This window comes from Acinetobacter sp. NigerLNRRAM0016 (genome assembly GCF_054112845.1).
This window is the reverse complement of record NZ_JBSYVT010000029.1, coordinates 1-42,125: the sequence shown is the minus strand read 5'-3', so window position 1 is coordinate 42,125 and position 42,125 is coordinate 1. Positions and strand designations below refer to the sequence as shown.

Genomic DNA, 42,125 nt, shown 5'->3' with positions numbered 1-42,125 from the left:
AATTATGATTTGGATCGAGTAAATAAAAAGATTGATAGCCAACCAAGCTTGGCGATGATGACCAGTAAGGCAATTGATGCCCTTGAAGCGCAAAACCAAGGGCAAGGCTATTTCTTAATGGTTGAGGGCGGACGTATTGATCATGCCTTACATGGCAATAATGCCAAACGTGCCTTACAAGAAGCCAAGGCTTTTAATGACGCTATCCAGACAGCTCTGCATCAGGTGGATCTCAGCAATACTTTAATTGTAGTGACCGCAGACCATGATCATGTCATGACCTTCAATGGTTATGCTGCACGTACAGGGCGCAGTACAGCAGACAATCCTGGGATTTTAGGTCTCAGCTATGATTACAACGTCGCAAAAGAGCAAAATGCCTACAGCAAAGTGCTGGCTGATGGTCAGATGCATAATCCTTATCGTGATGTGAATGGTGCTACAGGGACCACATTGGTGTTTGGCAATGGTACAGGCCAGCGTTTAGATATTCGAGAAAGCATCAGTAATGAGCAAGCTTTTGCGGATGACTATAAGCAAGAAGTGGGTGTACAGCTGGAGAAAAGCGAAACGCATGGGAGCGGTGATGTGATGTTATTTGCAGAAGGTCAAAATTCAAAAATATTTAAAGGGACACATGAAAATACCTGGGTCTTTGAACAGTTTAAAAAGGCGTTTGGATTCTAAATGAAAATAATGCTGCAAAAGTTACTTAAGCACCAAACGCTGTTTATAGGATTATCTTTGTATGCCCTGAGTTCATTGGCGTGGTCAGCAGATGAATATCGAATTGATTATCGTATTGAGCGGCTTGATAGTAATGGTGTGACCACGATTCAACAGTACAGCGATAAGATGATTCGCGACGAACATAATGTTTGGATTGAGCGTTTAAATACTCAAGAACATGCACATACTGAAGAAGGAGAGCATGCGCATCAAAGCTTTGATCATGCGATTCAATGGCTGCAAAAAGATAAGCCAAGTGAAATGAAAACCAAAGATGAGGCTTTTCAACGTTTCTATATCTTGCCTGATGAAAAAATGCGAGTGCATTTGCAGGATGTAGAGCAAGAAATGCTGGGCATGCGTAGTTGCTGGCGTTGCGAATATAGCTTAATTCAGCCTGACTTATTAAAGCACGTTCCACCTATTCAAAGTCATGCTGGAGTTCAGCATTATCAAATGCATCAAGTAGGTCAAACCTTAAATATCGTATGGAATGAAAAAGATCAGATTGTAGAACGCTATGAGTTACGACGTCCTGCGCAAGGTTATTCGAAGGTGTTTTCAGTACATAAAATGAAATCACCAATTTCAACTCCGTGGATACAGACTGAAAAATATAGTGAACGGGATTATTCCGATTTTAGTGATTAAAGCGGATTTAGCATTCTTTCTTATTGATGAGGTGTGAAAGATGATCCTGTTGAATCATCGTTAAAGAAGATGTGTTTTTGACTGCGTTACGAAGCAAAGAAGAGATGTTCAGTTAAAGCTAAGAAATAGTGGACTAAGATTGCGCTGCTTGTACTGTTAAGCCACTCCAACGCTTAAAGGCCCGACGGAAATTAGTGATGTCATTAATCTGCAAATATTGAGAAATCTGTTCAGTTTTAAAGCCGTGTACACGATATAAGTGTATGGCTGTGTGTAACCGGCTTTGATCCAGTTGTGCTTGGAAATGGGTTTGGTGTTTTTTCAGTTTACGTTTTAATGTCGCAGAACTCATTTGAAAATGTTCTGCTGTGTGTTCAAGTTGGATATTGTTTTGAATATTCTGCATCAGATATTGATGCACACTCAGTAAAAAGCTTTGTTGGAGATGCTGAGCACTCATATATTGCAAAGCCTGTTGATGACTGATGGTCGCAAGCGTTGCTGAGGCACCAGGCAATGGTTCATGAATAAAATGGCTGGGTAAGCTCATCATATTCATTGGACGGTTAAAGGTCAGGTCTCCGCCAAGGTGCGTCCAATATTGCTCAATATAGTCTGGCTCATTAAAGTTAAACTCAAAGGTCCAAGGTAACTTGTTTTGATACAACTGTCTGCTTAAGGCCTGTATTGCACTCATTGCACTTTCAATAAAAAAGCGATTTTCAATTTTGTTTTCGTCTAGCCAATAGAGATGGATCTGGTCTGAGCTATACATTATACGAGGACAGAGCCAGGGCGAAACTGAAGCAAAAAAAGTTAAATATCGATTTAATGCATCATCTAAACTGGATGAATAAAGCATGGCTTTAATTGCATCATTGAATGGAGTGGTTAAACTGCGCTGACCAAATAAGAAGCTGATATCCTGATTACGAAAGTACTGTTCAGCATTTTTGAGGATGTGCTGGAATTGTTGCTGATTTATCAGCTTATGACCAGAAAAAATATCTTCAATAAAAAGCCCACTACCACGAAGTAACACATGATGGTCAACTTCATGACTAGCTGCCAAATCAATCAATATTGATAGCTGATGATGGGCAGGAATAAAACAGTAGTCGCATTCAAAACTCATACGCTTACCCGTTGTACTGCATAATGATTTTTCAACTGCATGAGTTGTTGATTCAAAGCATTGAGTAATTGTTGTGGTTGATCATAGTGTTGAATTGAACAGGAGGTGGTTAATGCTTTTAGGGGAATATGGACAGACAAATCGCGATGATAATAGGCATTGGTTATGATCATACGTTCTAATTGATGGGCAATTTTTTCAGCTTGTTGTGCTGTGGTATTGGGCAATAATACGATAAAGCGATCCCCAGCAAAGCGGCAAAGTAAATCATGTGGACGCAAATTCAGGCTCAATAATTGAGAAATATACTGTAGGACAGAAGTACCCTCATCAAAGCCGTATAGCTGGTTAATTTGGTTGAAATTCTGCATATCGATCAAGAGCACGGCTACATCACTTTTAACGATGTCATCTTGTTCCATGATTGATTTAAGCTGAGACTTAAAATAGTTGGCATCAGCTAAGGGAGTAAGCGCATCGAATAAACGATGGTCCCTATAGACACGCTCACGCTTTTGCATCTGTTTGGATATGGCAAGCTCTTCTTGATGCCAGAAATAGATCCCTGTGGTCAGTAAACATAGACCAATCGGAAAGGGGATGGATTCTAGCCAGGCATCCCAAATGATTTCTTTGGGTAAGCGGATAAACTCATCCAAAGTATCCATCCACATATGGAAGAAAATAAAGCACAGTCCATAAAACATATAATGGGTGACTCGACCCAAAGGACGGCTTTTGACAATAAAAAAAATCCAGATTCCGATAAAAACAGTCGCGCCACCTTCGCCTAAAATATCAACCCAATTCCATTCATGAAGGGATTTGATCTGCCCTAAGCGAATAAATAGCCATAATGAGAGCGCACAGAACGTTGCTAACAATAAGAAAGGCTTGCGGTAATAAGCAAAATATTTCGGCATAACGTGTAGAGAAGGTCTATTTGGGCACAAGCTAAACAGGTTTAGATGACAGTTTAATGGCAAGTGTTAGAGTCAAAACAGATCAGGCTATTTTGAGCTTTTAATGATGAAAGTAAGGGAAAACCCTGTATTTACAGTGAATATGTACCTTTTAATTCGTCAAAGAATAGATTTAGACAGATCAAATCAGCTCATTTTGTGGCAAGAAATCCAGCAAAAGGTCCAAATGGAGAGGGAGGGAATCATTGCTGTCACATCCTGTTCATATTCACTTTTTATTGTGCGCTCAAACCATGCCACTTTGGCCTGAGGGGAAGAATACAATGAGCAATCTGAATAGCCGTTTAGACAGAAATAAACGTGCGGGCTTTCAGCTCAGCACACTGGTCTTGTCAATGTTAAGCCTGACACATGTTTATGCGCAGGAAGAAAATAATGTGGAATACGTGCAGGTCATTGGACAAGCCGCAAGTATGGATAAAGCACTAAAAGAACAAAAACGTGCGGACCAGATCAGCAGTGTGGTACATGCCGATGGGATTGGACAATTACCCGATGATAATGCGGCAGAAGCTTTACAACGTATTCCAGGGGTGTCTACCGAACGTGATCAAGGCGAGGGGCGTTTTGTTTCAGTGCGGGGCTTGGGGGCGGATCTCAATTCAGTCACCATCAATGGAACCCTCGTGCCTGCACCTGAAAGTGACCGTCGTGGTGTAGCACTGGATGTATTGCCATCTGAGTTGGTGCAATCGTTGGCTGTGGTCAAAACCCTGACTCCTGATATGGATGCTAATTCTTTAGGTGGGACCGTTCAGGTCGAAAGTTTATCGGCTTTTGATCATGATGGCTTGTTTTATACCGGTACAATTGAAGGCAGTTATGATGACAAACGGGAAAAATATAGCCCTAAAGCATCAGGTGCGATCAGTAACCGTTTTAGTGTAGGTGAGGGTCAGGATAACCTCGGGGTGGCATTGGCCCTGAGTTATCAAAATCGAAAGTTTGGTTCTGATAACGTTGAAACTGGTGGCGCATGGGATGGTCATGCGCTCGAAGAAACAGCAATGCGTCAATACGATATCGAGCGAGAGCGCATCGGTGCGGGGCTGAACTTTGATTACCGCCCCAATGATACGGGTGAATATTATTTAAGAACTTTATACAGCCGTTTTAAAGATACTGAATCGCGTCAGGAAGTCGCAGCTGAGTTTTCTGATCCACTGTTGGCTGGCCAAAGTGGTGATGCAGAAGTGACCCGCTCATTGAAGAACAGAGAGGAGACTCAAGAAATTCAGTCTTTTGTTTTAGGCGGTAAACAAGGGTTCGGTACCTGGACCGTTGAAGGGCAGTTGGGCTATAGCGAAGCATCAGAGGAAAATCCAGGCGGAATTTCTGGGGCAAAATACAAGGCAGAATTAAGTAATGTTGGTTTTAGCAGTACACAAAAACCAGTGATTACGGCAGATCAGGACTTTTACGATGCTGCGAACTATGAGTTGGACTCGATTTCTTGGGAACAATCCAAAACCACGGATAAAGAGTACAACGCAAAGCTAGATTTTCTCAAAGACTATATGTTGGGTAATTATGCCGCATCGTTTAAGTTTGGCGGCAAGATTAGTCAACGTGAAAAGACCAACAATACTGATGAGTGGGAGTACGAAGACTTGAGTACCTCAAGTTCGGACTTTAACTCCAATAGTGACTATGAACTCGGCCAGTTTGGTCCCAGCCTCAATGTAGATGCGATTAAAGCCAAAATTAGCGGTCTCAACGCCAGTGACTATGTCGTGGCAGATGGTTCAATCATTAACGATTTTAAGTCAAATGAAGACATTCAAGCCGCCTATTTGATGAATACGGTCGATTTCGACCAACTTCGCGTGATTGTCGGATTACGTTATGAGAACACCCAATTTAAAGCGCGTGGTTTTGAGTTTAATGATGATGTGATCACATCCACCCAATATGAAAATGACTATGATCATTGGTTGCCGAGTTTACATTTCCGTTATCAACTCGCAGACAATGCCTATCTTCGTGCTGCATGGACCAATAGTGTAGTACGACCGAACTTTGCACAAAGTGCACCAGGTGTATATATCGATGGTGATGAGGCTGAGTTTGGTAATCCAATGTTGAAGCCATTGGAGTCCTCGAACTTCGATTTAGGGGTTGAAAAGTATTTGGGTCAAGCCAGCATGGTCGGTTTTTATGCATTCTATAAAGATATCGATAACTTCATTTACAACACCAATATTGCTGGGACAGGGCAATGGGCTGACTTTGATGAAGCGATTACTTATAAAAATGGCAATCAGGCCAAACTGTATGGGATGGAATTTGCTTATTCACAGAAGTTTGACCACTTAGCAGCGCCATGGAATGGGATGTTATTGGGCTTTAATACGACTTTCAGTAAGTCTGAGGCTGATATCGATTCGATGAAAGATGGCGAGCTGCTGAGTCGTCGTATTCATCTGCCGAACCAGTCCGATGTGGTGGGTAATCTCATGCTGGGCTGGGAAAATGAACGCTTTGGCGTACGTCTTTCTGCAAACTATAAATCGAGCTATTTGTACGAATTGGGCGACATCGATGCGCCTGAAAAAGACATTTATACCGACGACCAAATCTTTCTCGATTTCAGTAGTCACCTGAATTTATCGAAAAACCTGCAGTTGAAGTTTGATGTGCAGAATATAACCGATGAAGTCTATTACAACTATTCCGGTTCTAAAGCCTATAACGCGCAATACGAAGAATATGGTCCAGCCTACAAGCTTGCACTGACCTATACCCATTTCTAAACCGAATTAAATATTAGTCCTGAGGTTTTCTCTACATGAGAAAACCCGAGGCGGTTTAACCCAATTTTGAGTATTTTTATGAATGTTTCATGTTTTAAGTTGTCGGTTTTAACCAGTTGCATCTGGCTACTGACCGCATGTAGTCAACACGCTATTTCTCCATCAACTCCGAATAGCCCAGCGCTTCAATCCTCAACACCTCAGCTGGATCAACCGCAAGCAGCAAAGCTGCAGTTACGTGAAGTCGACATCAATGATGCTAAAGCTGAAGATATGCAATGGTTAAGTTTGAGCACCTGGCCCCAAGTTGCTGGAGTGTTAACAAGTAAAAATAAAGGGTTGCAGTTTCTAGACGATGAACAAAATGTCTTGCATCAAATCCAGGGTCAGTTTGGACGTTTTGATTATCGCATTGGTGCAGAGCGTTTATTGATTGCTACCTTGAATTTGCAACAACAGCAAATTCAGCTCTTGAGTATGAACTTGCAGAACAAAAGCTGGGATAAATCGGTTTTTATTCCAAAACGTACCTTTAAGTCCGAGGATATCTGCTTATACACCGACCCACAAGGTTTAAGTTTTGCATTCTTGGTGGGCGAAGAGGGGATTGGTGAGCAATGGTTGGTTGCCAATCATGAAAAAGCACTTGAGCAACCCAAACTGGTCCGACGTTTAAGTTTTCCGCCCGCGAGTAGTGTCTGTAAAGTGAATGATGCTACGGCTGAATTATTCATTAACGAAGCGAATGTGGGGGTTTGGGCATATCCTGCGTATTCTGAAGCGGACATGGTACGCCAAGCTGTTGACCTCGTAGAACCTTTTGGTTCGATTCAAGGTACACCTTCTGCCATTGTGATTGTGGATGATCAGGTAGCGGTATTAGATGAAGAAAAAGCATTACTTTACCGTTATCAAAAGCAGGATAAGCACTGGAATGGATTAGCTCCCTTAGTGCTGGATACAGTAAAAGAAGCCGAAAGCCTGAGTATTCGTGGCAATGCTAGCGATAAAGCGCTGTTGATTTTAGATGATAAAACTGCCAAAACCACAGAGCTTGAATGGCCAACGCAGGCAACCCAGCGCACAACAAATATTGTCACGATCCCTGCAGAAGTCCAGACTGAGGGTGTCCCAAGCACAGGGGATGCTGCTGATGATCCTGCCATTTGGCATAATGCAGCACAGCCGAGCCAGTCCCGTATTCTAGCGACGGACAAACAAGGGGGCTTGCAGGTGAATGACTTACAGGGGAAAACGGTGCAGTACCTGCCTGTAGGCCGGTTGAACAATGTCGATGTCCGTCATGGTTTTAAGTGGGGTAATCAGACTGTTGATCTGGCGGTGGCATCGAACCGAGACCATAACAGTCTGCATGTCTTTGCGATCCAACCTAACACAGGCAAGGTTTCAGTACTTGGCGAGCTTCCAACAACGCTAGATGACATCTATGGCATCTGTATGTACCGCGATGCTCAAGGTGAAATCTATGCCATTCCGAACGATAAAAATGGCACGTTTATTCAGTATCACATTACCGCAACACAGCAGAAATTGCAGGCTCAAGAAGTCCAACGTTTTTCCGTGAAAACGCAACCTGAAGGTTGTGTAGTCGACGATGCCACTGGACGCATTTTCTTAGGTGAAGAAGATGTTGCAGTATGGGTTAAAGATCTTAATCCAAAGGCTCAGCTACCGATGCAGCAAGTACTTGCTGTGGGAGATGTCTTATATGACGACATTGAAGGCATGGGACTTTATCACGCAAAAGACAAAAGTTACCTAGTGGTATCTAGTCAAGGCAATGACAGTTTTGTGGTTGTGGATAGCAAAGCACCGTATACAGTTCGGGGCGCATTCCGAGTAGGGATTAACACTGAAAAAGGGATTGATGCCGTTTCAGAAACCGACGGTTTGGATGTGAGTTCTCAAGATTTTGGCGGTAAGTGGAAACAAGGCATGCTGGTGGTACAAGACGGACGCAAACGTATGCCAGAAAGCAACCAGAACTTTAAGTACGTTCCTTGGGAAAAAATAGCACAAGCCCTGCACTTGGACTAAATGCTAATTCAGTATATGGGCTGGTGTAGCAAAGCACAGCCCACTTTTATAAATACCTACGCTGCAGCAAGCAGCAATTAAAAAATTGGGGAGCGTTATGCAAGCAACAATGGATCAAATGTCAGTGTGGATGCTGATTAGTCATGCCAGTGTATTAGTCAAAATCGTGATGATGATTCTAGTCTTAGCTTCCATGGTGAGCTGGTATCTCATTGTACGCCACGGCATGTTACTGCGTGGACAAGAACAACTTTGGCACCGTTTTTTAAAGAACTTTAGACAGCAAAAAGATTTAAACCAGTTACAGCAGGAATACCAGCAGTCTGAACAGCACAAAGGGGTGGTCAGTATCTTTCAACATGGGGTTAATGAATATCATCAACTGATGAAAGATGAAAAGCTCACTACGGCTGATGTAATCGATGGTGTAGAACGTCGTTTACTCAGTAGCATCAGTGAAGAAGAAGAAAAGCTCCAGCAAAATCTGACTTTCCTTGCAACAGTAGGCTCTGTTAGTCCTTACATCGGCTTGTTTGGAACGGTTTGGGGCATTATGAATGCTTTTATTGGACTATCTGGTGTTGAGCAGGCGACTTTAAATACTGTTGCACCAGGCATTGCAGAAGCTTTGATTGCGACCGCAATAGGCCTATTTGCAGCCATTCCTGCTGTAGTGGCTTACAACCGGTTTTCGGCACGTGCTGACAAGTTATCTAGTCGCTATTACGGCTTTGCCAATGAGTTACAAACCAGAATTTACCGTTTGCTTGGACATACTGAGCGCAGTTCGCGTTAAGGGGTAAGAGTCATGATCAAGCGTCCTCAAAAGTTGAAACCCAATGCAGAGATGAATGTAGTCCCCTATATTGATGTCATGCTGGTGCTGTTGGTGATTTTTATGGTGACGGCACCGATGCTGACACAAGGGATTAAAATTGATTTACCTAAAGTCGATGCCGATGTCATGCCAGCGTCACAACAGCAGCGTATCGTGACTTTATCCATTCAGGCGAATGGCCAGTATTACTGGAATATTGGGTCAGAAGTGAATACAGAAAAAGTGACTGATCAAGCGATCGATTTAAGCAGTATGCAACAAAAATTAACTCCCATGATCAATAACGATCAAAGCCTACAGTTTTATGTTCGTGCAGATCAGAATGCTGACTATCAATTAGTTGCACAAGCCATCGCAGTCTTGCAAAAGAGTGGCGTGACCAACTTGGGCTTAATCACGGAGGAACCACAATCATGATGGCAATAGCATCAAAAATCAGGTTTCGTGATCAGGGGCTAGCATTAACAGTCACAGCAGGCTTACATATCGCAGTGATTGCTTGGTTAGGTACGGTTGAAATGCATGAAACATTCAAAGAGCCTCAACCTAAAACGATTCAATTACAATTTATTCAACTGCCACCACCAGTCCTAGAGCAGCCAAAAATAAAAAAGCCTGAAGCCGTGGTTGAGAAAAAATTTGCTGATCAGCCCCCTCAAAAAAAGCAGGTTGAGCAACCTAAAGAAATACAGCTGAAAACTGATAAAAAGTTTGTGGAATCCAAAAGTGAGAAAGTTGCACCTGTGGCCAATAAAAAACCACAGCAGGTATTAACTGAAAAACCAAGTACAACAACAGAAACTAAGAAAGTAGCAGAGACTGAACCAAAGTCAAACCTTGCAACGCAGTCTATGAATGACAAGCCGACAACATCTAAAGCACAATCCAGCGAAACTGCGACTTTTGATGTTAAAAACTATCAACCGGTTTCCAAAATTGCACCTGCATATCCTGAATCAGCTTTAGATCGAAAGATCGAAGGGGACTGTACAGTTGTTTATAGCGTGAATGAAAAAGGAAGAGTTGAAAATCCAAAAGCACAAGGTGATTGTCATCCGATGTTTGTACGTCCTTCAATACAGGCTGCACTTAATTTTAAGTATCAGCCGAGATTAGTCGATGGCAAACCGACGAGTGTGCTGAATGTTAAAAATACATTCCAATATCGAATTTCATGAAATATAAGTAAATATGAAGAATAAAAAACATCTTCAAATTGCGTATTTAACAGAAAATTAAACTTGGTACACAATTTGCTATAAAAGGGAATTAGATTTAAAGCGATTTCTATAGTGAAAACTCCTTTTCAGGCAAAGCGGGTAGGTTTTTTACTTCTCGATGGATTTTCAATGATTGCATTTTCAAATGCCATTGAAGTTTTTCGTATGGCAAATTACGTTGAAAAAAAACATTTATATCAATGGAATGTAACGGGTCTAGAGGGGCATCATACTTGTGCCAGTAATGGTTTACAGATACAACATACCTGTCAAATGCTACATCTTCTTTCAATGGATATTGTATTTGTGTGTGGTGGTTTTCAGCTCTTTAAATTGAACAATCTGACGCATAAAACATTCTTAAAGCGTTTGGATCAAGCCAATATTGCTCTAGGTGGAATTTGTACTGGGGCATATGTATTGGCGAGTGCTGGTTTACTTGATGGTTATCAGGCCAGTTTGCATTGGGAGAATTCTTTGGCAGCACAAGAGGAATTTCCTCAGGTCTGTTTTAATTCGTATATTTTTAGTCTGGATCGGATGAGGTATACCTGCTCGGGTGGACTTGCATCTATTGATATGTGTTCACAGCTTGTAGAGCAGCATTACGGTGCCAGATTGGCTAAAAGAATTTGTGAACAATTTATTGTGCATCATTTACGTGAAAATACTGATATTCAACATCAACCTATCCCAAATCAGGGAAATAGTATTCAGCCAGCAGTCAAAGAAGCTCTCCGTTTAATGGAAAATAACATTAATGAACCTTTAAATATCTTAGAAATTTGTCAGTTGATTCATAGCAGAACACGAACATTGGAAAGGTTGTTTCAAATGCATTTTAGTTGTTCACCCAAAGAGTATTATTCGAAGGTGCGCTTAACCCACGCGCAGAACTTATTGAAACAGTCTAGCATGAGCGTGTCGAATGTAGCATTGGCTTGTGGCTTTGCCAATGCATCAAGTTTTAATAAAGCTTATAAAAATCTTTTTGGATATTCGCCAAAAAATGAACGTGGCGTTTTGGAGCTAGCCTCTTGATTTGTCGTATTCTGACAACTTTTTAGCGTTTTTTGAAAATAAACACTCTAAAAAAATACCTAAGCTTAATTCATACCAACACTTACCCCCCAAAGGTATCCACTATGAATATCCAAGCGAAGGTTCACCAAGACTCGTTACCTGCACTTTTAACAATTGAAAATGGTGAAAAGGTACAATCAACATTCTCAAAAGAAGAATATGAAAACCGTCATAGAAAATTACGTCAAATGATGACGGATCAACAAGTTGATTCAGTTTTATTCAGCTCTATGCATAACATCAACTATTACGTTGATTTCCTGTATTGCTCATTTGGTCGCTTTTTCGGTGTAGTAGTTACAGATCAAAAGATGGTGAGTATTTCTGCCAATATTGATGGTGGTCAACCTTGGCGTCGTACAGTAGGTGACTACAATGTGGTCTATACCGATTGGCAGCGTGATAACTATTTCCGTGCTGTTGCACAAGAAATTCCTAACAAAGGTCGTGTAGGAGTTGAGTTTGATCATCTGCCGATTGAGCGATTAAACAAGCTGAAAGCATTCTTGCCAAATGTTGAATTTGTCGATATTAGTGCCGCTTGTATGAAGCTGCGTATGGTGAAATCTCTAGAAGAAATTGCGCACATTAAACATGGTGCAGCAGTATGTGATATTGGCGGTTTTGCCTTAACAGTGGCTGTCAAAGAAGGAGTGCACGAGCACGAAGTCGCGTTGGCATCGACACAAGCGATGGTGCGTGAAATTGCTAAACGTTTCCCGCATTCAGAATTAATGGATACTTGGACTTGGTTCCAATCAGGCATTAACACTGATGGGGCACACAACCCTGTGACTACTCGTCAAGTGCAAAAAGGCGATATTTTAAGTCTGAACTGCTTTTCAATGATCGCGGGTTATTACACTGCACTTGAACGGACTCAGTTCTTTGATCATTGTGATGATGCTTCGTTAAAAATTTGGCAAGCCAATGTCAAAGTGCATGAGGCAGGTTTGAAACTGATTCAACCTGGTGCGCGGTGCTGTGATATTGCTAATGAATTAAATGAAATTTACCGTGAAGAAGGTTTGCTTCAATACCGTACTTTTGGTTATGGGCATTCATTCGGCGTACTTTCCCACTACTATGGTCGTGAAGCAGGTTTAGAGCTTCGAGAAGATATCGATACCGTGATTGAACCTGGAATGGTGATTTCAATGGAGCCTATGCTTATGTTGCCACAAGGTATGGCAGGTGCGGGCGGTTATCGTGAACACGACATTTTGGTGGTGACTGAATCTGGCACTGAAAATATCACAAAATTCCCTTATGGACCTGAGCACAACATTATCAAGGCATAAGTCACAAGGCATCCCAAATCGGGATGCCTTTTTGGGTGGAGAAAATAATATGAATGAAAAAGCTAAATCTGATCAAAACACTTTAAAACGTGTTGCCACTGCGAGTTTTATTGGTAACTTTGTCGAATGGTTTGATTATGCGGCTTATGGTTTTTTAGCCACTGTGATTGCTTTGGTTTTCTTTCCAAGCAGTGATCCTATAGTTGCATTAATGTCAACCTATGCCATCTTTGCATTGTCCTTTATTGTTCGGCCTTTTGGTGGAATTTTCTGGGGATATATTGGTGATAAATACGGGCGAAAATATGCACTGTCTTGGTCAATTATGATTATGACGTTGGCAACTATGTGTATTGCGCTCTTACCAAATTATGCTTCTATTGGAATATTTGCACCGCTTTTATTGCTTTTCTTTCGGATGATTCAAGGTTTTTCTGCTTCAGGTGAATATGCTGGTGCATCAAATTTTTTAGCTGAATACGCACCTAAAAATAAAAAGGGCTTATATACCAGCTTAGTGCCGGCCAGTACAGCGGCAGGTTTATTGTTAGGTTCATTAATGTCAGCTGCGATGTTTGCATGGATGTCAGAAGCATTCTTATATGAATACGGCTGGAGAATACCATTCTTATTGGCTGCACCACTGGGTTTAATAGGTCGTTTCATTCGTCTCAAACTTGAAGATACCCCCGAATTTGTGGTCCATCAAAAAACAAGTCAGAAAGAAACTTTCCCGATTAAAGCATTATTTACAGAATACCGTCAGCCATTATTTAAAGCGTTTGCAATAGCATCGTTAAATGCTACTGCCTTCTACTTAATTTTTAGCTACATGCCAAATTATTTGTCAACTGAGTTGGGGGTAAATAAAACCGAATCTTTTATTTCTGGGGCTATTTCTTTAGCATTTTACATCGGCATTGTATTTATGATGGGTAAATATTCTGACCGTATTGGCCGTAATAAAATGTTAGCTATGGCATGTATAGGCTTTATAATTTTAACTTTCCCATTGTTCTATTTCTTATCTGGTACATCATTTATTGGCATGATCATCATTCAATTGGTTTTCTGTAGCCTACTTGCGATGAATGATGGCAGTTTGCCTGCATACCTCACCGAACTTTTCCCTGTGCATGTGCGTTATACCGGTTTTGCATTTAGTTTTAATACAGCGAATGCATTGCTGGGCGGTACGATTCCACTATTTGCAACATGGTTGATTCACAGTACAGGTAGTACTTTAGCACCAGCCTTTATTTTAATTGTGATTGCCTTATTTAGCATGAGCGTATTGGTTCAGAGCAATAAAGCGAAACTTGTCACGGTCTAATCCTCTTGGATGAGACCTTTGTAAACTCGTTGTAGGGAACAAAAGTATGAATACACAATCACAATGGTTTGGTGCTTTATTGGTAATTATGGGGGCAATAGGTTGGGGGACTTTAGGCATTGCCAGTACCCAATTGGCAAATGCAGGCGTGAGTAATAGTTCAGTAACAGGATTACGGATTGTCGGTACATTTATTTGTTTATTGGCTTTTTTACCTTTTCTTTATAAGGTTCTACGAACACTGCAATTTCAAGATATTCCTAAATTGGTCATTCAATCATTACTAGGTATGCTTGGAATGACTTTCTGTTATTTTAATGCTGTACAACATGTTGGACCAGCTATAGCAGTAGCATTGCTTTATACCGCTCCTATTTGGAGTGTGGTACTTTCTTTTATTTTTTTGAAAGAGCAAATAAAGTTAAAGTCAATTATGCTTACTTTTGTGGCTGTGAGTGGTGTTGCATGTATGATGCTTGGTGATAATCAACTCAATATGACGGGGGTGCTATTTGGTTTAGCCTCGGGCATTTGTTATGCTGCTTATGGGGTGATTGGTAAAGATATTATTGATCACTATAGCCCGACTTTTTTACTGTTCAGTTCAATGATGGTCAGTGCGCTTGCGATTTTTCCCTTTATTCACTTCCAAGAAATTGAAAGTCTGGTCTCGAATTTAGACTTCAATATTGTGATTGCCTGTATCTTATTAGTTGTGTTTGGCACGTTATTACCTTTTGCTTTATATACCTATGGACTGAAGTATTTAAAAGCATCGCAAGCTTCTATTTATACTATTTTTGAACCATTGACAGCAGTCATTCTTGCCAGCCTGTTCGCCAATGTACAGCTTTCCAATGCGCAGATATTTGGGATAATGTTGATTATTAGCGTGTCATTGCTCAATGTGATTCTGGGTAAAACCAATCTTAATCATGAAAAAATATACTCAACCAATTGATTTTAAAATCAATATCTTCTAGATAGTTTTGGTTATGTTAAGCAAATATTTAAAAGCAGACATTTTCACTAACTATTGTAATTCAAATTACAATCTGGTTAGTAGACTGGTCAATTTCTGTAAATTTATCTAGGACAGTAATTCTCACATTCATCTCATTAACCTGACTTGAAAAAATCTTTTTTGACTATTTATCGTTTACTAATTTGACGCATTACTTCTTGGTTTTAGCCTAACTACTGTGATAATAGCCGGACCAGTTTTCTATTATCCTACCTAAATGTTTAACTGTTCAAAGCAGCACGTTTCTATTTAGCGAGTGAGTAAACGTATCATCATAAGGCTCCTTGTTTTTTTAGGAAGAATATTATGGCTGCTCTGAATAAGTATTTTTGTTTAAGTTTTAGTTAAAAAACCAACATTTTGTTGAATCCGTGATTGAATCATCTCTAGGGTAGATGCTCGAATTTGATTGGGATAAAGGCACTGCGCAATCTGGCTAAACTGCAGAGCAATTTCTCGCATGGCCAAGATGATCTCATCGACTTCTAGAGCGGTCAGATTGGCTTCTGAAGTCCCGAGTTTATGTATGTCATTTCGGGAAATATTGAGCGCTTCGCCCATAATGTCCATTTGATGATAACCACCTGGACCCTCACAGAAGGTCACGTCATAGGCTGGAGCCAATTTCCATTGACCATTTTGTGTCATGAGAAAAGAAAAGTTCTTGGTATGGTCATCCCGATTATTGAAAAGTACATTAAACACAGCACGTTTAAAAGCATGCATCCTTTCTCGCACATCTTGCGTACACATTAAGGTTGCCCGAAGAAAATTGCGATAGTCTAGGCTACCTGGAACTTTATAGTCTGCTCCAGTATATGCAGCCAAACTCTGCATTGGAATCCGCATACCATTTTGACGGTCGAATCGTTTAGAAGCAAAAGCCGTTAAACCATTGGGCAAATTAAAAAAATGGGTGTCTGGAGTCTCGATTTCGCAAAGACGTAAACATTCAGCATAGACGGCTTCAATGGCGCAGACTTCAGGATGCTCTTGCTGAGCTGGGAATTTTATTAGCCAGGCTTCGTGTTGATCAGTAACTTGCGTTGAAAACTCTAGGCTAACAGGATCTCGGTAAACCAATGCTTTGGGTCTGGCACCTTGAGGGGAGCCACCCATGACCAATAAATGCTGTAGAAATTCACCACCTTCACCTTTAAGTACTTCTTGAACTTCTTGTGCCAATTGCGGAAGGGGAATATTGTCTAAAGCTTGCATGTCAGTAACACAAGGCTCAAAGGAGAGGGCACCCATTGCATGGGAGCTAATATAGGTCAGCCGTTCCAAAGGTCCAATTCGTGCCGGATTCAGTCCAATTTTTCGAAAATATCGATCCATCAACAACATGCCCCAACCATCTGGCAAAGCATCATAGACTGGACCGGGCAATCCCATTTGATGACCAGGAAAACCCTGTCTGAATGGTAGACCTTTTAGAGGGAGTAAGTAAGAAGAGAGCTCTACACCTCGCTGTATTGCTTCTGAACTATACTCAAAAGCAATGATGGGTCTACCAGTTGTGGCAGTTGAACTAATTAGTGTTCCCCATAACCAAGATTCCCCCCAACCGTTGTAATAAACATTAAGTCTATTGAGCATTAACCTTTCCTCTTAATACGGTGGCGCTTACTTTGACTTTCATAGCGTAGAATGTCATTTACACTGTTGAGTTGTGGTTGGAACAGCTCTTGAAGTTCATGTAATCTGCCCAAGACCATCGCAATTCGTACTAAGTTTTCAACAGATACATTTCGCCCCGCTTCAAGGTTCGAAACAGTATTTACACCGACACCTGCACGTGCTGCAACCTCAGCTTGAGACAGCTCCAGAAAGAGTCGTTGCTTACGTAAACGCTCACCTAAAAGAGTCACAACTTCTTCGGGTTTAGTGAAATATAAATCCATTAAATTGGGTCTTAAGAATGAATAATTTAATTAAATCACAAAATAATGGAATTAATCTATAGCTATAGTGTGGTTAAGGTGGGCTTCGTTGCACAGCACATCGGAAGGGTAGGTATGGTCCTTGGGTATCGGTTACAGAAAATCATCAGGGTGTACTTTGACTGATTGTTGATAGGGAGATTTCAGTATTTTCATTTTTCCTACTAGGTCACATGACTTAGAAAGGGTTCTTCGAAAATTAGTTCATACTTTAAAAATCCTATAAATATTGAGGATATTTTCTTAATGCTTTTAATATAGCATGCGGCGATATGTAACTCGTACGGGGCTTAATCTGTCTTTCAGTGTAAATTTTTTGGGTGTGAGAGGGGTAGAGAATTGTGTTTGTTGGTTTATTTGGGAAATTAATCAGTGGATTGAAGCAAAGATGGTGGTTCGTTAAGGATTGTGGGCTCCGACTACCTAAATTTTAGGTATTTTGAATAAAGCATATTTCAAAAATCTGAATTAATGGATCTAAATTGCCATAAAAACCTTCAATATTAGCTTGAATCCATTGTTGTTGAGAGTCAATGCGAGACCAATCAATACCATAACTACAATGAGCAATCAGATGCTCAAAGAAAATCCGCTGTGTACGTCCATTACCTTCACGGAATGGGTGTTTGACATTAAGCTCACAATACAAGTCGGCAAGTTGAGGAATTAGTTGTTGTGGTGCTAAGCCTTGAAAGTACTTTTTTTCTTGAAGTGGTTTAAGTAATTTATTGGTTTCAATTTCAATACGGGAAAAATTACAAAAACGGGTGTCACCTTTGGAAATATCGATTTGTCTTAACTTTCCTGCCCAGTCGTATAAGTCGCCAAAAAGCTGCGCATGAATTGATTTTAAGTATTGTAAGTCGTAAGGTGGTTCAGCATATTCAATTAAGTTACTTGCCAATCCAGACAGTTCTAGTTCAGCTTGTTCTAAAATTTGTTCATCACGAATATTGAGTTTGTTCTTTAGGATATTTGTGTCAGGGTAACAATACAGGCTGTCACCCATTTCCCCATATTTATCCATACATGCACCTGACTAAGATTCGGGTTGCGAATACTTGTTATATTTTTTCAAGATTTCAGCTTTACTTTGTTGAGTTGTTTGAGCTGTCGTTGTAATGCCTTCAAGCTTTAGGCTGGCTTGATAGTTTTGCGCACGTGTCGCTTGAATATATTTTTTTTTCTGTTCAGTGGTTCTGAGCATTTCGAAACTCCATTGATGCTACACGTGAAGTAAGTATAGCAGAGAATCTTTTTGATCAATGCTGCATACACAGCATTTCAAAATGTAATACAACGGTATTGTTTCATGTAATAACAGAAAACTAAAAAAAAGTGGAAGAATTTTTAAAATTTAGATCACATTTAATAACACTAAATCTAAAAAAATTGATCGGATAAGTCCTTTGAATGTCATGTATACCTAAATTTGACAGTTTGAAGGGATCGGTATGTACATTTTTAACAAGGTTAAAGATCGACCATAAACGTGATAAACGGCAGAGGATTATTGAAAAATGAATAGATTTAAAAGTACTGTTACAAATAGAGATTTGAGACGATGATTTTCCCTTTAAAAGGTACTTAAAGCCCGAAAACTCTATTCACTAGATACACCTCACCCTGAGGCTGACCATAATAAAATGATGAAGCTTGTCCTTTACGTAGTGCACGCATGACTTCAATGCCTTTAATTATGGCATAAGCTGTCTTCATCGATTTGAATCCTAAGGTCACCCTGATGATCCGCTTGAGCTAGCCATGATCACATTCGATTACATTATTTTTGTATTTTATCTGCTTATGCTCAAGATCAGGTGGACATTTTCCTTCCCATTTTAAATGTGATAAAGCACGCCCATATTAGTCATTTTGGACTTCAAGGTGTCTATAAAATTAGAGCTGGAAAGGGGGAATCTCTAATTAGATGACGAACTTTACTCAAAAAAAAAAGAAATTTAATCTGAAAAAAATGTCATTCGCTGACATTAAAAGAAATTCCTAGGCCATTCGCTGGAACCAAGTGCCATTTAGAGTGATTTAAGTGCCATTAAGCTCCACTTATTTGACAAATTAAGCCATAATCATTCCATTCCGAGGCAACTAACATGCAAAAACAGGGCATATGCAGGCAACTCTGTGCCATTCTCTGCCATTTTTTATTTTAAAATTAAAAGAATTTTAGAAGAATTTAATTGATCTAGTAGTTTTAAAAAATAATTAACAAATAGTCATCAAGATTTTATGATTTAAATCAAAATTTGATAAAATTAACTGATTAAAAATTCAATAATAATCCTTATTAATCTCTGTGATGTAATGAATTTGTTATATTTTATTACATTGAATTTAAAATTAAAAAACAAAATACTTGTTTTTATTTATTTTAAATTATTTATATTAAAAATTGCAATTATTTAACCATAAAATTTAAGATTGGTTTGAAACATACACAGAGCGTGCTTGTAACTGTCGGTAGATTTTCTTGTAACTGTCGTCTAAAAAATCAACAAATAACATGTAACTGTCGATAGAATTTCTTGTAACTGTCATCCAAAAAAGTCAACAAATAACATGTAACTGTCGTTTTTCATTTCTGTAACACTACATAAAATAGGTCTGAAACATACACTTTTTTGCTCTGATTTGATGTTGTAACAGTAATCTTAGCTCTTTTTTCTTTATTTCGGTCCAATTTGTCACATCCAATTCATAGATTTTCCTTCATTTGCAGATAGAACAGCTAATTTTATGCTTAAGAGTAAGAAATATTTTAAAAGGATGATTTGTTCTAGCTTCATTTAAAAACTGTAGTGTTGTTAGATGAAGTTAAACTACAGATATTAATATAATCGGTGCATGTTTATGTTTTTAATAGTAATTTAACCTTAATTATTAAAAAGTCTAATATAACCAAAAGATAAGGTTGTAGTTCATGGTTTATAATTAATAATATAAAAATAATTATTAAGTTCTCTGTATTAAGTTTTTTAAATTAAAATATAAATGATTATAGATAATTAAATTTATTAAAAATTTACCTTATTATTTGAATAGTGAGGATTATAACAATTATTGAATTTGATTAAAAAACAAACACCAACTTTTAAGAAATGAATTGCGAAATTGATGAGAACAATGCAAACGTGAGACTTATGAAAACTCAAGCTTGTATTTAACAGCATGAGAAGGGTGTGTTTTGCTTTTAAAGTCGTATGCGCTGATTTAAAAGAGTGTAGTAAGTTACTACCCAAGTAGTGAAGGAAATTAAGTCCACTTTTCAAGCTGACATATCCCATTCCTTACCAAACTCAATCGATGATTATTAATAAAGTTTTTTTGTGTAGGGCTTGGTGCATTTAGACTATAAAAGAAGTTATCCCAACCTTAAAGGCAAAAACTGTGTGAAGTACAAGGGCATCACAATATTGGTTTGCTCTAGCATCGAAGAGCCTTGTGTTCCAGTTAATTTGAATGTTTTGCTTGGTGAACACTTTTCAATGTAAGACGTTAGTGATTTAGCACGCGTGCGTTTACCGCTTTTGACTTCAATTGGGACGATATCCCCTTCATCAGTTGCCAGAATAAATTCAATTTCAGCACGGGCATCATTCCATGAGTAACTCGGGTCAATATTGATAGCGGTGAGTTCTTGCTGAACAAAGTTTTCTGCTACATATCCCTTGTACTCATAGCTTTGTTGTTTGATCTCCTTATAACTACTGCCCAGCATATGATTGAGTAGACCCACATCAAATAGAAACAGTTTGACCATATTTTCTTTTTTATAGGCTGCCAGAGGAGATTTCGGTTGCCCTTCAATGAGATAATTCGCCAAGGCTAAACGACAACACTTTAACCAATGGATTGCGGTTTCAAAATCGCTATAACGCGATTTACGCTCATGAACATTTTTAAATTTGAAGCGTTTAACGGACTCATCGGAAACCTGTGATAGTTGTGATGGAATGCTATTAAATACAGATTCAATTAGTTTCGCATTGACCTTACCCGCGTATTTACCAAAGTCACGGCGGTAACCTTAGACTAAATCAGCATGAATTTTGGATACTTTTTCAATGTGTTCTAAAATGCTCGACTCTTTATACTGATACTAAGAAGCAACTGCCTTAGGCATACCTCCAGTGAAAAAATAGTCCGTTAGCTTGTCCATCAATTTAGAATGTACTGCTGGAGTGTTTGTCTGGTTATCAAAGGCTTTAATCAGAGCTTGCTCCCCAGAAGCATGTATAAACTCTCGGAAGGTTAATGGGCGTAAATTGAATTGTTCTACATTGCCAACAGGAAAGGTGTTTAACAAACCAATGTTCGAGCCACTGGCAGCTACAAAATAGGATGGAGCTTTCTCGGCAAAATATTTTAATGAGGTAACAGCATGTTCACACTCGCCAATCTCATCCAAGATCAGCAAATCGGTTTTTGGATTAAATATTTGGTTTGTCAGCAGCTCAATATTCATCAACAGTTCTTCAGGTGGCAGGGCACCCTCGAATGCTTTTTTGTAAGTCGGATTTTCAAGAAAGTCGATACGAAGGATGTTGGCAAAGGTATTGCCAAACAACTCTTGCATTAAGAAGGTTTTGCCTGTTTGCCTAGCACCATCTATTAATAAGGGCTTACGCGAGGGTAGATTTTTTCAAGCCATTAAAGTGTGCATTCTGCTTTTAATGTACAGCACTTTAGTCAATCTATCTTGACGATGACGAAGTTCGGACAGATGTTTCTTATGCTTGGTAACCCCCTAAAAATATGATTTATTACATGAAAAGAATAATAAAAAGTGAACTATGATTTACTTTATGGCATTTAAAAAATACTATAAAAGGACGATAGGGGATTTACGCTTCATAAAAATGTAGAGCCTTAAGTGCCAACTTTGTCATGGATAATTATAATGAATACCTATAACACAGGTTCAAGTACTGAACTTAGTACTCTTGCTCCAAAAATAATGCTCACACCATTATTAAATGCGATGGTCAGTACGCTGAAAGAACAACAATCGAAATCCTTCTTTTATTACGGCGGTCCAAATAATGCTTTGAATTTTGATGCTTCAGCTTTTGTTGCTGCAGTATTTAAAAAAATTGGGTCTAAGAAAGAAGCTAAGCCGATTTATAACATCATCAAAGATATTCAGCTGCTCCCACATGAATCTAAATTACGTATTAGCACCTTATTTGATAAAGAGTCTGAGATTAAAACTGCCGAAGCTTACCGTGAGTTTGATCTTGCTATGGCAGAAACAGTCAATCAGCTGATTATGGATGCACCAAATGGTTTTAATCTCCAAAATCTGGATCAGGTGTTGGGGAATTATCAAGAGGTTGTTAAGAATCCGAATAGTAATAGAAAGCACAATGCTGTACCAATCAAGATCCAAGGTGAAGCAAGAATTCTTCCATTGCAATATACCAGCGATCTGAAGGTTAAGAATGGCTTGCTACGCTTGTTTACTGTGACTGAGGAACTGGAAGCGCCTAACTGGGTTAATGAGGTCTGCACGGCGATTAAAACTATTGTCAAGCTGTCTTATCCAGTAGATGAGAAGATATCTCCAGATGCAATGGATTTCATGGAGGGAATTTTAAGTGATGTTATTGCAACAGAGAACAATGACATCCAAAATCTACTCACCTTTGTAGAAACACAGGCTTTATCACGAGCTCGGACTAAAAACTGCTTTAAGATCATGGAAATCATTGCTGACTATATCGAGAGCAATGAAAAAAATGAGTATAAGCGTACTGCTGCTGTTTCCTACATTCGTAAAGCTAAGGCATTTTTTGAGATTTTTGGCGAGCGAGTCATGCCATGGAATACGGAGACTACTGACATAGAAAATAATTTTATTTTGAATGTCGGAGCCATCTATGGCGCAGTTGGTGCATTAGACTTGAACTATCAATTGGGCTATGTCCGTGCCACGGAAGCTTTGCCTATCTGGGTTCGCCCTAATGTTGAAATGAATGATATTCGTGCTCAAGATGAAAAAGGGCTTTCAATTAAACGTGAAGTAACTTATGCCTTTCGAGTGAATGGAGAGTTCGCACAAGAAGAAAAGAGCAGTAGATTCAATTCCAGACTGTTGATTAATAATAAAAAGTGTACTGAACTACCAAATTCTGCAGGCTCGATGTTAACAGCCTATGAATCTCGCCTAATCAGCATCAACGAAGCGTTGTTGCTTTCGAATATCGTCAATGAAAAAAATGAGATGATAGACGAGCCGATCTTGGTTGCCGAATGTCAGGAGCGTGTCTGTAAGAACGAATTGTTTCAACTGATTATGCTTTACTTTGTATTATCGGATGACCTTAAAATTGAAGCATTTAAAGAAAAATTCGCTTTATTGGCAGATATGCTAAAGCAACCTGAGAAAATGCGTACAACCCTATCGGCAATTTTGAATCAGCGATTAAATACCGATACGATGCATAGAAAGGTTAAAGCTATCACTGACACAATTAAGAAAGCACTAAATGATAGCTGTGAACCAATCATGCAAGAGATGGATAAGGATTCTAGTCTCAAAACCAAAATTTTTGTGCAGCCAAACATTGTGAATCTGGACGTGTTTAAGCCCTCCATTTTTGGTGATGATGTTGAACAATATTCCAGTATTTTTCATGGGGAGAATAACAATTTCTATGACTACATCATGATCGTAGATGGTAGTCGTAAGAAGATGGCTCGTATGGGTGAGGACGAGACGCAGCGGATGAATCAGTATGCTCGAAAGGCACTGAGTGAACTTGAGTTTAAGTCAACTTTAAAGGTGAAGACGCTCGTTCCATTGGAGAATACTAATCCAGATTTGTCCCAATTTACTGTCCAGCGTGATTTATCAGCACCGTGTCTTCCTGTGGTTATGGTTCCAACAAAACGTAAGCAACCGAATGAAGCACCGTATATGTATCACCATGAAAGTCTACATTATGATGATTTTCTCTCGCTTAATCGGGTAATGATTCATTATCGAACTCAACTGTTCAGACTAAGTGATTTGAAAGGGGGAGCAGATAATCTTTGTTTGGATGAAACTGAAAATGGCTTGATTATGAGTAGTACCTGTTTTTCGATGATCATGCATTCCTTTTTAAAGCATTTGATAAAAGCAGTGAAGGTCAAAAATGGGTTAGAACAGCGAATTTATATTCCTTTTCTTCGGATTGATTCAGTAGATGAACATGAAAATGAGGAAAATGCTCGCAATTACGGTAGCCGTAAAGCCAATCAAAAAGGCGGTTTTAATCCAGAAAGTAAACGTGCCTATGCAACGGCGTATTCATTGGAAAAGCTGCTGAACAATGAGGATTCGATTTTCAAAGTCCAAGGTCTTAAATACAATCCAGATCCGAGAATCTATACAAGTGCTCAAGGGGACAGGTTGTGCTCACCAGTCAATCTAAAAATGGACCGTACTATTTCATACCGTATCTCGGCAGCGATTGAAGCACTTTCTGGTTATTCGGAAGTGATTGTCCCATTCGAAGGCACTAAAGATCGAGTAGCTTGTATTAGCTATAACTCCCGCCCTGAAAATGATGTTGAATTCAAATACCAAACGCAAAAGGATTTGCTGACGTTAAAGCCAGACTATAGTTACATTTGCTATGTCTACGGTTTGGAGCGTATCAACGATAAGCAAGGGAGACTGGTATTGAAGAAAATAAGTCATGCACCTGTGATGCAAGACAATTTACGCACTTCAAAAGCACTACACCGTATTTTGGAAGGTCTTCAGTCTGAAGGGTATAAGGATGTTGTGTTGTTATCTCATCACTTTGCTCAGCGTAAAATTGGTAAAACAGAAAGCAACAATAATATTCATGAAAGCGAAAGTGCCTTAGATCAGCTGGATCAACTTTTCCCAGAGTTGAATTTCTATCCATGCCAATCTGACACGATCCCAGCGCTCAACATCAAACAACGTGAAATTGGTTCGTTATGTGAAGTACCACATCACCAGCACCATACTGCCAGTGCCAATTGCTCTATCCATAAGCAATCACTGTCGATCCTGAGTATAGCGACTATGAAAACTGTGGGGGCTCGCACTCAGAATGGTATTTGCTCATATTTCTATATGCTCACCAGTCAGGAACACTCTATTCATAATGATAAACGGACTAAGCTTCATGCCAAAGTGATTGATACCCAAGACACCAATGAGATGAAAGCGATTCGGTCAGTCCTTCGTGGGGTTCATTATTATGAGTCAGAACGACCGAGTGGGACAGAACGTGCGGAGAAGAAATTCTATAACCCAATTTTGCAACCTTCCCATATTCGTGGCACAACCGGGATACAAGAGCTGGGTGAGATTATCGTTTCCAAGCGCCAGACCAAAGGTGAAGTACTGATGAGCTTGCCTGCAATGATTGGTAAGCTTGAAGAATACATCATTGAGAAAAAGGAACTCGAAGCCGAATTTCCTGTCGAAGAAGTTCCAGTTGAAGACTCTACCACTTCGCAAAATACGGAGTAAGTGCCGTGTTGGATAATGAAGCAAAAATTTGGGGCGAGGTTTATGAAATCGGAGCTAAACGTGGGGCAATCATGGCTTTGTTGGACGCAAAGCTATTGCCAACTAATCATCCACTGGTTATCAGATGGAACCGTAAGCAGCTGATGGAGGTTCTTGCTGAGGTTAAAGCTGAACTATATGCAGATGTTGTGAATGCAACCGTTCACGAGAATATTGAGAAGTACTTTCATCATTTGATGAAAACCTCGTTCGGACATGGCTACACCAATACTCGTGAGTTCCTTCGAAAAATTAAACCGAAAGGCTCTCCACTGGCAAAGTCAGCAGATGCAAAACCGAACTGGGGCTTGGCTGGAATCTGGTGTCCCTTAACCTTACCAAGTGACACTACTCAAACTTGGATAGATGACTACACAACTGCAGAGCAGTTTGCAGCGATGGAGAAATATAAGTCTGAGACAACACAAACCTTCAAAGACCAGTTTAAAATTTATCAGGCTGATATGTTTAAGAAGGGAAATTTTGCTCGATCGGATTTCTTGGCAGTGATTCGTGTCCAATCAACCTATCATGTCATGGTTCAGGAATACTCAATATTCTATGTCATCGGTGAACCTGAACAGTTCAATGCTAAAGATCCATATACATATCTGAATGAGTATAAACGGTATATCAAGCAATCCGAATCGCATAGTGTATTTTCTTATGTGAATGCTGAGGCTCAGGAAATTCCTTTCAAATTCACTGACAAATTACGTGATTACCTGAAGGCGTTCGTTCGTAAAGAAAAGGTACTGTTTAAGATTGCCCAAGGTTGTTCTTATGCCACAACTTTTGCGGAATCCTTTAAGCGCACTCTGGATCCTGAACGACAATGTAAAATGCGTTTGAATGTGATTGCGATTACAAATAGGGGTAGTGAATACATCTCATCTGAATACTCGGATGATCACAAATCTCCAGAATTGGAAATGATGTTCCAATTGGGCCAGGAGTATCGGAAAAACCACCTGAGTATTGAGAATTTAGAGCAACGTAAAATTCTTCAAACTCAGATGTTAAATTTTTTGATGAGCAAGCCGACTTCAGAAATGAGGGACAAGCTCCATGAAAATATCACCGATATTGAATACGGTGAGGACTTAACCTTTTCGGTCACGGAACAACTCAAAGACTTTATTAATCCGAATGCTCCCTTGTCTTTGGAATACGTATTTGACCTGATCGACCAGTATGGTGATGTCGATGATCATAAGCAAAAGCTGAAGCAAATGGTCAAGGCTGAATTCAAACTTATTCAGAAGAAAAAGATCCTGAATAAGACCGCTTTTACTTTACGTGATTTGCATAAATGTGCCGTAGTGGTTGCCTTAAAAGAAAGTCAGCTCGGTAAAATTTCATATATTTGCCTGACAGGAACACCGGGTATTGGAAAAACTTCAAGCGTCAAGACTCTCTTGGCAGACTTGGAGGGGTTCTTTTTCTTCTACACAAGTCCACGAGTATTGATCAATGATGATGTAGTTGGGGATTTGTCTAAAATCTCAGCCACGATTACGAGTAATAGCGAGGTAGTGACGCAAGCCAAGCAGATTTATGCTGCTATCAATGGCAAGGAAAATCCTGTAAATGCTCGTGGAGGTGCAATCATTGGTGGTGTTGATAATCTGAAGTCATCGAATGGTTCAAGTGTATTGCTATTCAAGCAAGACGACTATCAAAAGATTAAGGACCTGGAGGAAAGTCAAAGTACCAGCAGACGATATGCAAATACATCCGATGCTAAAGTCACGGCGACCAACAAGAAATTTGCGAGAGTTTTTGATTCTCTTGGTGAGTCATCGCAGCAATTGCTAGATTGCCATCCTGAGATTAATCGACTCACCATGACTGTAGCGACTCAGGCATTCATGAAATATGACACCACGGCTGCTGGGCCAAGGAATCCAAGAGAAGGGCAAAGTAAAGCGAAGATCGCATCAAGTCTAGATGGTTTAAACAAGATGTTTAAAATCGACATCGATAAAAAACCTTCGGAAGCTAGGATGGAACGTGCAGCCTTTGCCAAGAAGTTCCCGAATATTGTGGTGATGTTTGATGAAATCACTGGGGATTCGGGTTGTCGGTCTTTCATTAATGAGATGCATAAGTTCTTGTCGAAGAACTTTATTGATCCATTTGATGGCAATTCGCCATTTACTGTGACAGTCATCCTTGCGGATGCTTCACTCAGTAATGTAAATGCAATCCAGAATTACATGAAGAAGTTGGATCCACTACCAGCCAAGATGTTTATTTCTCCTTCGGTTGGTAATTTCCCTTTCAAAATGCAGACAGCGGATATATGTGATGGAAAAGGGTTCAGACCAAGTATTCATATCATGGCGAACTGTTATCCAGCCACTGAGCTGAAAATTAATTACATGCTGATGCAATATGCTATCAATCCTGAGAAGGATGAGATGGGCCTGGAGCGAAATTTAACGCAACAATTTAGATCTGAAATAGGTGAACGTTCCGAAGATACTGCCCTGACGTTGATCCATCGGCATTTATTGGCAGGGAAGAAGCAAGTCATCTATTTTGCCCAAGATAAAAATGCCTTAGCGAAGTTGAGGGATGCGATCATTCATGCTGGTAAAGTTGATCGATCCAAGATTGGTATTTTTGATAGTCAGGTTATGGGAAGCAATCGAGTTGACCTCCTAAAGAGAAAGGAAGAACTTGAAGTTGTTTTGATTACTTCAACTGCAGCAAGAGGTATTTCATTTCCAAACTGTGATGCCATTATTGCAGCGATGCCTCGCTTTGCAATTGAAGCCTCTATGATGGAAATTGCACAACTTGTATACCGTGGACGTGGTGGGTATTTAGATCCAGAAACGAAAGAATGGGTTAATGGAGATGAAAGAGACCGTACTTTGACCATTCTTGTTGAAGATTTTTACTTAACAACCAGTGATGCATTTCAATCTGAACTGGAATATAAAATTAAAAGCTCCTTGGACATGCTCTCTATTTTTATGTTGATTCGAGGAACCTTGTTTACCCGAATCACTGGAGATGCTGGCTTTAAGAACTCGAATATTGCCATGATCCCGATTGGGGAAGTGAAGGATAAAGGCAATGGGAAACCGGGATTGGCCAAGCTGATTCGTGACTTTATGAAGGAGACCAATAGTGTTCTTTATAAAATGGCCTCAAATAAAGATGCAGGGGAGCTGGTTGGCCGCCTGAAAGCTGTTATGGATAAGGCTGAACGGTTGTATGGAGCACTAAACCTAAATTCGGTTTACAGCACTAAAACCAGCAGATTTCGTAGTTTCTATACGCCTGTCAAAGAAGCTGAATCTAGTGAACTTCAGTTCTACGAAAAGTGGTGCCGGGATAATCATTCTTTAAAATCAAGATTGTTGACGATCAGTGACTCTGAGGATAATTTAGCAATACCAGAGAATATTTACATCTCTGGGCCAATCATCTTGGAAGACAGGTCATTTTTTGGAAATAAGGAATCATTTCAACTAGCGAATGACAACAATGCTCAAGAATTACTAAAAGTATTTTGGGGCGAGCTAATAGCGATTAAGGGTCATCCTCAATTGAACACTTATAAAAATATTCAGAAATATATCAAGGAAATTCTGAATATGATTACTGCTGTTCGTGAGTCTGAAAGCGATAGTTATATTAAGGAAGTAGAGCAACAAGGCATGATCCGTAAACTATGGTTGGCGTATCCAGTTTGTTCAAATGAGTTGGTCAAAATCGCTGACAAGAGCTTCGATGTTGATTGGTTTGATACCTTGAGTTTTGAATTGAAGGCGAGGAATGCTGAATATCCAGTTGTGCCCGAATATAAGGATCATCCATTCCGTGGAACAGATCAATTGTCTGGCCATCCAGTATTTGAAACGTTATTTGAGCAATCCAATTTTATGTTATGTCGTGAATTGAATTTGGTAAATGCGCTGACGATGTTCAATGAGTAGGAATCGAGTTAGTTAAATAAAAAATCATACGAAGAAGAGAAACTCGAGTTAAAATAGCCTAAGCAATTTGATAAGAGGAATAATGTAAAAGCATTAAGCCAGGCGAATCAAAGCCGAAAGATAAGTGATCTTTGCTAGACAAATATAAAGACAAAGCAATCTTATTGATGGAAGAGGTTAAAGATATTAAGTTGATTGAAAATAACCTAAATTAGCACCCAGCAAAACATCAGCACAAACAGTAGTCTAATGAAAACTCAACATTAGATTTTAGCTTGAGTTATGCTTTGTTAAGAAAATTTAAGTGTCTCTTTTCTTAGTATTTCCGCGAATAACGATTTAGTATTGTTATTCGCTTAATTTTAAAACAAGATATCAACTATTTAATATTGTGATTTTAGCTTTTTAAGCATGCCTTTAATTGGGTTTGATAAAATTGAGAAGGGGAAAATAATGCTAGAAGATGAAAATAACCAACAACATGATCCACAATATTCATTACACGTTGATTGTGCTTCAGCTTTGAGTTTTGTCTTACAACAAAATTCAGTGCCTCTTATTCGGCAAGTTCTAATCTCTTCCACTGAAACAACTTCTGGTTCTCGAATTGTTATTCGTTCAAATCCTGAGTATTTCAAAGAACATACCATCAATATTGCGAGCTTAGAAGGTAATCAAGTTTTGGCTCTTGATAAACCAAAATTAGTTTTTGATATTAAACTATTGCAGGAGTTACCTGAGAATCTTAAAGGCAGTATTGAAATACTTTGGTTGAATGAAAGAGACGAGATACTGGCAGAGCAGCGGGTAGAGATTGATTTATTAACTATTGATACTTGGGGTGGGGAACGCCAACCCATAGAATTATTGGCGAGTTTTTCACAACCCAATGCTTCAGCACTCAGCCCGATTTTGGTAAAGGCCAGTGAAATTTTAAAAGCAAAAGAACTAGGTTCATTAAATGGTTATCAAGACCGAGATCGAGATTCTGTTTTATCTCAGCTGAATGCGTTATGGGAATCTTTATTACAACAAGATATTCATTATATTGTTAACCCAGCAAGCTTTATTAAATCGGGCCAAAGAATACGTTTGGCAAAGCAGATATTTGACGAGAAGCTAGCATGTTGTTTAGACACGACAATACTTTTAAGTGCCTTGGCTGAACAAATAGGCTTAGATACTTTACTTATTATTGAAGAAGGACATTCGTATCTTGGTATTTGGTTAAATGAGACGCCAAATGTTGACTTGATTATTGATGATATTCAAGCCTTAAGAAAGCGTTATGATTTGGGTGAAGTTGTTTTTCTAGAAACAACGCTGCTCACACAACAAGCAAAGTTTGCATCCGCACTTGAAACAGCAAAACAGTACATTAAGGATGAATCCCGCCAGCATAAGTTCTATCTTGCGATTGATGTTCGCCAGTCTCGGTTGCGAGGCATTAAACCAATTTCCTCATACCAGGATAAGAAAAATCATTTGGATGAAACAGAAATTGAATGGGCACCTGCATCCATTCCTGTTTACGATCTTGAACGTCCAGTTGAAAGTAAAACCACTAGGGTTGACCGCTGGTTGCGTCGTTTACTCGATCTAAGTCTTCGTAACAAGCTCTTAAACTTTAAGGACAATCGTTACAGCATTCCCTTACAATGTCCTGAGTTAACACTGGGTAAACTTGAAGATGCATTGGCGAACCAAGAGGGTTTCTTATTTAAGGGGGTTGATAGCATCTCGCTAAAAGACGTCCAGCGTGACAATGAAAGCCAGCATATCAATCAATATGTTGATGAGAGCCTGTCCAGAAAACTATTGTTTAGTCCACTCGATACACCCTTATTGGAAAAGCGCTTAATTGAGGTTTACCGTGCCTCACGTACTGCTTTGGAAGAGGGCGGAGCGAATACACTATTTCTTGCGATCGGTTTCTTGGAATGGAAAGAATCAGAGCGATCAAAACGCACCTTTAAAGCGCCTCTACTGCTTATTCCTGTGCAGATCACTCGCGAGACCGCTAAAACAGGTTATCGCCTGTTTATGTATGATGATGAGCCTCGCTTTAATTCGACCTTATTACAATTATTAAGACAGGATTTTGAACTAGATATTTCGGGTTTAAATCCTTTGCCTACAGATGATTCTGGTATAGATGTTAATCAAGTCTTACATATTGTGCGTAAGGCTATTGTGAATATAGCAGGATGGGAGGTTAAAGCTGAGGCTGCCATTGGTCAGTTCTCATTTTCAAAATATTTAATGTGGCTTGATTTGTCTACACGAATGGATCAACTTAAAAATCAATCTGTAGTAAATCATCTTATTGAAACACCACGAGAACCATTCATTAAGCAAGATGATTTTCCGCAACCAGCTCAACTAGACCAACAATATCAACCGCAACAATTATTTACACCATTATCGTCTGACTCTTCACAGCTAGCAGCAGTGATGTCCGCCGCATTAGGACGTACTTTTGTACTTTCGGGCCCTCCTGGTACAGGTAAGTCGCAGACCATTACCAATATGATTTCACAATGTCTAGCAGATGGAAAATCCGTGTTATTCGTTTCGGAAAAAATGGCTGCTTTAGAGGTTGTCTATCGTCGTTTGACACAGATTGGTTTGAGTGAGTTGTGCTTGCAGTTACATTCTTCCAAAGCTCAGAAAATGGAGGTTTTGGATCAACTACGGGAAAGAGCACAGAAAAACAATGATCCATACTTTCTAAGTGCTCAGCCAAAGACAACTGAATGGCAGAAGCTATCGGACAGATTAATCCAGTCACGTGATGAACTGAATCAGCACGTAAATAACCTGCATACCGTACATGCGATTGGTTGGAGTCTGTATGCAGCAATGAGTGATGAACTTTGTTATCGGAATACACCACATTTACGGTTTCCTGAGATTAATATCGCGACATTGACATTAGAAAAGCGTGAATTGCTGAATAAGACTGTGACACAAGCGGTAAGCTTGCGTCAGCTAGTGAATGAAAATGCTAAAGACGTATTGGATGGTTTTGCGGAGGGCTTGTCTGAACCTATTTGGAGTCTGGCATGGCAGGAGCAATATCAGCTATTACAGGACCAACTTATCGGTCAGATACAGCAATTACAAAAGTCTATTTCTGCTTGGCAACAGGCTTTTGGATTCAGTGAGAAGCAAAATCTGAGTCTGGTTAAGCAGGATGTTTCGATTTTTAAGGCAATATCTAAACTAGTTCAGCAAACAGATTTAAAACTATTAAATACGATTAAAGATATCGATTTAAAAACCATTACCCAGACAAAATACTTAACGCAGGATCTTAAGCAACAGCGTTCTTCATTAGTAGGGCAATACCAATCTCAAATTTATCAAGCAGATTTAAGTCAAATGGGCTCTAAATGGCGTGAAGCAGAATCAAAAATGTTCCCATTTTCATGGTTCGCTAAATTCCAGTTGAGAAACTTAGTCAAGACCTATCAAGACTCGACTCAACGCCCAACAGCGTTGGCAGTTGCACATGACTTACCTATCTTGCAACATATCCAAAGCCAACAACGACAGTTTACTGAATGTGAAAAACAGTTAGCGAATGAGCTTGGTTCTTATTGGCAGGGTGAAGATAGCGCGTGGCAAAGTTTTGAAACTATTCACAATCAGTGGCAAGAAATTAAGCAGATAGTTGCGTCGTCAATTACCGATCAAGCAACTTTATTAAAAGCGGTAGAGTTCAGTAAAAATCATGATTTGGATGAACTGACGCAAAAGATAGCTCAGGTGGAGAATACATTCAGTCAATTGCTGAATGATCATGTACTGAAGGGTGATATTGAGATTACCGCATATTCAGATATTGATTTTAATGAAATTATCGAAAGACAACAGCAATTGCAGCAATATGGGCTAGCTTGGAGGCATTGGTTAAATTGGCAGGCGATTAAAAGCCAGCTTATTAAAAGTGGCTTAAAACCATTGGCATTTGAACTTCTGCATGCCCCACTGGATTTGGATGCTGCCCTAAAACGCCTGAATATTAATTTAGAGAGACACTGGATTACACATAAGTTTAGCCAGCATCCAGAGTTAAATCAATTTAACAGCCAACAACATGAACAGAAAATAATGTCCTTTGCCCAGCAGGATAAAGAACACCAACTTGCTGCAAGCCAGGAAATTATTCACCGTTGGAATAATATTTTTACAGAACAAAACCAGTACAAAGGGCAATGGACTGTTCTTAACAAAGAGTTGGGTAAGAAACGCCGTCATATTCCTGTACGAGAGTTGATGCGTCAAATTCCTGATGTTTTAGTTGGCTTGAAACCATGTTTATTAATGAGTCCATTATCAGTTGCCCAATATCTGGACACAGAAGCAAAATTTGATGTAGTAATTTTCGATGAAGCATCACAGATTCCTGTATGGGATGCAATTGGTGCATTAGCGAGGGGTAAACAGTCAATCGTGGTGGGTGATAATAAACAAATGCCACCAACCAGTTTCTTTGGTAAAGGCGATTCTGAAGAAGAAATTGATGAGGAGGTTACTGAAGATCTGGAGAGTATTTTAGATGAATGCCTTGCTGCTCAGTTACCAGAATTAGCTTTGAACTGGCATTACCGTAGTCGTTACGAAAGCCTGATTCAGTTTAGTAATCAGAAATACTACAAAGGTGGTTTATTTACTTTCCCTGCACCTGTTGCTAAGGACACAGCTGTAAAATTGCATGTGGTTGATGGAGTCTATGACAAAGGGGATACACGTACCAATCCGAATGAAGCTAAGGCAATTGTTGAATTCATTATTCAGCATTTACAGTCACAGTTAGGGCAAGAGAATCCTTTGACTCTAGGGGTGGTCACTTTCAATATGACTCAGCAGAAGTTGATTGAAGATTTACTGGATAATGAATTGGCAAATCATCCAGAGTTAGAGACATTGAGTAAATCAGGCATTGAGCATTTATTTGTTAAAAATTTAGAGAATGTGCAAGGGGATGAACGCGATATTATCGTTTTCTCAATTACTTACGCAAAAGACCGTGATGGCCGCTTATCTATGAATTTTGGTGCACTTAACCGTCAAGGTGGTCAGCGCCGTCTAAATGTAGCAATTACTCGCGCTCGTCAAGGATTACATGTTTTCTCGGCCTTAAGTCCAGAAGAAATTAATTTGGCACGCACCAATAGTGAGGGTGTAAGGGATCTAAAAGATTTCTTAGTTTTTGCTCGTAGTGGTCAGCTGCATTTAAATTATGTTGATCAAAACAAACAGCAGACTAAAAAAGAATTTGTACAGTACTTACAGAATAAGCTTCAAGAAAAAGGTTGGAGCGTGGACCTCGGAATAGGTCAGGGCGATAACTGTGTAGATCTAGCTATTAAAGATGACTTGCATGCAGATAGCTATATTGTAGGTATTCTAGTCGATGGTGAAAATTATGCAAAAGCAGCTACAGCAAGAGACCGTGATCAGCTCAGACCAACAGTATTAAATGGGTTAGGCTGGCAGGTATTATCAGTGTGGACAGTTGATTGGTGGCTGGATCCGGAGCAGAACTTAACTAAATTGGTAAAAGCATTAGAAGAGATCAAAATAAATCAACAGGTTGCTTAAATTGTCTGAAACCTTTGAGATGAAAAGCATGCTTTAAATCAAGTCATTGACGTGGGTTGCATAGTCCATGCGAGTCGTAAATTCCATGAACTGCTTGTGACGGGAAAAAGCCAGATGAATGAACAGGTATTTTTAAGGTCATCAGATTAAGCGTATTTTGATAATGAATAAAGCGCCGTTTGGCGCTTTATTCATTCTAGCTCTTAAATATTGCAAAATGCGATAATTGGTTTATACTTGATTTATAGCAAAATGCGATAAAATGTTATGCATGTGATCACCCACGCTCGAATTATAGAAGCAATGCACAAGTGGCCACAGGCTGAAACGGCATTAGATGGTTGGTATCGAACCATAAAGGCAAACGATCCGAAAGATTTTGCTGAGATGAAACAGCTCTTTCCAGCGGTCGATAAAGTTGGAAAGTTCCATGTGTTCGATATTGGCGGGAACAAGATCCGACTTATTGCAGTCGTGATGTATCAGGCGAAACGTGTGTATATCCGTCATGTCTTGTCCCATAAAGAATATGACAAAGGTCATTGGAAGGAAGGTTAGTATGAACGCGATGATTAAACAGGCCGTAGACCACTGGCACTACGTTGCACCATTGCTCAGCAAGCCAGAAAATGAAGAAGACTTTCATACACTTGTTGAAGCTTTAGATGAACTTTTAGATACCGTTGGTGATGATGAGTCTCATCCTTTAATGGGGCTTATTCATCAGCTTGGTGATCTGGTTTCTGATTATGAAAATGAGCATCTTCCTATGCCTAAAGGGGATGGTCGCGCTGCTTTGGCTTTTTTAATGGAGCAACATGGTTTAGGTCAGTCTGACTTAGCAGAGGTTGCAACCCAGTCTGTGATTTCTGAGATTTTAAGTGGTAAACGACAACTGAATATTCGTCATATTAAGGCATTGTCTGAGCGGTTTAATGTATCGGCAGATACGTTTTTCTAAAAGATAGGGCGCTGTGAGGCGCTCTATTAGTAATCAATTTGAATTTCTTGTTAGTCTTGATATTTCAATTTACAAAGTCTATGTGCCTATAATCGCTTTATTCCTTCGTTAAGAATCACAAAAACGGTAATAAATAAAAAAACACTATATAAAATTATCATTGAAATATTGCCCATTGTAGCTTTACGCAGTAAAGTTTTTTGCTTTTTTGCACTTAATAAAGTGAACCGTACCGAGTTTGTCTGAGACAAACTTTCTTGACGAATATGGCAACATTCTAACGCCACTTCAATATAGTGTTGCGTATAATTACACAATGAATAGCAAAGACATTATTAAGTGTCTAGAGCAGGAAGGCTGGTACAAAGTGGGAGATAAAGGCGACCATGAGAAATACAAGCATCCTGAAAAATCTGATCATGTTGTAGTTCCTCACCCGAGGAAAGACATGCCGATTGGCACTTTACGCAATATTTATAAACAGGCTGGTTGGGAGTGGAGGTAAATATGTTATATCCAGTATATGTTCATAAAGATGAAGATACTGCATACGGCTTAACTTTTCCTGACTTTGAAGGGTGTTTTAGTGCAGCAGATGAAATGCAAGATATTCAACGCATGGCGCAAGAGGCTGTAGAGCTTCATTTTGATGGCGAGGATTCAAAATTACCAAAACCATCAAGCCCTGAACAATGGTTGGGTGATGAGCGATTTCAAGATGGGTTCTGGTTGTTGATTGATATTGATACAAGCAAAATCAGTCCGTATCAATGTCAGTATGTCAGAGTCTTTGGTCAAACGTCTTGATGCTGTTGCAAAAAGATAGCATTTAAGTCGATCTGCCTTTTTGGCAAAAAAATTGCAGAATTAGCACTACACGATTAAGATCTTAAGAGAGCAACTACCCGTCTACATGGCGGTTTTTTTTGCGTAATTTATGAAAAATACCGATCTTCTTAGTGCTGATAAGAGATATGACTCGAAAGCTTTGAGAGAGCAGATAGAAAGAAAATCCACAAATGTTAAAAATCATGCTAGAAGATGAACTCTGGTTAAAATAGCCTAAGCAAACTGAAAAGGGGGAATTGTTTAAAAATCTCTCTGGTATAAGTAAACTGTCTTTATGAAAAGCATCATGCTGACTTTGATTCATAATAAGGGGAATTTAAAAGCTTTAGCATCACAGTTTGATTACTGGATTTTAGACAATAGTGTGAAGTTTAGCGCTTTGGTAAATCGATGAGCTAAAGTGTTGTAGTCCAAACTCGATCTGACAGTTACCCATTTTTTAGTGGGCCCGTCAGGTTAAATTTGAGCTGATTTTTTCTCAGCCCAAATTCGCTTCCAATTAAGTAATGTTTCAAGTGGTGTGCGACCACTGCACAACTTAATTTACTGTTCCCAACACTGGTATCAACTTTGGTCCAGCCATTCTTGCTTTACTAATAATCTCCACCAACTCATCATAAGTCAGTTCAAACTTGTCCTCACTATCAAAAACATACACCATGTTCTTACCTTTATGTTCAGGTGGCGTAGGTGGTACAAAGCGTTTCGGGACTAGGATCTGCGCAAGTTGCTCGTCAGTTAATTTAAATAGATGCATGTTTTTATCCTACTCTTGGTAAGTCAGACCATTTTGTTAAATACGATGGTGATCTAAGGTTTTGATTCATGTGCCATGAGGCTTCTTGATTGTTAGCAATGCCTAACGTGACGAGATTCTTCCCAAACCGTTCACTAATGGCTTCGATGGCATCGGATAGTTTTTCGCGCTCTTGCTTATGTGAATAGTCCGTGAATAGATCGGGCACAAACTTGGATTTATCTGTGATTTCGAGCAGTACGATTCCCGCCTTTTTATACTTAAAGCCTTTCTTAAATATCTGATCGATACCCTTCATCGCAGCCTTGGTGATAAGCAATAAATCATCAGTATGCTCATGCATCTGAACCACGATGTAAGGCGAGTAGCGCTCTGTCTTATCAAAGCGACTGGTTTGGATATACACGCCAATCATCTTGCAGATTGAGCCATCTTCCCGCATTCGTTTCACGGCTCTGGCCACATAAAGCCGAACCGAAGCTTTGATGTCATCCATTTCGTAGACCGGGTTTCCATATGAACGACTGCTGATGATTTGCTTCTTCGCTACAGCATCATCACTCAGGTCGATACAAGAGAGGCCCTGTAGCTCAAGCACCGTCTTTTCCATCACGATACTGAACTGTTTTTTGATTTCTTTAGGATTGGCATTGATCAGATCTAGAACGGATTGAACACCCATAGCATTGAGCTTCTTACAGTTCTGTCTGCCGACGCCCCAAACCTCAGACACATCAACCTGCGCGAGTAGCGTTTCTGTAGAGCATGGGTCCATATGCACAAGATTACATACCCCATTGAAGAACTTATTCTTTTTGGCAAGATGATTGGCAATCTTGGCTTCAGTTTTAGAGCGACCAATGCCAATGCAGCAGGGTAGTCCCAACCAACGCCAAGCCTTAGCTCTCATATCCTGCGCATAATCGGTCAGGTCAAACAGATGCTCATAAGCTGTGAGCTTCAGAAAGCATTCATCAATGGAATAGACCTCTTGGTCTCCTGGTGCAACATAGTCCCCAAGCAGCTCCATAAAGCGCTTAGACATTTCGCCATATAAGGAGAAATTACTCGATAGCACCTGAATGTTATGTTGTTTGATCAGATTCTGAATTTGAAATACAGGCACACCCATCTTGATGCCTAAGTCTTTCGCTTCCTGACTTCTGGCTACAGCACAACCGTCATTGTTGCTGAGCACAATGGTTGGGCGATCATTCAAGGCAGGATTAAACACACGCTCACACGAGACGTAGCAATTATTCACGTCGACTAACGCGAATATTTCATTTTCACTTTGCATGGTTATTCTTCTTGTTATGAGCGGTGATAAATACGCTTTAAATTAAAAGTCACCACACCCCAGATTGAGATGGTCTGACTGTCATCAGGAATGATGTGATTGTAATTCGGATTCTCAGCCTTCAACCAAAGTTCTGGAAGAGGATAATCTTCATCTCCAAATATCTCTTTGATTTCAGACTTGGACATCTTATTGGTGATCATCAGCCGCTTAATAGTCGAGGCACTATTATCAATCAAGGCAACCACGATATCGTAATGCTTGGCCTCAATACTACGATCGACAATGATTGGATCATTGATCTCAAAACCAGCATCAAGCATAGATTCACTGTCTACATAGGCAATGAAAGTAGAAATAGGGTTATGAATCAGAAATTCATTCAGATCGAGCGCTTTGTCTTGCTCATCCTTGGTGCTGAAGGCTGGACCAGCAGGGATGCGCTCTAAAGAAACGGGAATAGAGACTTTGGATTTTGGTAGTACAGCAGTAAGCCCTAATTTCTCAACAAGCTCATTTTGAACAGCGATTTGTTCAAGCATGGTATTGATGGTAGGGCTTGGCTTACCCTCTGGACCCATGAGCTCTTGTAAAGATGACCATGCGTCGTCAGAGAAGTAGATAGGCAACTTCTTAGACATGTGATACTCCTACGCTACGAGGCGTGTTTGGAAGCAGAATTTGTCTAAATAGGATATTACTAACAGTGTTTAAAATTCAAATTTAAAAAGTTGTGGATAAACAAGGATGCGTCAGAATAAGACGTTTTGTTTCTGCTCATCGCGTGGAAAAGTGACGAATTCATCAGGCATTTGAAAGAAATATTCATGCGCATGTTCATGATCTGCTGTCAGCCAGTCTTTTCTGTACTGCTCTGGAATAACGATGATGGATCGCTTCTCATCCTTCGGTGCATGGAATTGCTTCATAAAGGGGTGATGATCAGAATTGATGGTTAGCATTGAAAAGGAACGCACTTTATTACCGTCAATCACCGCATCATCATAGATCCCTGCAACAGTGAAAGGTTGATCATCTTTACGCTTAATGGTGTACCAGTGTGGCTTACCATTAATGTATTTGGGTTCGTAGAACTCTTGCACAGGCACCAGACAAAACTTGCTGTACTTCCAAGCATGTCGAAAGCTAGGCTTATCTGCTACAGACTCAGTTCTGGCGTTATAAGTATGACTGCTGAACTTCAATTCTTTCGCCCAGCTCGGTAGTAATCCAAACTTTGCGATATCAAGTTCTAAATGTTCTGAGCCATTCAAGATGATTGGAGCATGATAGGAAGGGAATACATGGTCCTTAAGTTCAAGATCAAACTGGCTGGTATCGACACCCAAGAGGGTCAAATTTCTTTTGCTTGGGAAGAGGTAATTTGAGCACATAGCATAGTCTATTTATTTTCATTATTATGCTTCAACAATACATCATGATAAAGACAAAATGAATATTACAAAAATTATTGCGGGGATCATCATTATATTCATGTTCGTAGGATTATGGGCGGCGAATGCATCCAAAACACGAAATATCGATCCAGAATGTAGCTTTGAAGATGGAAGTGAACAATGCCATGGATATTTGTATGCAAAGTACAATCAGCTAAAAAGTATTGATCAATGTGATGATGATCCAGAGATGAAAATCAATAAAGTCTTCATAGAGGGCTGTGAAAGCTTTTTTAAGAAAGCCCTCATGTGAGGGCTTATTCTATTTTTTAACTTGTGGTTTTGGTGGTGCTGGTGGGCGTTGAGGAATGATATCGCCACCTCTAACATTTGTAGTATTTGGAGGAGGGGGTGGTGGCGGAATATTTGTTGATCTAGCCATATTCTTCCTAAATTTTAATAATTAAGTAAATAAAACCTAATATACCTGTGAGCACCAATAATGCATAGGTATTCGACATAATTTTTAAAAGCCAGCGCTGTCTATAGATGTTATTGTCTCTAATTACTGTCGCACACTGAGAGTATTGCTCAACTAGATAAATAGTAAACATTTCATTTACATACAAATGCATTTCTTCATCTATATTTGATCTAAGAATATTATTTGCCGTATGCTGTTTAAAGTGATTCTCTAGAGTATTTCTATAGTTTTCCATGTCACTTGGGGTGTTTGTCCAGCTGTCTTGCTTGATATGCGAAAGGCAAACAAAACCATAAAGAATATAGCCCAAGAAAATCACCATTAACTGCCAGAAAAAAATACACAACGTCAAAACGAATTCAGAATTTAAGATCAACGTATCGAACATTGTGATGTTTGCAGTTATGCACGCAGTAATCAAAACAGCATAAATTGCCATTCTTGAGTACAGTTTTTCTTTGAAGTCAATTTGAAAGTAATACTCGGACTTGTATATCTCTAATCTTTTTTCTAGATCCATAGCTAACTTCTTATTAAGCTTAAAACGGAATAATTATTCTTGAATTCTGAACATCCAGCCTTTTTATAGAATGGCTCACCATATTTGATTGTGTCTACGATGTAGAAATAGAACCATGTTTTCATTAATAACTATCTGTGAAAGTATTATTGGTAAAATTAAAATTATTTTGAAAAATCTCTAAGACTTTTAGGTCTTTAAAGTGCTGTACTGCACCATGGGCACCTCTAAATAAATTACATGCGTTAAAATTGAAAGCATTACAATAATTAAAAAGCTCATCTGCAAAACACCAAGGTATATTTAATTTGAGTAATAAGTGATCTTTTTCATAGTATTCAAAAATACGCTCTAAAGAGAAGTCCTTAGGCTTAGTTTGAACTTCATACTTTGGATTAATAAAGTTTGCAATTTCTGGAGATATTTTGGAGAGTGTTAAAAGTCCATTTTGATGGGATATATGATTGTTTATGGACTTGGGAGGTTCTATAACTTTAATAATTTTAGGATCTAGTTGAGTATTATTTAATATCCATACACTAAAAGAACCAGATTTAGTTTCGTATTTATTGCTTTCACTCATTGCGCCCATACTAGCAAAATAGCATGCTGTTAAGATATTTCTTGACCAATCAAGAAAGCTGGTCTCTAAACCAAAGTGTTGAGCAAAGGTTGCGACTTCAATAAAT

General features: G+C 39.4%; 31 protein-coding genes and 3 pseudogenes. 19 read left to right on the top strand and 15 right to left on the bottom strand.

Going from position 1 to position 42,125, the window contains the following annotated elements; translation table 11 throughout:
* Positions 1–687 (top strand): alkaline phosphatase (locus tag ACWQ4X_RS15170; RefSeq protein ID WP_457904193.1); only part of this gene is annotated, 687 nt, incomplete at its 5' end.
* A complete protein-coding gene (locus ACWQ4X_RS15165) occupies positions 688–1,380 on the top strand; it encodes a hypothetical protein (protein ID WP_457904192.1) in 693 nt (230 codons plus the stop codon).
* A 133-nt stretch (positions 1,381–1,513) separates the two neighbouring features.
* Here ACWQ4X_RS15165 and ACWQ4X_RS15160 read toward each other — a convergent pair whose 3' ends face one another.
* On the bottom strand, positions 1,514–2,515 hold the full coding sequence (locus ACWQ4X_RS15160; RefSeq protein WP_457904191.1) for an AraC family transcriptional regulator ligand-binding domain-containing protein: 1,002 nt from the start codon (positions 2,513–2,515) through the stop codon (positions 1,514–1,516).
* Complete coding sequence (locus ACWQ4X_RS15155) at positions 2,512–3,438, bottom strand: diguanylate cyclase domain-containing protein (protein WP_457904190.1); 927 nt, start codon at positions 3,436–3,438, stop codon at positions 2,512–2,514. The genes ACWQ4X_RS15160 and ACWQ4X_RS15155 overlap by 4 nt, the downstream gene beginning before the upstream one ends.
* A 323-nt stretch (positions 3,439–3,761) precedes the next feature.
* Between ACWQ4X_RS15155 and ACWQ4X_RS15150 the strand changes: the two genes are divergently transcribed.
* The 9 genes from ACWQ4X_RS15150 (at position 3,762) to ACWQ4X_RS15110 (ending at position 15,045) form a co-directional block, all read left to right on the top strand.
* The gene (locus ACWQ4X_RS15150) at positions 3,762–6,251 is read left to right on the top strand and encodes a TonB-dependent receptor (RefSeq protein ID WP_457904189.1); all 2,490 of its coding nucleotides are present in this window, start codon (positions 3,762–3,764) and stop codon (positions 6,249–6,251) included.
* Positions 6,252–6,329: 78 nt separating this feature from the next.
* Positions 6,330–8,309 carry a phytase gene (locus ACWQ4X_RS15145; protein WP_457904188.1) on the top strand — a complete coding sequence of 660 codons (1,980 nt, stop codon included), beginning with the start codon at positions 6,330–6,332 and terminating at the stop codon, positions 8,307–8,309.
* 97 nt (positions 8,310–8,406) lie between these two features.
* The gene (gene tolQ, locus ACWQ4X_RS15140; protein WP_303275645.1) at positions 8,407–9,105 is read left to right on the top strand and encodes a protein TolQ; all 699 of its coding nucleotides are present in this window, start codon (positions 8,407–8,409) and stop codon (positions 9,103–9,105) included.
* A 12-nt stretch (positions 9,106–9,117) separates the two neighbouring features.
* Positions 9,118–9,564: a protein TolR gene (gene tolR / locus ACWQ4X_RS15135; RefSeq protein ID WP_016165511.1), complete on the top strand. Its 447-nt coding sequence runs from the start codon at positions 9,118–9,120 to the stop codon at positions 9,562–9,564.
* Positions 9,561–10,325: an energy transducer TonB gene (locus ACWQ4X_RS15130; protein ID WP_457904187.1), complete on the top strand. Its 765-nt coding sequence runs from the start codon at positions 9,561–9,563 to the stop codon at positions 10,323–10,325. The genes tolR and ACWQ4X_RS15130 overlap by 4 nt, the downstream gene beginning before the upstream one ends.
* A 114-nt stretch (positions 10,326–10,439) precedes the next feature.
* Positions 10,440–11,408 carry a GlxA family transcriptional regulator gene (locus ACWQ4X_RS15125; RefSeq protein ID WP_026441255.1) on the top strand — a complete coding sequence of 323 codons (969 nt, stop codon included), beginning with the start codon at positions 10,440–10,442 and terminating at the stop codon, positions 11,406–11,408.
* A 104-nt stretch (positions 11,409–11,512) separates the two neighbouring features.
* On the top strand, positions 11,513–12,751 hold the full coding sequence (locus ACWQ4X_RS15120; protein ID WP_457904186.1) for a M24 family metallopeptidase: 1,239 nt from the start codon (positions 11,513–11,515) through the stop codon (positions 12,749–12,751).
* Positions 12,752–12,800: 49 nt separating this feature from the next.
* A complete protein-coding gene (locus tag ACWQ4X_RS15115) occupies positions 12,801–14,084 on the top strand; it encodes an MFS transporter (protein ID WP_457904185.1) in 1,284 nt (427 codons plus the stop codon).
* Positions 14,085–14,130: 46 nt separating this feature from the next.
* Positions 14,131–15,045 (top strand): DMT family transporter, encoded by a 915-nt coding sequence (locus ACWQ4X_RS15110; RefSeq protein WP_457904184.1) that lies wholly within the window; start codon positions 14,131–14,133, stop codon positions 15,043–15,045.
* A gap of 396 nt (positions 15,046–15,441) precedes the next feature.
* Here ACWQ4X_RS15110 and ACWQ4X_RS15105 read toward each other — a convergent pair whose 3' ends face one another.
* The 7 genes and pseudogenes from ACWQ4X_RS15105 to ACWQ4X_RS15075 form a co-directional block, all read right to left on the bottom strand.
* Positions 15,442–16,707: a type II toxin-antitoxin system HipA family toxin gene (locus ACWQ4X_RS15105; RefSeq protein WP_457904183.1), complete on the bottom strand. Its 1,266-nt coding sequence runs from the start codon at positions 16,705–16,707 to the stop codon at positions 15,442–15,444.
* A complete protein-coding gene (locus ACWQ4X_RS15100; RefSeq protein ID WP_016165522.1) occupies positions 16,707–17,012 on the bottom strand; it encodes a helix-turn-helix domain-containing protein in 306 nt (101 codons plus the stop codon). The genes ACWQ4X_RS15105 and ACWQ4X_RS15100 overlap by 1 nt, the downstream gene beginning before the upstream one ends.
* 469 nt (positions 17,013–17,481) lie before the next feature.
* Positions 17,482–18,078 carry a putative adenosine monophosphate-protein transferase Fic gene (locus tag ACWQ4X_RS15095; protein WP_457904182.1) on the bottom strand — a complete coding sequence of 199 codons (597 nt, stop codon included), beginning with the start codon at positions 18,076–18,078 and terminating at the stop codon, positions 17,482–17,484.
* Positions 18,079–18,090: 12 nt separating this feature from the next.
* Positions 18,091–18,258 (bottom strand): YhfG family protein, encoded by a 168-nt coding sequence (locus ACWQ4X_RS15090; RefSeq protein WP_457904181.1) that lies wholly within the window; start codon positions 18,256–18,258, stop codon positions 18,091–18,093.
* Positions 18,259–18,638: 380 nt separating this feature from the next.
* Positions 18,639–18,917: pseudogene (locus tag ACWQ4X_RS15085) on the bottom strand (DDE-type integrase/transposase/recombinase); the annotation flags it as partial.
* A 1,513-nt stretch (positions 18,918–20,430) separates the two neighbouring features.
* Positions 20,431–21,078 (bottom strand): annotated as a pseudogene (locus tag ACWQ4X_RS15080) (DUF4143 domain-containing protein); the annotation flags it as partial.
* A 90-nt stretch (positions 21,079–21,168) separates the two neighbouring features.
* Positions 21,169–21,684: pseudogene (locus tag ACWQ4X_RS15075) on the bottom strand (ATP-binding protein); the annotation flags it as partial.
* 285 nt (positions 21,685–21,969) lie between these two features.
* Between ACWQ4X_RS15075 and ACWQ4X_RS15070 the strand changes: the two are divergent.
* The 7 genes from ACWQ4X_RS15070 (at position 21,970) to ACWQ4X_RS15040 (ending at position 36,936) form a co-directional block, all read left to right on the top strand.
* Positions 21,970–25,566, top strand: coding sequence for a hypothetical protein (locus ACWQ4X_RS15070; protein WP_457904180.1), 3,597 nt, complete (start codon positions 21,970–21,972; stop codon positions 25,564–25,566).
* Between the two features lie 5 nt (positions 25,567–25,571).
* Positions 25,572–29,558 carry a P-loop NTPase family protein gene (locus ACWQ4X_RS15065; RefSeq protein ID WP_243793646.1) on the top strand — a complete coding sequence of 1,329 codons (3,987 nt, stop codon included), beginning with the start codon at positions 25,572–25,574 and terminating at the stop codon, positions 29,556–29,558.
* A gap of 453 nt (positions 29,559–30,011) precedes the next feature.
* The gene (locus ACWQ4X_RS15060) at positions 30,012–35,168 is read left to right on the top strand and encodes a DUF4011 domain-containing protein (RefSeq protein ID WP_457904179.1); all 5,157 of its coding nucleotides are present in this window, start codon (positions 30,012–30,014) and stop codon (positions 35,166–35,168) included.
* Between the two features lie 267 nt (positions 35,169–35,435).
* Positions 35,436–35,726, top strand: a complete 291-nt coding sequence (locus ACWQ4X_RS15055) for a type II toxin-antitoxin system HigB family toxin (RefSeq protein ID WP_016165531.1) — start codon at positions 35,436–35,438, stop codon at positions 35,724–35,726.
* A gap of 1 nt (position 35,727) precedes the next feature.
* Positions 35,728–36,129, top strand: a complete 402-nt coding sequence (locus tag ACWQ4X_RS15050; RefSeq protein ID WP_016165532.1) for a helix-turn-helix domain-containing protein — start codon at positions 35,728–35,730, stop codon at positions 36,127–36,129.
* 316 nt (positions 36,130–36,445) lie between these two features.
* The gene (locus tag ACWQ4X_RS15045; RefSeq protein WP_457904178.1) at positions 36,446–36,634 is read left to right on the top strand and encodes a type II toxin-antitoxin system HicA family toxin; all 189 of its coding nucleotides are present in this window, start codon (positions 36,446–36,448) and stop codon (positions 36,632–36,634) included.
* Between the two features lie 2 nt (positions 36,635–36,636).
* A complete protein-coding gene (locus ACWQ4X_RS15040) occupies positions 36,637–36,936 on the top strand; it encodes a type II toxin-antitoxin system HicB family antitoxin (protein ID WP_457904177.1) in 300 nt (99 codons plus the stop codon).
* Positions 36,937–37,516: 580 nt separating this feature from the next.
* Here ACWQ4X_RS15040 and ACWQ4X_RS15035 read toward each other — a convergent pair.
* From ACWQ4X_RS15035 to ACWQ4X_RS15020, 4 genes are all read right to left on the bottom strand, one after another.
* Positions 37,517–37,735: a hypothetical protein gene (locus ACWQ4X_RS15035; RefSeq protein WP_457904176.1), complete on the bottom strand. Its 219-nt coding sequence runs from the start codon at positions 37,733–37,735 to the stop codon at positions 37,517–37,519.
* 4 nt (positions 37,736–37,739) lie between these two features.
* Positions 37,740–39,035 (bottom strand): Y-family DNA polymerase, encoded by a 1,296-nt coding sequence (locus tag ACWQ4X_RS15030; protein ID WP_457904175.1) that lies wholly within the window; start codon positions 39,033–39,035, stop codon positions 37,740–37,742.
* A gap of 14 nt (positions 39,036–39,049) precedes the next feature.
* Positions 39,050–39,676 carry a LexA family protein gene (locus ACWQ4X_RS15025; RefSeq protein ID WP_457904174.1) on the bottom strand — a complete coding sequence of 209 codons (627 nt, stop codon included), beginning with the start codon at positions 39,674–39,676 and terminating at the stop codon, positions 39,050–39,052.
* A 111-nt stretch (positions 39,677–39,787) separates the two neighbouring features.
* Positions 39,788–40,429 (bottom strand): SOS response-associated peptidase, encoded by a 642-nt coding sequence (locus tag ACWQ4X_RS15020; protein WP_457904173.1) that lies wholly within the window; start codon positions 40,427–40,429, stop codon positions 39,788–39,790.
* Positions 40,430–40,487: 58 nt separating this feature from the next.
* Between ACWQ4X_RS15020 and ACWQ4X_RS15015 the strand changes: the two genes are divergently transcribed.
* Positions 40,488–40,745: a hypothetical protein gene (locus ACWQ4X_RS15015; protein WP_457904172.1), complete on the top strand. Its 258-nt coding sequence runs from the start codon at positions 40,488–40,490 to the stop codon at positions 40,743–40,745.
* A 136-nt stretch (positions 40,746–40,881) separates the two neighbouring features.
* Here ACWQ4X_RS15015 and ACWQ4X_RS15010 read toward each other — a convergent pair whose 3' ends face one another.
* Both ACWQ4X_RS15010 and ACWQ4X_RS15005 read right to left on the bottom strand, forming a co-directional pair.
* Positions 40,882–41,436: a hypothetical protein gene (locus tag ACWQ4X_RS15010; protein WP_457904171.1), complete on the bottom strand. Its 555-nt coding sequence runs from the start codon at positions 41,434–41,436 to the stop codon at positions 40,882–40,884.
* A 124-nt stretch (positions 41,437–41,560) separates the two neighbouring features.
* Positions 41,561–42,125, bottom strand: a 565-nt coding sequence (locus tag ACWQ4X_RS15005; RefSeq protein WP_457904170.1) for an FRG domain-containing protein, incomplete at its 5' end; no start/stop codon positions are given.

Bases quoted from the DNA above. Each gene is read 5' to 3' on its own strand.
- ACWQ4X_RS15130 (WP_457904187.1), top strand. From the start codon at position 9,561: ATGATGGCAATAGCATCAAAAATCAGGTTTCGTGATCAGGGGCTAGCA.
- ACWQ4X_RS15110 (WP_457904184.1), top strand. From the start codon at position 14,131: ATGAATACACAATCACAATGGTTTGGTGCTTTATTGGTAATTATGGGG.
- ACWQ4X_RS15105 (WP_457904183.1), bottom strand. From the start codon at position 16,707: ATGCTCAATAGACTTAATGTTTATTACAACGGTTGGGGGGAATCTTGG.
- ACWQ4X_RS15160 (WP_457904191.1), bottom strand. From the start codon at position 2,515: ATGAGTTTTGAATGCGACTACTGTTTTATTCCTGCCCATCATCAGCTA.
- ACWQ4X_RS15040 (WP_457904177.1), top strand. From the start codon at position 36,637: ATGTTATATCCAGTATATGTTCATAAAGATGAAGATACTGCATACGGC.
- ACWQ4X_RS15090 (WP_457904181.1), bottom strand. From the start codon at position 18,258: ATGCTCAGAACCACTGAACAGAAAAAAAAATATATTCAAGCGACACGT.
- tolR (WP_016165511.1), top strand. From the start codon at position 9,118: ATGATCAAGCGTCCTCAAAAGTTGAAACCCAATGCAGAGATGAATGTA.
- ACWQ4X_RS15045 (WP_457904178.1), top strand. From the start codon at position 36,446: ATGAATAGCAAAGACATTATTAAGTGTCTAGAGCAGGAAGGCTGGTAC.
- ACWQ4X_RS15060 (WP_457904179.1), top strand. From the start codon at position 30,012: ATGCTAGAAGATGAAAATAACCAACAACATGATCCACAATATTCATTA.
- ACWQ4X_RS15100 (WP_016165522.1), bottom strand. From the start codon at position 17,012: ATGGATTTATATTTCACTAAACCCGAAGAAGTTGTGACTCTTTTAGGT.
- ACWQ4X_RS15115 (WP_457904185.1), top strand. From the start codon at position 12,801: ATGAATGAAAAAGCTAAATCTGATCAAAACACTTTAAAACGTGTTGCC.
- ACWQ4X_RS15150 (WP_457904189.1), top strand. From the start codon at position 3,762: ATGAGCAATCTGAATAGCCGTTTAGACAGAAATAAACGTGCGGGCTTT.
- ACWQ4X_RS15145 (WP_457904188.1), top strand. From the start codon at position 6,330: ATGAATGTTTCATGTTTTAAGTTGTCGGTTTTAACCAGTTGCATCTGG.
- ACWQ4X_RS15155 (WP_457904190.1), bottom strand. From the start codon at position 3,438: ATGCCGAAATATTTTGCTTATTACCGCAAGCCTTTCTTATTGTTAGCA.
- ACWQ4X_RS15165 (WP_457904192.1), top strand. From the start codon at position 688: ATGAAAATAATGCTGCAAAAGTTACTTAAGCACCAAACGCTGTTTATA.
- ACWQ4X_RS15070 (WP_457904180.1), top strand. From the start codon at position 21,970: ATGAATACCTATAACACAGGTTCAAGTACTGAACTTAGTACTCTTGCT.
- ACWQ4X_RS15055 (WP_016165531.1), top strand. From the start codon at position 35,436: ATGCATGTGATCACCCACGCTCGAATTATAGAAGCAATGCACAAGTGG.
- ACWQ4X_RS15015 (WP_457904172.1), top strand. From the start codon at position 40,488: ATGAATATTACAAAAATTATTGCGGGGATCATCATTATATTCATGTTC.
- ACWQ4X_RS15120 (WP_457904186.1), top strand. From the start codon at position 11,513: ATGAATATCCAAGCGAAGGTTCACCAAGACTCGTTACCTGCACTTTTA.
- ACWQ4X_RS15020 (WP_457904173.1), bottom strand. From the start codon at position 40,429: ATGTGCTCAAATTACCTCTTCCCAAGCAAAAGAAATTTGACCCTCTTG.
- ACWQ4X_RS15095 (WP_457904182.1), bottom strand. From the start codon at position 18,078: ATGGATAAATATGGGGAAATGGGTGACAGCCTGTATTGTTACCCTGAC.
- ACWQ4X_RS15030 (WP_457904175.1), bottom strand. From the start codon at position 39,035: ATGCAAAGTGAAAATGAAATATTCGCGTTAGTCGACGTGAATAATTGC.
- ACWQ4X_RS15010 (WP_457904171.1), bottom strand. From the start codon at position 41,436: ATGGATCTAGAAAAAAGATTAGAGATATACAAGTCCGAGTATTACTTT.
- ACWQ4X_RS15035 (WP_457904176.1), bottom strand. From the start codon at position 37,735: ATGCATCTATTTAAATTAACTGACGAGCAACTTGCGCAGATCCTAGTC.
- tolQ (WP_303275645.1), top strand. From the start codon at position 8,407: ATGCAAGCAACAATGGATCAAATGTCAGTGTGGATGCTGATTAGTCAT.
- ACWQ4X_RS15025 (WP_457904174.1), bottom strand. From the start codon at position 39,676: ATGTCTAAGAAGTTGCCTATCTACTTCTCTGACGACGCATGGTCATCT.
- ACWQ4X_RS15050 (WP_016165532.1), top strand. From the start codon at position 35,728: ATGAACGCGATGATTAAACAGGCCGTAGACCACTGGCACTACGTTGCA.